This is a genomic window from Nocardia sp. NBC_01503, assembly GCF_036327755.1.
Classification (GTDB): Bacteria; Actinomycetota; Actinomycetes; order Mycobacteriales; family Mycobacteriaceae; genus Nocardia.
Genome location: NZ_CP109596.1, coordinates 7,033,492 through 7,090,640, shown reverse-complemented (window position 1 = coordinate 7,090,640; position 57,149 = coordinate 7,033,492). Strand labels below are relative to the sequence as shown.

57 protein-coding genes and 1 pseudogene (2 of these 58 only partly in view) are annotated in these 57,149 nt (G+C 66.8%); 42 read left to right on the top strand and 16 right to left on the bottom strand.

Annotated features, from left to right (window positions below; translation table 11 throughout):
- A protein-coding gene (locus OHB26_RS32510; RefSeq protein ID WP_330181074.1) for an AurF N-oxygenase family protein crosses the window boundary here: on the bottom strand, positions 1-762 show its 5' portion. 156 nt of this gene lie to the left of the window's left edge; 762 of the gene's 918 nt are visible here — the first part of the coding sequence; the start codon lies at positions 760-762; its stop codon lies beyond the left edge, outside the window.
- 97 nt (positions 763-859) lie between these two features.
- Here OHB26_RS32510 and OHB26_RS32505 point away from each other — a divergent pair, with 97 nt between their 5' ends.
- The 3 genes from OHB26_RS32505 to OHB26_RS32495 are packed head-to-tail and all read left to right on the top strand — an operon-like array spanning position 860 to position 3,822.
- Positions 860-1,570, top strand: a complete 711-nt coding sequence (locus tag OHB26_RS32505; RefSeq protein ID WP_330181073.1) for a TetR/AcrR family transcriptional regulator — start codon at positions 860-862, stop codon at positions 1,568-1,570.
- Positions 1,571-1,624: 54 nt separating this feature from the next.
- Complete coding sequence (locus tag OHB26_RS32500) at positions 1,625-2,236, top strand: TetR/AcrR family transcriptional regulator (RefSeq protein ID WP_330181072.1); 612 nt, start codon at positions 1,625-1,627, stop codon at positions 2,234-2,236.
- A 29-nt stretch (positions 2,237-2,265) separates the two neighbouring features.
- Positions 2,266-3,822 (top strand): FAD-dependent monooxygenase, encoded by a 1,557-nt coding sequence (locus OHB26_RS32495; RefSeq protein ID WP_330181071.1) that lies wholly within the window; start codon positions 2,266-2,268, stop codon positions 3,820-3,822.
- Between the two features lie 22 nt (positions 3,823-3,844).
- Here the strand turns inward: OHB26_RS32495 and OHB26_RS32490 are convergent, their stop codons facing one another.
- Entirely contained in the window at positions 3,845-5,068 is a 1,224-nt protein-coding gene (locus tag OHB26_RS32490) for a DUF418 domain-containing protein (RefSeq protein WP_442943053.1), read from the bottom strand.
- Positions 5,069-5,280: 212 nt separating this feature from the next.
- Between OHB26_RS32490 and dop the strand changes: the two genes are divergently transcribed.
- The 13 genes from dop (at position 5,281) to OHB26_RS32425 (ending at position 19,208) form a co-directional block, all read left to right on the top strand.
- A complete protein-coding gene (gene dop / locus OHB26_RS32485) occupies positions 5,281-6,780 on the top strand; it encodes a depupylase/deamidase Dop (protein WP_330181069.1) in 1,500 nt (499 codons plus the stop codon).
- A gap of 158 nt (positions 6,781-6,938) precedes the next feature.
- Positions 6,939-7,133, top strand: a complete 195-nt coding sequence (locus OHB26_RS32480) for a ubiquitin-like protein Pup (RefSeq protein WP_067536347.1) — start codon at positions 6,939-6,941, stop codon at positions 7,131-7,133.
- A 26-nt stretch (positions 7,134-7,159) separates the two neighbouring features.
- Positions 7,160-7,981, top strand: a complete 822-nt coding sequence (gene prcB / locus OHB26_RS32475) for a proteasome subunit beta (RefSeq protein ID WP_330181068.1) — start codon at positions 7,160-7,162, stop codon at positions 7,979-7,981.
- A complete protein-coding gene (gene prcA, locus OHB26_RS32470; RefSeq protein WP_330181067.1) occupies positions 7,978-8,754 on the top strand; it encodes a proteasome subunit alpha in 777 nt (258 codons plus the stop codon). The genes prcB and prcA overlap by 4 nt, the downstream gene beginning before the upstream one ends.
- Before the next feature lie 354 nt (positions 8,755-9,108).
- Positions 9,109-10,467 (top strand): Pup--protein ligase, encoded by a 1,359-nt coding sequence (pafA, locus tag OHB26_RS32465; protein WP_218021430.1) that lies wholly within the window; start codon positions 9,109-9,111, stop codon positions 10,465-10,467.
- 122 nt (positions 10,468-10,589) lie between these two features.
- A complete protein-coding gene (locus OHB26_RS32460; RefSeq protein WP_330181066.1) occupies positions 10,590-11,582 on the top strand; it encodes a helix-turn-helix transcriptional regulator in 993 nt (330 codons plus the stop codon).
- Positions 11,579-12,682: a helix-turn-helix transcriptional regulator gene (locus OHB26_RS32455; RefSeq protein ID WP_330181065.1), complete on the top strand. Its 1,104-nt coding sequence runs from the start codon at positions 11,579-11,581 to the stop codon at positions 12,680-12,682. The genes OHB26_RS32460 and OHB26_RS32455 overlap by 4 nt, the downstream gene beginning before the upstream one ends.
- A 29-nt stretch (positions 12,683-12,711) precedes the next feature.
- A complete protein-coding gene (locus OHB26_RS32450; RefSeq protein WP_330185848.1) occupies positions 12,712-13,722 on the top strand; it encodes a 2-dehydropantoate 2-reductase in 1,011 nt (336 codons plus the stop codon).
- A 66-nt stretch (positions 13,723-13,788) separates the two neighbouring features.
- Entirely contained in the window at positions 13,789-14,058 is a 270-nt protein-coding gene (tatA, locus tag OHB26_RS32445; protein ID WP_330181064.1) for a Sec-independent protein translocase subunit TatA, read from the top strand.
- A gap of 95 nt (positions 14,059-14,153) precedes the next feature.
- Positions 14,154-15,128, top strand: coding sequence for a twin-arginine translocase subunit TatC (gene tatC, locus OHB26_RS32440; protein ID WP_330181063.1), 975 nt, complete (start codon positions 14,154-14,156; stop codon positions 15,126-15,128).
- A gap of 2 nt (positions 15,129-15,130) precedes the next feature.
- Entirely contained in the window at positions 15,131-17,827 is a 2,697-nt protein-coding gene (locus OHB26_RS32435; protein WP_330181062.1) for a DEAD/DEAH box helicase, read from the top strand.
- Between the two features lie 114 nt (positions 17,828-17,941).
- Positions 17,942-18,658 carry a DUF4333 domain-containing protein gene (locus OHB26_RS32430; RefSeq protein ID WP_330181061.1) on the top strand — a complete coding sequence of 239 codons (717 nt, stop codon included), beginning with the start codon at positions 17,942-17,944 and terminating at the stop codon, positions 18,656-18,658.
- Between the two features lie 157 nt (positions 18,659-18,815).
- A complete protein-coding gene (locus tag OHB26_RS32425; RefSeq protein WP_330181060.1) occupies positions 18,816-19,208 on the top strand; it encodes a hypothetical protein in 393 nt (130 codons plus the stop codon).
- Here the strand turns inward: OHB26_RS32425 and OHB26_RS32420 are convergent, their stop codons facing one another.
- Positions 19,209-20,177 carry a 5'-3' exonuclease gene (locus OHB26_RS32420; RefSeq protein WP_330181059.1) on the bottom strand — a complete coding sequence of 323 codons (969 nt, stop codon included), beginning with the start codon at positions 20,175-20,177 and terminating at the stop codon, positions 19,209-19,211. It lies immediately after the preceding gene.
- 387 nt (positions 20,178-20,564) lie between these two features.
- Here OHB26_RS32420 and OHB26_RS32415 point away from each other — a divergent pair, with 387 nt between their 5' ends.
- Complete coding sequence (locus OHB26_RS32415; protein ID WP_330181058.1) at positions 20,565-21,692, top strand: M24 family metallopeptidase; 1,128 nt, start codon at positions 20,565-20,567, stop codon at positions 21,690-21,692.
- A gap of 72 nt (positions 21,693-21,764) precedes the next feature.
- Here OHB26_RS32415 and OHB26_RS32410 read toward each other — a convergent pair whose 3' ends face one another.
- Positions 21,765-22,190, bottom strand: a complete 426-nt coding sequence (locus tag OHB26_RS32410; RefSeq protein WP_330181057.1) for a PPOX class F420-dependent oxidoreductase — start codon at positions 22,188-22,190, stop codon at positions 21,765-21,767.
- Positions 22,191-22,323: 133 nt separating this feature from the next.
- On the opposite strand from OHB26_RS32410, the gene OHB26_RS32405 reads away from it, so the two are divergent.
- From OHB26_RS32405 to OHB26_RS32365, 9 genes and pseudogenes are all read left to right on the top strand, one after another.
- On the top strand, positions 22,324-23,085 hold the full coding sequence (locus OHB26_RS32405; protein ID WP_330181056.1) for an SDR family NAD(P)-dependent oxidoreductase: 762 nt from the start codon (positions 22,324-22,326) through the stop codon (positions 23,083-23,085).
- Positions 23,082-24,338, top strand: coding sequence for a precorrin-6y C5,15-methyltransferase (decarboxylating) subunit CbiE (gene cbiE / locus OHB26_RS32400; RefSeq protein ID WP_330181055.1), 1,257 nt, complete (start codon positions 23,082-23,084; stop codon positions 24,336-24,338). Before OHB26_RS32405 ends, cbiE begins: the two co-directional genes overlap by 4 nt.
- A 130-nt stretch (positions 24,339-24,468) precedes the next feature.
- Positions 24,469-25,292 (top strand): IS5 family transposase gene (locus OHB26_RS32395; protein ID WP_330181054.1). Its coding sequence is split into 2 segments (ribosomal slippage): positions 24,469-24,816 and positions 24,819-25,292, totalling 822 coding nucleotides; the frame shifts between segments, so codons are not numbered across the junction.
- A 372-nt stretch (positions 25,293-25,664) separates the two neighbouring features.
- A complete protein-coding gene (locus tag OHB26_RS32390; protein WP_330181053.1) occupies positions 25,665-26,174 on the top strand; it encodes a flavin reductase family protein in 510 nt (169 codons plus the stop codon).
- Positions 26,175-26,295: 121 nt separating this feature from the next.
- A complete protein-coding gene (locus OHB26_RS32385) occupies positions 26,296-26,706 on the top strand; it encodes a hypothetical protein (RefSeq protein ID WP_330181052.1) in 411 nt (136 codons plus the stop codon).
- Positions 26,707-26,771: 65 nt separating this feature from the next.
- The gene (locus OHB26_RS32380) at positions 26,772-27,371 is read left to right on the top strand and encodes a PucR family transcriptional regulator (protein ID WP_330181051.1); all 600 of its coding nucleotides are present in this window, start codon (positions 26,772-26,774) and stop codon (positions 27,369-27,371) included.
- A 32-nt stretch (positions 27,372-27,403) separates the two neighbouring features.
- Positions 27,404-27,625 (top strand): annotated as a pseudogene (locus OHB26_RS32375) (AarF/ABC1/UbiB kinase family protein); the annotation flags it as partial.
- A gap of 167 nt (positions 27,626-27,792) precedes the next feature.
- Positions 27,793-29,241 carry a carotenoid oxygenase family protein gene (locus OHB26_RS32370; protein WP_330181050.1) on the top strand — a complete coding sequence of 483 codons (1,449 nt, stop codon included), beginning with the start codon at positions 27,793-27,795 and terminating at the stop codon, positions 29,239-29,241.
- Positions 29,242-29,312: 71 nt separating this feature from the next.
- The gene (locus tag OHB26_RS32365) at positions 29,313-30,848 is read left to right on the top strand and encodes an aldehyde dehydrogenase family protein (RefSeq protein WP_330181049.1); all 1,536 of its coding nucleotides are present in this window, start codon (positions 29,313-29,315) and stop codon (positions 30,846-30,848) included.
- A 45-nt stretch (positions 30,849-30,893) separates the two neighbouring features.
- On the opposite strand, the gene OHB26_RS32360 is transcribed toward OHB26_RS32365, so the two are convergent.
- The 12 genes from OHB26_RS32360 to OHB26_RS32305 are packed head-to-tail and all read right to left on the bottom strand — an operon-like array spanning position 30,894 to position 43,491.
- Positions 30,894-32,324: a carotenoid oxygenase family protein gene (locus tag OHB26_RS32360; RefSeq protein ID WP_330181048.1), complete on the bottom strand. Its 1,431-nt coding sequence runs from the start codon at positions 32,322-32,324 to the stop codon at positions 30,894-30,896.
- Entirely contained in the window at positions 32,321-33,043 is a 723-nt protein-coding gene (locus OHB26_RS32355; protein WP_330181047.1) for a hypothetical protein, read from the bottom strand. The genes OHB26_RS32360 and OHB26_RS32355 overlap by 4 nt, the downstream gene beginning before the upstream one ends.
- A 21-nt stretch (positions 33,044-33,064) precedes the next feature.
- Positions 33,065-33,646 (bottom strand): hypothetical protein, encoded by a 582-nt coding sequence (locus tag OHB26_RS32350; RefSeq protein ID WP_330181046.1) that lies wholly within the window; start codon positions 33,644-33,646, stop codon positions 33,065-33,067.
- An 18-nt stretch (positions 33,647-33,664) separates the two neighbouring features.
- Positions 33,665-34,936: an MlaD family protein gene (locus OHB26_RS32345; RefSeq protein ID WP_330181045.1), complete on the bottom strand. Its 1,272-nt coding sequence runs from the start codon at positions 34,934-34,936 to the stop codon at positions 33,665-33,667.
- A complete protein-coding gene (locus tag OHB26_RS32340; protein ID WP_330181044.1) occupies positions 34,933-36,033 on the bottom strand; it encodes an MlaD family protein in 1,101 nt (366 codons plus the stop codon). Before OHB26_RS32340 ends, OHB26_RS32345 begins: the two co-directional genes overlap by 4 nt.
- The gene (locus OHB26_RS32335) at positions 36,030-37,148 is read right to left on the bottom strand and encodes an MCE family protein (protein ID WP_330181043.1); all 1,119 of its coding nucleotides are present in this window, start codon (positions 37,146-37,148) and stop codon (positions 36,030-36,032) included. Before OHB26_RS32335 ends, OHB26_RS32340 begins: the two co-directional genes overlap by 4 nt.
- The gene (locus OHB26_RS32330; protein WP_330181042.1) at positions 37,145-38,191 is read right to left on the bottom strand and encodes an MCE family protein; all 1,047 of its coding nucleotides are present in this window, start codon (positions 38,189-38,191) and stop codon (positions 37,145-37,147) included. The genes OHB26_RS32335 and OHB26_RS32330 overlap by 4 nt, the downstream gene beginning before the upstream one ends.
- 6 nt (positions 38,192-38,197) lie before the next feature.
- A complete protein-coding gene (locus OHB26_RS32325) occupies positions 38,198-39,241 on the bottom strand; it encodes an MlaD family protein (RefSeq protein WP_330181041.1) in 1,044 nt (347 codons plus the stop codon).
- Positions 39,238-40,506, bottom strand: a complete 1,269-nt coding sequence (locus OHB26_RS32320; RefSeq protein ID WP_330181040.1) for an MlaD family protein — start codon at positions 40,504-40,506, stop codon at positions 39,238-39,240. Before OHB26_RS32320 ends, OHB26_RS32325 begins: the two co-directional genes overlap by 4 nt.
- Positions 40,507-40,509: 3 nt before the next feature.
- Positions 40,510-41,364, bottom strand: coding sequence for an ABC transporter permease (locus tag OHB26_RS32315; RefSeq protein WP_442942771.1), 855 nt, complete (start codon positions 41,362-41,364; stop codon positions 40,510-40,512).
- A 1-nt stretch (position 41,365) separates the two neighbouring features.
- Positions 41,366-42,199 carry an MlaE family ABC transporter permease gene (locus OHB26_RS32310; protein WP_330185846.1) on the bottom strand — a complete coding sequence of 278 codons (834 nt, stop codon included), beginning with the start codon at positions 42,197-42,199 and terminating at the stop codon, positions 41,366-41,368.
- A 23-nt stretch (positions 42,200-42,222) separates the two neighbouring features.
- Positions 42,223-43,491 carry a cytochrome P450 gene (locus tag OHB26_RS32305; RefSeq protein WP_330181039.1) on the bottom strand — a complete coding sequence of 423 codons (1,269 nt, stop codon included), beginning with the start codon at positions 43,489-43,491 and terminating at the stop codon, positions 42,223-42,225.
- 145 nt (positions 43,492-43,636) lie between these two features.
- On the opposite strand from OHB26_RS32305, the gene OHB26_RS32300 reads away from it, so the two are divergent.
- The 16 genes from OHB26_RS32300 to OHB26_RS32225 all read left to right on the top strand — a co-directional run.
- Complete coding sequence (locus OHB26_RS32300) at positions 43,637-44,401, top strand: SDR family NAD(P)-dependent oxidoreductase (RefSeq protein WP_330181038.1); 765 nt, start codon at positions 43,637-43,639, stop codon at positions 44,399-44,401.
- A 43-nt stretch (positions 44,402-44,444) separates the two neighbouring features.
- Complete coding sequence (locus OHB26_RS32295; protein WP_330181037.1) at positions 44,445-45,842, top strand: aromatic ring-hydroxylating oxygenase subunit alpha; 1,398 nt, start codon at positions 44,445-44,447, stop codon at positions 45,840-45,842.
- 68 nt (positions 45,843-45,910) lie between these two features.
- A complete protein-coding gene (locus OHB26_RS32290; protein ID WP_330181036.1) occupies positions 45,911-46,573 on the top strand; it encodes a TetR/AcrR family transcriptional regulator in 663 nt (220 codons plus the stop codon).
- Between the two features lie 98 nt (positions 46,574-46,671).
- Positions 46,672-47,664 (top strand): thiamine pyrophosphate-dependent dehydrogenase E1 component subunit alpha, encoded by a 993-nt coding sequence (locus OHB26_RS32285; protein WP_330181035.1) that lies wholly within the window; start codon positions 46,672-46,674, stop codon positions 47,662-47,664.
- Positions 47,661-48,695 (top strand): alpha-ketoacid dehydrogenase subunit beta, encoded by a 1,035-nt coding sequence (locus OHB26_RS32280; protein WP_330181034.1) that lies wholly within the window; start codon positions 47,661-47,663, stop codon positions 48,693-48,695. The genes OHB26_RS32285 and OHB26_RS32280 overlap by 4 nt, the downstream gene beginning before the upstream one ends.
- Before the next feature lie 10 nt (positions 48,696-48,705).
- The gene (locus OHB26_RS32275; protein ID WP_330181033.1) at positions 48,706-50,253 is read left to right on the top strand and encodes an AMP-binding protein; all 1,548 of its coding nucleotides are present in this window, start codon (positions 48,706-48,708) and stop codon (positions 50,251-50,253) included.
- Positions 50,250-51,683, top strand: a complete 1,434-nt coding sequence (locus OHB26_RS32270) for an acyl-CoA dehydrogenase family protein (protein WP_330181032.1) — start codon at positions 50,250-50,252, stop codon at positions 51,681-51,683. Before OHB26_RS32275 ends, OHB26_RS32270 begins: the two co-directional genes overlap by 4 nt.
- On the top strand, positions 51,673-52,908 hold the full coding sequence (locus OHB26_RS32265) for an acyl-CoA dehydrogenase family protein (RefSeq protein WP_330181031.1): 1,236 nt from the start codon (positions 51,673-51,675) through the stop codon (positions 52,906-52,908). The genes OHB26_RS32270 and OHB26_RS32265 overlap by 11 nt, the downstream gene beginning before the upstream one ends.
- Entirely contained in the window at positions 52,901-53,287 is a 387-nt protein-coding gene (locus tag OHB26_RS32260) for a 2Fe-2S iron-sulfur cluster-binding protein (RefSeq protein WP_330181030.1), read from the top strand. The genes OHB26_RS32265 and OHB26_RS32260 overlap by 8 nt, the downstream gene beginning before the upstream one ends.
- Positions 53,284-53,715, top strand: coding sequence for a Zn-ribbon domain-containing OB-fold protein (locus tag OHB26_RS32255; protein ID WP_330181029.1), 432 nt, complete (start codon positions 53,284-53,286; stop codon positions 53,713-53,715). Before OHB26_RS32260 ends, OHB26_RS32255 begins: the two co-directional genes overlap by 4 nt.
- Entirely contained in the window at positions 53,712-54,857 is a 1,146-nt protein-coding gene (locus OHB26_RS32250; protein WP_330181028.1) for a thiolase family protein, read from the top strand. The genes OHB26_RS32255 and OHB26_RS32250 overlap by 4 nt, the downstream gene beginning before the upstream one ends.
- Before the next feature lie 21 nt (positions 54,858-54,878).
- Positions 54,879-55,064, top strand: coding sequence for a ferredoxin (locus OHB26_RS32245; RefSeq protein WP_442942770.1), 186 nt, complete (start codon positions 54,879-54,881; stop codon positions 55,062-55,064).
- A 41-nt stretch (positions 55,065-55,105) separates the two neighbouring features.
- Positions 55,106-55,333, top strand: a complete 228-nt coding sequence (locus tag OHB26_RS32240; RefSeq protein WP_330181026.1) for a biotin/lipoyl-containing protein — start codon at positions 55,106-55,108, stop codon at positions 55,331-55,333.
- A gap of 59 nt (positions 55,334-55,392) precedes the next feature.
- The gene (locus tag OHB26_RS32235; protein WP_330181025.1) at positions 55,393-56,157 is read left to right on the top strand and encodes an SDR family NAD(P)-dependent oxidoreductase; all 765 of its coding nucleotides are present in this window, start codon (positions 55,393-55,395) and stop codon (positions 56,155-56,157) included.
- Positions 56,154-56,918: a ThuA domain-containing protein gene (locus tag OHB26_RS32230; protein ID WP_330181024.1), complete on the top strand. Its 765-nt coding sequence runs from the start codon at positions 56,154-56,156 to the stop codon at positions 56,916-56,918. The genes OHB26_RS32235 and OHB26_RS32230 overlap by 4 nt, the downstream gene beginning before the upstream one ends.
- A gap of 160 nt (positions 56,919-57,078) precedes the next feature.
- Positions 57,079-57,149, top strand: the 5' end (the start) of a protein-coding gene (locus OHB26_RS32225) for a ferritin-like domain-containing protein (RefSeq protein WP_330181023.1). 892 nt of this gene lie beyond the right edge of the window; only the first 71 of its 963 coding nucleotides appear in the window; it begins with the start codon at positions 57,079-57,081; its stop codon lies off the right edge, out of view.

Here is a 57,149-nt window from a genome sequence, read left to right as displayed (position 1 = left end):
GACTCCGGCTCGGGCGTACATATGCCAGTTCGTCATCAGGTGTACGAACAGCGGCGCGGCGATCGCCACGCACAGTCTGGTGTACGCGCGCTCCGCGGCGGACATCTCGGGAACCCTGCGCGCCAAGGCATCTCGCGCGAATCCGATATGCCGCGCCTCCTCGGTCACGTGAATCCGCATGGCCCGCGCCACTACCGGCTGCAACTGCGGATCGTCCAGGGTCTGACGCTGGATGGCGTCGAAGATCTCCTCGCCCACCAGCGCGCCGACCCAGACCATCGAACCCCGCAGGAACAGTTGCAGGGCGCTGATGGTCAGTCGCTCATAGCGATTGGGCCAGTACGGTCGCGCCTCGACCTTGTCGATGAGCTTGCCGAACATCATCATGTGCCGGCATTCATCGCCCATCTCGGTGAGCGTGTAGTGCGAGTGCCGGGTGGTCGGATCGCCATTCATGAGCTCGCGCAACAGCAGCCGATTCAGCAGGTTCTCGAACCAGATGCCGACCGAGAGCACATTCGCCAGCTCCTGGCGGGAGAGTTCGCGGCGCTGTTCGTGATCCATGGCCTCCCACAACGGCGTGCCGTACAGGGAGACGACCTCGGCGGGCAGGAAGAGCTTGTGCGGGTCCAGGGGAGCGTCCCAGTCGATATCGACGACCGGGTCGTAGAACTTCTTCACATGCCCGGTGAGCAAACGCTGGGCGAAGGAATCGCGGGGGAGCAGTGTGTTCTCGGCGGCGGCGCTGGCGTCGTTGCTCATGGCAGCATCCTGACTCGAATTACTGGTACACGCTGTTACACTCAGATTAGTGGTACATGGTGTATCGGTCAATAAGCGGGTGGGTATCGTGAAGCGGGTGACCGGAACCAGCACGCACTCGACCTCGACGGCCACCGATGGCCGCAGTACCCGCTGGAACGGACATAAAGCCCGCCGACGCGCAGATATGCTCGACGCCGCACTGACCGTCATCGAGGCCAATGGCACCGAGATCTCCGTCCAGCAGATCGCCGATCGCCTGAAGGTGCCGCGGCCGGTGGTCTACCGGCACTTCGACGGCCGCGCCGATCTCGACGAGCAAATCCGCCGTCATATTCTGGATTCCCTGCTGGCCGAACTACTTCCGCGCTTGCGGCCGGACGGCACCGTGCGCGATGCGGTGCGCGGTGCGGTCGGCACCTACGTGGGATGGGTTGAGCGGCACCCGAATCTGCATCGCTTCCTGGCCGCCGGGGATCCGCACGGGGGCAGTGGGAGCGCGCTCGCGGGGGCTCGCGATCGCATCGGCGCGCAGTTGGCGGATCTGTTCGCCGATATTCTCGGCGGTTTCGGCCTGGATCCGAATCGCGCCCGCCCCACCGCATTCGGGATGGTGGGCTTCGTCGACGGTGTGGTCAACAGCTGGCGCGCGGATGGCGTGCTCACCTCCGAGCAGGTCGAGGGCATTCTCGCCGAATCGGTGCTGGCGCTGCTGGAGGGCAATGCGCGCAGCCTGGAGGTGCCGATGACCCGCGATACCGTCGTCGCTGATCTGGTGGCGCGCTCGGCCGCCGCGCATACCGGATAATTTTGCCGCCGAGGAAATATTGCCATCCCGGCAAGAATCTGTACGCTGAGTCGAGTGAGCGATGGACTGCGTGCGCGCAAGAAGCGGGAAACCCGGCTCGCGCTGAGCATGGCCGCCATCCAGCTGGCGGTGGAACGCGGCTGGGACAACGTGACGGTGGACGATATCGCCGCCGCCGCCAATGTCTCGGTACGCACCTTCCGCAACTATTTCTCCAGTAAGGCCGAGGCGGTCGCGTCCCGGCATCTGGAGCGCATGGAACAGGTCGCCGAAGAGTTCGCCGCCCGACCGGACGGTGAAACCCTGTGGGAGGCGATGACCGCCGCGGTTCTGGACCGGTTCGCGCTCGGTGAGACCGTCACCGCGGAGACCACTGCCGACCGGCACTGGGTCGACGGCATCCGCATCATGCTCGGCGCACCCGCGGTGCAGGTCGCGATTCTCGAAGCCAACGCGACCGCGCAGCAGACACTTACGGCCGCGGTGGCCGCTCGCACCGGCACCGACGCCAGCCGGGATCTGTATCCGAATCTGGTGGCCGCGGCGGTCTCGGCCGCCATCAGCGCCGCCATCGATCACAGTCAACGCGCCGATCCGGCACAGCCGCTCATGGGGCTGTTGCGCGAAGCGCTCGACCGGCTGGCCACGGGCCTGCCGGTGCCCTAGCCGAAAATCGCTGTCTCTCAGGAGAAGTCATGACCCACGACGTGATCATCGCCGGAGCGGGGCCCGTCGGCCTGATGCTGGCGAGCGAACTCGGCCTGGCGGGTGTCCGCCCGCTGGTGCTCGAACGGCTCGCCGAACCGAGCGATGAGGCCAAAGCCAACGGTCTGGTCGGCCAGGTGGTGCCGATGCTGGATCGGCGCGGCCTGTACCAGCGCCTGGGCGGGCCGCCGGGGCGGCCGCAACCCAACTCCAACTACTTCATGTTCGCCGCTCTCCCTTTGGATTTGAGCCTGCTCGAGCAGAGTCCCGTCTACAACCTCGCGATACCACAACCGGAGATTGTCGCCGCGCTGCGGGACCGGGCGCTCGAACTGGGAGCCGAAATACGCTGGGGCGCCGAGATTACCGGCATCGCACAGGACGATGACGGTGTCACCGTGGAGGTTTCGGCGGCGGAGCGGACCTTGACGCTGCGCACCCGATATCTGATCGGCGCCGACGGCGGGCACAGCCTGGTGCGGAAACAGGCCGGAATCGATTTTCCCGGAGTCAGTTACGACCGCACCACCACCCGCACCGCACACGCCACCATCCCCGCCGATCGGGTGGACCCGGCGACCGGGGTGCTACGGGTACCCGGCTACGGCGAGATCCGCCCCTTCCTGCCCATCCGCACCGACCGTGGTGGCTTGGCCTATGCGCCATTCCCCGGCCGAACGCCCCTGTTCAGCACCACGGAGTGGGATCGGCCGGCGCCGGACGGGCCGATGACCCTGCGGGAGATGCGGGCCAGTATCGAGTACGTGCTCGGCGGCGAGCTCGAGCTCGGTCCCGCGACCGGACCCGGACCGCATGCGCTGCGCCGTCAGCTCGGCGGAAACACCAGGGTCGCGGCGCGATTCCGGGACGGTCGGGTCTTCCTCGCCGGAGACGCCGCCCATGTGCTGGTCTTCGGTGGCGGCCCGGGTTTGAACCTCGGTCTGCAGGACGCGATGAACCTCGGCTGGAAGCTTGCCGCCGAGCTCGAAGGCCGAGCGCCCGAAGGGCTCCTGGACACCTATGACACCGAACGCCGACTTGCCGCCGATCGCGCGGTCATGCAATCGCAGACCCAAGCCGCGCTGCTCGCCCCGGGCGCGGATGTCACCGCCATGCGCGAGGTCTTCGCCGAACTGCTCACCGATCGATCGACGGTGCGGCGGCTCGCCGAGCTGATCTCGGGCGCGGATATTCGCTACGACATGGGAGAGCCCGATCCGCACCCGCTCGTCGGCCGGCCCGCGCCCGACCTCGATCTCCCGCTCGACTCCGGTCCGACCCGGCTGGCCGAATTGACCAGAGCCGCACGGCCTTTACTGCTCGACTTCACCGCGGAGGGAGCGCTCACCACGGCACTGGCGCCGTGGAGCGACCGGGTGGACATCGTCGCGGCGCGGCCGGATGAGCCGCCCGCGACCGCGCTTCTGCTGCGCCCCGACTCCTACGTCGTATGGGCTTGCGACTCGGCCCGACCGAACGCCGCCGAACTGCGGGCGCTGCGCGCGGCTCTGGGGCGCTGGTTCGGCCCGGTGCCGGTGCCGGTGTAGTGGCCGTCGTCCACCGGGCCTCTCAGCGGACCTGCGCGGGTTGACCTGTGCGACTACCGCGTTCGGCCAGCGCGCGGTAGGTCGCATTCCACAGCCACTCCACCGGACCGCGCTCGAAACGGCGCAGCCAGGCGTGCGCGAAGACCAGCATGACCGCCGCCACGATCAGGTAGACGGCGAGAGTGAACGGGACGCGGGAATCGGGGGAGACCAGCTGGGTCAGGCCCAGGCCCCAGCCGTAGCAGAGGAATCCGGCGATCAGGTTCTGCAGGATGTAGCAGCTCAATGCCATGCGGCCGACCTCGGCGAAGCGGCGGCCGACGAATCCCGGTGCGGTACGGCGGGTATAGACCTGCGCCACCAGGCCGAGGATGCCGAGGGCCACGAACGGCGCCAGGCCGTAGCGGGTGAGCAGGATCAGATCGCCGCCGAGCATGCCGATGGCCAGGTCCAGCGGTGCGGCGATCGCGAAGCCGATGATCATGAGCCGCTTGCGGATTCGCGCACCCTCGGGCTCGAAGACTCCGGCGCGGAACAGGCGTGCGCCCAGCAGGAACAGGGCGATCGACATCGGGAAGATGAAGATCGGCTCCAGGCGGAACGCCAGGGCGTGCTCGACGCGGAAGACCACCAGCTCCCAGAATGAGCCGTCCGTATAGGGATTCGGGTCCGGGGGCTGCGGGGTGCTCGAATCGCCCTGTGCGGCAGCGAGAGTGATGCCGACCACGATCACGGTGAGCATGGCCGTATGGATCGCGGCGGTGATGTACAGCCAGCGGCGCTGCGCACGCTCGCTCGTGGCGAGGACGAACGCCACCACCAGCCCGGTCACCGCGTACCCCATGAGCACATCGAATTCGGCGACGAACAGGAAGTTGAACAGACCGTCCAGGAACAGCAGTCCGGCTCGTATCGGATACCGGCCCGGCCATGCCCGCCCGCCGCGCGTCGCCGAACCCCGCTGAATCGCCAGCCCGATTCCGAACATGATGGTGAGCAGGCCCAGGAATTTGCCCTGCGCCAGTTGCTGCAGGAACCGCTCGGTCCAGACCCATATCCCGCTCGGCTCGTCCAGCCGCGCGACATAACCGACCAGTCCGGCCGAGTTGGTGAAGATCCAGATATTGGTGCCCAGCGTGCCCAGAATCGCGATGCCGCGCAGCACATCCAGCGCGGGCAATCGGGTCGAACCGGTGCGCGCCGCCACCGCTCGCGATTGTGCCGGAGTGGGATTTGGCTCTGCCATAACGGGATTCGACTCGAATCCGGTGATCGCCAGGGGTATCGACTGCGCGGGTGTGACCGGTTCGACCATACCTGTCATTCTGCGATCCGGGCAGGTCAGCGCGGATCGCCCGGGAGAACGACCCGGGGTACGACTCACGAATGACCCGACCCGGGAATCGGCCCGCACCCGGTCGCGCCCGATCCGCCGTCGCGTCGCCTAGGCTCGACCGTATGCAGCGCATCATCGGAATCGAGGTCGAGTACGGCATTTCGACGCCTTCGGAGCCGTCGGCCAACCCGATTCTCACGTCGACCCAGGCGGTCCTCGCCTATGCCGCAGCCGAAGGCGTGCCGCGCGCCAAACGCACCCGCTGGGATTACGAGGTGGAGTCACCGCTGCGCGATGCGCGCGGCTTCGACCTCGGTCGGCTCAACGGCCCGGCACCCGTCATCGACGCCGACGAGGTCGGCGCGGCGAATATGATCCTCACCAACGGCGCGCGGCTCTACGTCGACCACGCGCACCCGGAGTACTCCGCCCCGGAGGTCACCGACCCCCTCGATGCGGTCATCTGGGACAAAGCCGGTGAGCGCGTCATGGAAGCCGCCGCCCGCTTCGCCTCCAGCGTGCCCGGTGCGCCGCGTATGCAGCTGTACAAGAACAACACCGACGGCAAGGGCGCCTCCTACGGCACACATGAGAACTACCTCATGAGCCGCGATACGCCGTTCAACCAGATCATCGTGGGTTTGACGCCGTTCTTCGTCTCACGCCAGGTGATCTGCGGATCCGGTCGCGTGGGCATCGGCCAGAACGGCGATACGCCCGGTTTCCAGCTGTCCCAGCGCGCGGATTACATCGAGGTCGAGGTCGGCCTGGAGACCACACTCAAGCGCGGCATCATCAACACCCGTGACGAACCGCACGCCGATGCCGACAAGTATCGCCGCCTGCACGTCATCATCGGCGACGCCAACCTGTCCGAGTGGGCCACCTACCTCAAGGTCGGCACCAGCGCCCTGGTGCTCGACATGATCGAAGCGGGCGAGGACCTCTCGGATCTGCAACTGGCCCGCCCGGTCACCGCCGTGCACACCATCAGCCACGACCCGACCCTGCGCGCCACCGTCGCCCTCGCCGACGGCCGCGAACTGACCGGCCTTGCGCTGCAACGCATCTACCTCGATCGGGTGGAGAAGTTCGTCTACCGCCAGGGCATCGACGACGCCCGTATCCAGGATCTGCTCACCAAATGGGCGCACGTGCTCGATCTGCTCGAGCGCGACCCCATGGAGACCGCGGACCTGCTGGACTGGACCGCCAAACTCCGTCTGCTGGAAGGTATGCGCACCCGCGAGGGCCTCAACTGGGCCGCCCCGAAGCTGCACCTGGTCGACCTCCAATACTCGGACGTGCGCCTCGACAAGGGTCTCTACAACCGCCTGGTGGCGCGCGGTTCCATGCAGCGCCTGGTCACCGAACAGCAGATCCTCGACGCAATGACCAACCCGCCCACCGACACTCGCGCCTACTTCCGCGGTGAGTGCCTGCGCCGCTTCGGCGCCGATATCGCCGCCGCCAGCTGGGACTCGGTCATCTTCGACCTCGGCGGCGACTCCCTGGTCCGCATCCCCACCCTCGAACCCCGCCGCGGCACCAAAGCCCACGTGGGCAAGTTGCTGGACGGTGTCGCCACCGCCGCCGAACTGGTCCAGCAACTCACCCACTGAAGCGTTTTCGACGCGCCCGGCGCAGGCTTCCGGAAGATCGCGAAGCGACGTCAATGCGGTTAATCCGGCGCGTTGTCGCCGGGGCTGGGTAGTGTTGACCGTACGGGCATCGGATTTTCTCCGGTGCTCGCCGATGATCACAGAGGAGGTCGGCTGCTATGGCACAAGAGCAGACCAAGCGCGCCGGTGGTGGCGACGAGGACGAGGGGCCCGTCGGGGACGGTGCTGCAGGGCAGGAGCGCCGGGAGAAACTGGCTGAGGAGACCGACGACCTGCTCGACGAGATCGACGATGTTCTCGAGGAGAATGCCGAGGACTTCGTGCGTGCGTACGTTCAGAAGGGCGGCCAGTGACCCAAGGCGACCCACTGCGTCTCCAGATGGGGAACGCCCTCTCGTCCTTCTCCGAATACCTGCGATTGCACGCTCCGGAACTGTTGCCCGGCAACAACTTCCGCGGTGACGGTTATCCCCAAGGGGGCGCGCCGGCCGATATCGCACCGCACGGCACCACCATCGTCGCGGTCAGTTACCGCGGCGGTGTGCTGATCGCGGGTGACCGCCGGGCCACCCAGGGCAACCTGCTGGCCAGCCGTGACATCGAGAAGGTGTATATCACCGACACCTTCTCGGCGGCCGGTATCGCGGGTACCGCGGGTATGGCCATCGAGATGATCCGGCTGTTCGCGGTGGAGCTCGAGTACTACGAGAAGATCGAGGGCGTCCCCCTCACCTTCGACGGTAAAGCCAACAAACTCTCGAAGATGGTGCGCGACAACCTCCCCGCGGCCCTGCAGGGTCTCGCGGTGGTGCCGCTGCTGGTGGGTTTCGACCCGGACCAGCAGGACCCGGACAAGTCCGGTCGCATCATCTCCTATGACGTGGTCGGCGGCCGCAGCGAGGAGCGATTCGGTTACACCGCGGTCGGTTCCGGTTCGCTGTTCGCCAAATCGTCGCTGAAGAAGACATACAAGCGCGGCATCGATCAGGACAAGGCGCTCGGCATCGCCGTCGAGTCCCTGTTCGACGCCGCGGACGACGACACCGCCACCGGCGGCCCCGATACCCTGCGGGGCATCTATCCGACGGCGATCGTCATCGATTCCGAAGGCTCCGTTGAGGTGTCGGAGGGTCGACTGGCCGAGATCACTCGCGAGATCCTGGCCGAGCGCGTGGACGAAGAGGGGAGTGCCCGAGCATGACGCTGCCGTATTACGCGTCCGCCGAACAGATCATGCGCGATAAGACCGAACTCGCGCGCAAGGGCATCGCACGCGGGCGAAGCGTCATCGTGCTGGTGTACGACAAAGGTGTGGTGTTCGTGGCCGAGAACCCCTCGGCCACACTGCACAAGGTGAGCGAGTTGTACGACCGCGTCGGCTTCGCCGCGGTCGGCAAGTACAACGAGTTCGAAAGCCTGCGCCGCGGTGGCATTCTGCAGGCCGATCTGCGTGGTTACCAGTTCGACCGGCGCGATGTCACCGGTCGGTTCCTGGCCAACCTGTACGCGCAGAGCCTGGGCACCATCTTCACCGACCAGCTCAAACCGTTCGAGGTGGAGATCTGTGTGGCCGAGGTCGGCTACCCGGACGCCGAGCCGAGTTCGGTGCTGTACCGCATCAACTTCGACGGATCGATCGTCGACGAGCGCGAGTTCGTGGTCATGGGCGGCAATACCGAGCCCATCGTCACCGCACTCAAGGCCTCCTATCAGCCCGGTCTGGATCTGCACGGCGCGGTCACCGTCGCCATGCAGGCGTTCGCCAAGGCCGCGCCCGAGGGGGCGGACAAGGACAAGAAGACCGCGGGGTCGGCCTCGCTCGAGGTCGCCACCCTCGAACAGTCCCGGCCGCGACGGGCTTTCCGCCGCATCACCGGGTCCGCGCTACAGCAACTGATCACCGGCAAGGCGCAGAGCGCCGCGGCGGCGGCCGAGGCCGATAAGCCCTCGTCCGGAGATCCGTCCCAGGCATAAAAATTCACACAATTCCCGGCCGATTCATTCTGGACGGTCGGGGATTTGTGCTGTTTCCGGCAATTTCGAGTCGGGCCACGGACTTTCGAGTTCGTGGCCCGAAATCGTTTGTCGCGCATCCGCGTTCAACCGTAAATCCCCAGGTTCGCGGCCCGTCCCGCTTCTGGACTGACGTAGCGGGGGAGCGAAGCGGAGGAGTGGAGGAGGGAAGAAGCGGGACTTCCGGGGCCGCGAACAGCCGAGCGGAGCGAGGCAGTGCAACACAGCATCCCGTGCTAAATCGTTGTGAATACGTTTGCATCGGGTCTGCCACACCGCCCTTATCGGGCACTACATCGCTGTAATGTCGATAGGGTGCAGCGACGAATCATGGGGATCGAAACCGAATTCGGGGTGACGTGCACCTTTCACGGTCACCGTCGGTTGAGTCCTGACGAGGTGGCCCGGTATCTCTTCCGCCGGGTGGTTTCCTGGGGCCGTAGTTCCAACGTGTTCCTCCGTAATGGCGCCCGGCTCTACCTCGATGTCGGTTCCCATCCGGAGTACGCGACGGCCGAGTGCGACAGCCTGGTGCAGCTGGTCACTCATGACCGCGCCGGTGAACGGGTCCTGGAGGATCTGCTCATCGACGCCGAGCAGCGTCTCGCCGAAGAAGGTATCGGCGGCGACATCTACCTGTTCAAGAACAACACCGACTCCGCGGGCAACTCCTACGGCTGCCATGAGAACTTCCTCGTGGTGCGCGCCGGTGAGTTCTCCCGTATCTCGGATGTCCTGCTGCCGTTCCTGGTGACCCGCCAGTTGATCTGCGGCGCCGGCAAAGTGCTGCAGACCCCGAAGGCCGCCACCTTCTGTCTGTCGCAGCGCGCCGAGCACATCTGGGAGGGCGTCTCCTCGGCGACCACGCGGTCGCGGCCGATCATCAATACCCGTGATGAGCCGCACGCCGATGCCGAGAAGTACCGCCGCCTGCATGTGATCGTCGGCGACTCCAATATGGCCGAGCCGTCCACCATGCTCAAGGTGGGTACCGCCTCGCTGGTCCTGGAGATGATCGAGGCGGGCGTCGCCTTCCGAGACTTCGCCCTGGACAACCCGATTCGGGCCATCCGCGAGGTGTCGCACGATCTCACCGGTAAGCGTCCGGTGCGGTTGGCGGGCGGTCGTCAGGCCAGCGCCCTGGAGATCCAGCGCGAGTACTACGCCCGCGCCGTCGAACACCTGCGCAATCGCGATCGCGATCCGCAGGTCGACGCGGTGGTGGATCTGTGGGGTCGCACTCTCGACGCGGTCGAGGCGCAGGATTTCGCCAAGGTGGATACCGAGATCGACTGGGTCATCAAGCGAAAGCTGTTCCAGCGCTATCAGGATCGCTACAGCATGGAGCTGTCCGATCCCAAGATCGCCCAGCTGGATCTGGCCTATCACGACATCAAGCGCGGCCGCGGCGTCTTCGATCTGCTGCAGCGCAAGGGTTTGGCCAAGCGCATCACCGAGGACGAGGCGGTCGACGCCGCGGTCACCACGCCGCCGCAGACCACCCGTGCCAAGCTGCGCGGCGATTTCATCACCGCCGCGCAGGAGGCCGGTCGTGATTTCACGGTCGACTGGGTGCACCTGAAGTTGAACGATCAGGCCCAGCGCACGGTCCTCTGCAAAGATCCGTTCCGCTCGGTCGACGAGCGCGTGGATCGACTGATCGCCTCGATGTAGACCCGCGGTAAAGGGACGGGCCGTAGACCTTCGTGGTCCGCGGCCCGTTTCGCCGTGGTCCCCGGGACTCGCAAGGCCGGGTCGTTCCACACGGCGTGGGCGGGCACACTACTCTCTAACGGGTGGCGATATCCAAGGTCGAGCGGTTGATGAATCTGGTTATCGCGCTGCTGTCCACCCGCCAATTCCTGACCGCCGAGCGGATTCGGGACTCGGTGGCGGGTTACGAGGAGTCGGCGAGCGACGAGGCTTTCAGCCGAATGTTCGAACGCGACAAGAACGAGCTGCGCGATCTGGGCATTCCGCTCGAAATCGGGCCCATCAGCCGGTACTCCGGCGCCGAGGGCTACCGCATCAATCGGGATGCCTATGAGCTACCCGATATCGATCTGACCAGTGCGGAAAGCGCCGCTGTCGCGGTGGCCGTACAGCTGTGGGAGTCACCCGAACTGGCCGCCGCGGCCGAGGGTGGACTGCTCAAGCTCCGTGCGGCGGGCATTCATGTGGAGCCCGATGCCGGTGTGGCCTCGGTCCCTGCCGTTCCGGCCCGCACCCGTGGTTCGGAACCGGTGCTCGGAAAGCTGTTGGCCGCCATCGACGCGGGCCGCTCGGTGAAGTTCATGCATCGGCAATCGCACGGCGACCCGATCGAACGCGATGTGCAGCCGTGGGGTGTGGTCACCCATCACGGCCGCTGGTATCTCGTCGGCTACGACAATGTGCGCAATGCGCAACGCACCTTCCGCGTCTCGCGGATCGGTGAGGCGGTCACCGAATACGGTCCCGCCAATACGGTGCACAAGCCCGAAGACGTGGACCTGCGCGCCCTCGTCGCCGAGGTCACCGGCCAGGCCCCGATCGCGGGTTCGGCCACGGTGTGGGTGGCAGACGGCCGCGGTCAGGAGATCCGCCGCCTCGGCGCGACCATGGAGGAGCGTGAGCTCGGCGGTCGCAACGGCTCGATTGTGGAGGTGCCCATTCGTTCTCGTGACTGGCTGGCCCGGCTCATCACCGGTCTCGGCGCGGATGCCCTGGTGCTCGCCCCGGAGGAGCTGCGTGAGAACGTGATCGCCCGGCTCAAGTCGGTGCTGGAACGGACGGAGGTCTCCGCATGAGCGACGAATCGGGCAATGCCCGCAAAATTGCATCGACCGCCAATGACGGCGCCCGCGCCTCCGCCGGAGCCCGCGACCGCCGGGCCAATGCCGCTGCCAGCAGCCGACTTTCGGTGCGCCTGTCGCGTCTGCTGAACATGGTCCCGTACTTCCAGGCCAACCCGGGCATCAGCGCCGCCGAGGCCGCGGGGGAGCTCGGCGTCACCACCAAACAGCTGATGAGCGATTTGAATCAGCTGTGGATGTGCGGACTCCCGGGTTACGGTCCGGGTGATCTCATCGATCTGTCGTTCTCCGAGGAGAGCATCGAGGTCACCTTCTCCGCCGGTATCGACCGGCCGCTGCGCCTGACCTCGCTGGAGGCGACCGCACTGCTGGTGGCGCTGCGCTCGATCGCGGATCTGCCCGGCATGGTCGATCCCAGCGCCGCGCACTCGGCCATCGCGAAGATCGAATCCGCCATCTCCGGGCGGGAATTCGAGGCGCTGCCCGCGCCCGCCGAGGCCCCGTCGGTGGCCACGGTCCGCTCCGCGCTCGCCAACGCTCACGCCCTGCGCATGGTCTACTACTCGGCCAGCCGTGATGTGGTCTCTGAACGAACCGTCGACCCGCTTCGTATTGTCTTGGTGGACAACAACAGCTATCTGCAGGCCTGGTGCCGGGAGGCCGAGGGTGTCCGCCTGTTCCGCCTCGACCGCATCGAGGAGGCCACCGAACTCGACGAACCGGCCCGTCCGCCCGCCGATGCCACCCTCGACGAGACCTCGGCGCTGGACCTTTTCGTCGACGATCCCGCGGTTCCGCTGGCGCGCCTGCTTATTCACGCCGACTACTCCTGGGTCCTGGACCAGTACCCCATGCACCGGGTCGCCGTACATCCGGACGGCAATGTCGAGGCCACCATGCGCTTCGCCACGCTGGACTGGATGGCCCGCCTGCTGCTCGGCTTCGGTTCGGGCGTCACCGTGCTGGGCCCGCCCGAGCTGGTGACGGCGGTGCGCGAGCGCTCCGGCACCGCGCTGGTCGCGTATTCGGCCCTGACTCAGGACGATTCGACCGAACTCCACTTGACGGGGTTCGAGGAGGTCGGTCCCGCTTGACCGTCCCGAAAACCGCCTCCCCGCGTGTGATGGTGCTGGGCGCGGGCAGTATCGGCAGCTATGTCGGCGGCAAGCTCGCCGCCGCGGGCGCGGATGTCACCTTCGTCGGTCGCCCACGCCTGCTCGACGAGATCGCGGCCGATGGGATCCGGCTCACGGATCTGGACGGTGCCGACCAGCGCGTGGATTCGAAGCTGTTCCGCACCGCCACCGATCCGGCCGCGGCCGCGGACGCCGATCTGGTGCTCATCACGGTGAAGTCCGCCGCCACCGAGTCGGCTGCCCGCGAGCTCTCCGGCCTGGTCAAGCCCGGCACCGTGGTGATCAGCCTGCAGAACGGCATCGGCAATGACGCGGTCATCCGCGATGTGCTGCCCGGCTGCGTGGTGCTGGCGGGCATGGTCATGTTCAATGTCGTGCACCGCGAGAACGGCCGCTTCCATCGCGGTACCACGGGCGGGGTGGCCCTCGCCGATGATCCGGCGCTGAACCGTTTCGCGCCGGTGCTGCGGAAATCGGGCCTCGGGGTGAAGCGCCATGCCGACCTGCTGCCCGTGCAGTGGGCCAAACTCCTGCTGAATCTGAACAATCCCATCAACGCGCTGTCCGGACGTCCCCTGCGGGAGGAGCTGGGCACCCGGGATTACCGCCGCTGTCTGGCCCTGACCCAGCGCGAAGCCCTCGCGGCCATGACCCGCGCGCGGATTCGCCCGGCCCGGCTCACCCCGCTGCCGCCCGAGGCCATGGCGCGCCTGCTGACCGTCCCGGACGGGGTCTTCCGCCGGGTTGCCGGGCGCGTGCTCGCCATCGATCCCATGGCGCGCTCGTCCATGGCCGATGACCTGGCGGCGGGTCGCAAAACCGAAATCGCTTGGCTCTGTGGTGAAATCGTGAACCTCGGAGCCATGGTCGGATTGCCCACGCCGGTCAACGCGCGCCTTGTCGAGTTGATAACGGCCGCGGAGAACGGTGACCGTCGCACCTGGTCCGGGCCGGAGTTGCTGGCCGAACTGGCCGCGGTGGCGCACTCGGACTCTTGACGAAAAAGCCGGGCATATGCATGTCCGGTAGCATCTGAAACACCACAGTCTTTGGAGGTTGGAATTATGGGCAGCATCAGCCCGTGGCACTTGCTGATCGTCGCACTGGTCTTCCTGCTGTTCTTCGGTTCGAAGCGGATGCCCGACGCGGCCCGCAGCCTGGGCCGCTCCATGCGGATCTTCAAGAGCGAAGTCAGCCAGATGCAGAACGAGGCCAGCAAGCCGGCCGAGACCGCCCCCGAGGCGGTCGCACCGCAGCAGCTCCCCGCCGCACAGCCGGTTGTGCAGCAGCCTGCCGCCGCGCAGCCCGTGAACGTCGAGAAGCCCCAGGTCTGACCGCACCCGATTACCGGGGTTGAGTAGACGCTCACCCCCGGTCAAGCGTTGTCCAGGTCCGGGGCGTTCACTCGCAGCGAGGCAGTCACACACACATGCGCATTCCGTTCGATCCGCGCCGCAGTAAGCGCCGGACCAATCCCGAGGGCACCATGTCCCTCGTCGAGCATCTGGCCGAGCTCCGCTATCGGCTGCTCGTCGCGCTGGCGGCCATCTCGGTCACCACGCTGCTCGGGTTCTTCTGGTACTCGCATTCGTTCCTGGGTATCGAGAGCCTCGGCGATGTCCTGACCGGACCGTACTGTGAACTGCCCGCCTCCTCGCGCGCGAATCTGAGCCCGGACGGTGCGTGCCGATTGCTGGCGACCGCGCCGTTCGAACAGTTCATGCTGCGCCTGCAGGTGGGTGCCACCGCGGGTGTGGTGATGGCCAGCCCGATCTGGCTGTATCAGCTGTGGGCCTTCGTCACGCCGGGCTTGTACGCCAAGGAGCGCAAGTACGCGATCTCCTTCGTCACCGCGGGTGCGAGCCTGTTCGTCGCGGGCGCGGTGCTGGCGTACTGGATCGTCGCGCACGCGCTGAGCTTTCTGCTCACCATCGGTAACAACACCCAGATCACGGCGCTGAGCGGTTCGCTGTACTTCGGGTTCATCATCAAACTGCTGATCATCTTCGGCGTCAGCTTCGAAACACCGTTGCTGATCGTGGGATTGAACTTCCTGGGTGTGCTCACCTACGAGCGGCTCACCAAGTGGCGGCGCGGGCTGATCTTCGGCCTGTTCGTCTTCGCCGCCATCGTGACACCGCAGGACCCGTTCTCCATGCTGGCGCTGGCACTCGCGTTGACCGTGCTGTTCGAGATCGCGGTGCAGATCGCGCGCATCAACGACCGGCGCAAGGCGCGCAATGCCGAGAACTGGGACAACCTCGCCGATGACGAGGCCTCACCGCTCTCCGACAGCGGCGAAGGCATCGGCCATGCCACCCCCGTCGAGACCCCCGAACCGGTTGCCTCGGCCGCGCCGGAGAAAACAACGCGAAGCGTGTCGGATTACTCCGATACCCTCTGACGGTGACATCAAGGTCGCTTACTGGCGAACTGGCGGCATTCGCCGAAGAGCTGAAATTCGAGCTGGACCCCTTCCAGCGCACGTCGTGTGAGGCGTTGCAGGGCGGGCACAGTGTGCTCGTCTGCGCGCCCACCGGTGCGGGTAAGACGGTGGTCGGCGAGTTCGCGGTCCATCTGGCCCTGGCCTCGGGCGGCAAATGCTTCTACACGACACCCATCAAGGCGCTGTCGAATCAGAAGTTCGCCGACCTCACCGCGCGCTACGGCCGGGAATCGGTGGGTCTGCTCACCGGTGACCAGTCCATCAATCCGCACGCACCCGTCGTGGTCATGACCACCGAGGTGCTGCGCAATATGTTGTACGCGAGCTCCGATGCGCTGCAAGGACTCTCGTATGTGGTGATGGACGAGGTGCACTACCTGGCCGACCGGTTCCGCGGTGCGGTGTGGGAAGAGGTCATCCTGCACCTGTCGCCCGAGGTGCGGTTGGCGTGTCTGTCCGCCACGGTCAGCAACGCCGAGGAGTTCGGCGCGTGGATGGAGACCGTGCGCGGCGATACCGCCGTCATCGTGGACGAGACCCGGCCGGTGCCGCTGTGGCAGCACGTCATGGTCGGGCGGCGCATGTTCGACCTCTTCGACACCAAGTCCAGTGATCAGAAGGTGCTGGTCGACGAGGATCTGGTGCGCTTCATCAAACAGCGCGAAGCCGCCGACCGGATGGACAATTTCGGTATGCCCGGCGGGCGCGGGCGCGGTGGGCCGCGCCGATTCTTCCGGCCGGTGCCGCGGCCCGAGGTGATCGCCAAACTCGATGACGAGGGTTTGCTCCCGGCCATCACCTTCATCTTCAGCCGCGCGGGATGCGATGGGGCGCTTGCCCAGTGCGTGCGCTCGCGGCTCGATCTGGCGCGTGCGGAGGATCGCGCGGAGGTCGACGCGATCATCGAGAAGCACACCGGTGATCTGCCGCGTGGCGATCTCGAGGTGCTCGGTTACTGGGAGTGGCGCGAGGGGCTGCATCGTGGCTTCGCGGCGCATCACGCGGGTATGCTGCCCGCCTTCCGGCACACCGTCGAAGAGCTGTTCGTGCGCGGTCTGGTGCGGGCCGTATTCGCCACGGAGACACTGGCTCTGGGTATCAATATGCCCGCGCGCACCGTGGTGCTCGAACGGCTGGTGAAGTTCAATGGCGAGACGCACGCGGAGTTGACGCCGGGGGAGTACACCCAGCTCACCGGGCGTGCGGGGCGGCGCGGCATCGATGTCGAGGGCCATGCGGTGGTCATGTGGCATCCGGATGTGGACACCAGCGCGGTGGCCGGATTGGCCTCCACGCGTACCTATCCGCTCAAGAGTTCGTTCCGGCCCGGGTACAACATGTCCATCAATCTGGTGGATCGGATGGGCGCGGAGAATTCGCGGACCCTGCTGGAGCGGTCCTTCGCACAGTTCCAGGCGGACCGGTCGGTCGTGGGGTTGGTGCGCGGTATCGACAAGAGTGAATCGCAGATGCGCAAACTGCGCTCACAGCTCGGCGATGACGATTTCCTCGAGTACATCCAATTGCGCGAACGTATTCGGTCCCGCGAGCGCCAGATCGAGAGTCAGGGCCGCACCGATCGGCGCTCGGCCGCGGTGTCGGCGCTGGCCGCGCTGCGCCGCGGTGATGTGGTGGCGATTCCCGCCGGGCGTCGCCAGGGGCTGGCGGTGGTTCTGGAACCCGATGCCACACCGGGTGATCCGCGCCCGCTGGTGCTCACCGAGGACAAATGGGCCGGTCGGATCTCGGCGGCCGATTTCCCCACCCCCGCGCAATCATTGGGCCACCTGCGCCTGCCCCGGCATGTGGATCATCGCACCGCGCGGGTGCGCCGCGATCTGGCCTCGGCGCTGCGCGGCACCGGCATCGTGGTGCCCGGTCGGGGACGCACCGGTAAGAAGTCCCGGGCCGCGGACGATCACGAATTGCAGTCGCTGCGGCGCGCGCTGCGGAACCATCCGGCGCATGCCCGCCCGGATCGGGAACAGTTGGCGCGCATAGGCGAACGCTACAACCGCATCGCGCGCGAGGCCGAGTCCATGCGCCAGCAAGTGGCGGCCACCACGAATTCGCTCGCACGTACCTTCGACCGGATTCTGGCGCTGCTCGCCGAGCGCGGATACGTCCAGGACGGTGAGGTCACCGCCGATGGTCGTCGCCTGGCCCGCATCTACGCCGAGGCCGATCTGGTGGTCGCCGAATGCTTGCGGCAGGGTCTGTGGCGTGGCCTCGGACCGGCCGAATTGGCCGCGGTGGTGTCGATCCTGGTCTTCGAATCACGCCAGGAGGGTGGATATCTCGGTGCTTCGGGGCCGACCGCGCCGATTCGCCGGGCGGTGGACTCGACCATCGCGGTGTGGTCGCAGCTGCGCGCGGACGAGGCCAAACATCGGCTCTCGCCCACCCGTGAACCCGATCTGGGTTTCGTCACCGGTATGCACTCCTGGGCGCGCGGTGATGATCTCGCCGACGCCCTGCTCGCCAGTGGGGATCGCGGAAATCCGCTCTCGGCGGGCGATTTCGTGCGCTGGTGCCGTCAGGTCATCGACATGCTGGACCAGATCCACAACACCGCCGACGATGTGGAGGTCGCGGCCACGGCGGCCAAGGCGGTCAAGGCTATTCGGCGGGGTGTCGTCGCGGTGGACGCCGCGTAGCGAATCGGTCTGTGCTTTGATTCTTGGAGACGTACCGACCGCGGTGGGCTCACGAGCGTGTTCCCGCTCGGGGGGCTAGCGTGTGTACATCGGATTGCGAGTGGAGGCAAGCAAATGAGCGGCCCGTACGGACCGAACGACGCCCCAGGCACTGGGGAGGGACGCAACGATCCGACGCAGCAGTGGGGCGGCGGTCAGCCGCAGCCCGGTAGCGCCGGACCGAACTGGGGTGGCCAGCAGCCGGCGCAGCCGACCGCGAATTGGGGTGACCAGCAGCAGCCGTGGGCGCAGAGTCAGCCGCAGCAGCCGCAGCCCGGTCAGCAGTGGGGGCAGAGTCAGCCGCAGTGGCCGCAGCAGGGTCAGCCCGCCACCGGCGGGCAGGAGTGGGGTCAGCAGCCGCAGCCCGGTCAGCAGTGGGCGGGGAGTCAGCCGCAGTGGCCGCAGCAGGGTCAGCCGGGTCAGCCCGGCTGGGATCAGCAGCAGCCCGGCGGTCAGCAGTGGCCGCAGCCGCAGACGCCGAAAAAGAAGACCGGTCTGATCATCGGCATTGTCGCCGCCGTCGTGGTGGTGCTGGGCGCGATCGTCGCCGGTGTCGTGGTGCTGACCGCCAAGGACCAGCTGGACAACAAGGCCGTGGCCACCGGTGTGCAGAAGGTGCTCAAGGATTCCTACGGCATCGAGGATGTCCAGGATGTGAACTGCCCGTCCGGCCAGAAGGTCGAGGTGGACAAGACCTTCGACTGCACGCTGAAGGTGGGCGGTGAGGCCAAGAAGGTCACCATCAAGGTCACCAAGGATGACGGCACCTACGAGGTCGGTCGTCCCAGCTGAGCGGCTGAAAAGTTGATCTTCTGAAACATTGTGCGAGCCCGGGGCGATCAAGTACTCGTCCCGGGCTTCGTCATCTCCGGGGTGATGCCGTGAGTTTGCCGGAGTACAGTGGCCCGAAGATCTTGAAGCAGATAGGAGTTGGGGGGTGCCGATGAATATGACTGTGCGAAAAGCTGGTTGGAGCGTCACCGCCGCCGCCGCGGTGGCCGCGGCCTTCGCCCCCGCGGTCGTGGTGCACGCCGCGGGACCCGATCCGGTCGTCTACGACTGCACCCGAACCGCCGACCAGGCCGTGCAACGCCCGTCGAATATCCTGCTGGCCTGTGGCGACGGCGGTCTCTGGGTCAAGGACATCACCTGGACCAGTTGGGGTCCGAATACCGCCGAGGGCGACGGCACCCAATCACGCCGGGTCTGTTTACCCAATTGCGCCGCCGGTGGGGTGCGCACCGCGCCGACGCACATCACCCTCCGCGATATCGAGGGCAATCGATTCCGGCAGGCCCTGATCTCCGACCTGAATGGTCAGCCGGAGACCTGGCCGCTCTGATCAGCGCTTGGCCATGGCGGTGAGCAGTCGCTTGACCGGGCTCTCGGCGTTGTAGGCCACGGCCAGCTCCGCGAGCCGGTCCGAATCCTCGGGTTCGCGCGGCAGTGCGTCGGGCCGCGAGAATTCGACCGTGGCATCTTGCACGACCCGTACCACGGGACCGGCGACCTTCAAATAGTCTTCCGCGGCAATGAGTTTGGCGCGTACGCCCTTGGCCAGATCCGCGGCCGGATCGGTGGCGGCGGCCCGCAATGCGTCCAGGGATCCGAATTTGGTGATGAGCTGGGCCGCGGATTTGTCGCCGATGCCCGCCACCCCGGGCAGACCGTCGGAGGCGTCACCGCGCAGGGCCGCCATATCGGCATAGGCGGGGCCCGCGTTCTCCAGTGGCACACCGTATTTCGCGGATACCTCGGCCGGGCCCCAGAGTTCGGCCTTGGCCAGGCCACGGCCGACGTAGAACACCCGCACGGGCGGGGTGGGAGTGTCGCGTACCAATTGCAGCAGGTCGCGGTCGCCGCTGACCACGATCACCTCGCTGTCGAGTTCGCGAGTGGCGAGGGTGCCGATGACATCGTCGGCTTCGAGCCCTTCCGCGCCCGCCGTGGCGATACCCGCGGCCTCCAGGACCTCCATGATCATGTCCACCTGCGGGGTCAGCGTATCGGGAACCTCTTCCGCCACAGCGTTTATGGCATCGGCGGGCTGCTCCTCGGCAACCCGGTGCGCCTTGTACGACGGGATCAGATCCACCCGGAACTTGGGCCGCCAATCCAGGTCCAGGCACACCACCAGACGGCTCGGGGAGTGCTGCTTGGTGAGCGCCGCGACCATATCGGTGAACCCGCGCACCGCGTTGACCGGCCTGCCGTCCGGTGTGGTGATCTTCTCGGGAATCGCGTAGAAGGCGCGGAACCAGAGGCTGGCGCCGTCGAGCAGCAGCAGGGGGCCGGTGGCGGGTTCGCTCATGCGCCAGACGCTACCGCGCCCGGGTGACATGGTGCCGCGACATCCACGGCGTGCCTCGCCGGAGCGACTGTCCAACCGCGGTCGCGGCGTTCGGGCGCGCGAATCAATTCGGCTGTGGTTCACCACCCGCAGCCAACCGTCACGCGCGCTGGCGGCTATGACCGGGGGCACGGTGCCACCGCCCTGGAAAGCGAGCCGCGGGATCGGATGGACCGCAGGTGCCCGGCGCCGGCGCGATCGAGGTGGGCAGCGGGCGCGGTGCCTCGGATCACTGCGTGCCGAAATCCATGCCGCTCCTTGGTGATCCGGTGTTCCAGGGCAGGCCGTGCGAACACGTTGGGGTGATCGGTTCGGGGTGGCGGGGTGCGGCGGGTAACGTCGAGGGCTATGAGCTCTCATGACGAGTCACGGTTCACAGCGGACGTCTACGGGGCGCGATTGGAGCGGGCGGCCGAGTTGACCCGGGCCGCCCATCTGGACGCGCTGCTCATCACCCCCGGACCGGATCTGCAGTATTTGATCGGTTCCCGGGCGCAGTCGTTCGAGCGGCTGACCTGCCTGGTGGTCCCGGCGTCCGGTGCGACGCCGTCGGTGGTGATCCCGAAGATGGAACTCGCGTCGCTCGGCGCGTCCGCGGTCGCGGAGCTGGGTTTGCAGGTGGTGGATTGGGTCGACGGCGTCGATCCGTACACCCTGGTGAAGTCGATTCTCAATGCCGGCGCCCGCACCGCGGTCGATGACGCCATGCCCGCGCTGCATCTGCTGCCCATTGCCGAACGGTTCGGCACACTGCCGGTATCGGCCACACCGGTGCTGCGCGAATTGCGAATGTCCAAGGACCCCAGCGAGATCGACGCGCTGCGGCGCGCGGGTGCGGCCATCGACCGGGTGCACGCCCGCATGGGTGAGTTCCTGCGCGTCGGGCGCACCGAGGCCGAGGTATCCGCCGATATCACCGCCGCCATCATCGCCGAGGGCCATACGAGCGCCGCGTTCGTGATCGTGGGCAGTGGCCCGCACGGCGCGGACCCGCATCACCACGACTCGGACCGGGTGATCGAGGACGGCGATGTGGTGGTCATCGATATCGGTGGTCCGGTGGAACCCGGCTACTTCTCCGACTCGACCCGCACCTATGTGATGGGTGAGCCGTCCGAGGAGGTGGCCGAGCGGGTCGCGGTGCTCGAGCGCGCGCAGGCCGCATCGGTCGCCGCGGTGCGCCCGGGGGTCACCGCGCAGTCCGTCGACGCCGCCGCGCGCGAGGTGCTCGTCGCGGCCGGGCTGGGTGACTACTTCGTACACCGCACCGGGCACGGCATCGGTCTGTCGGTGCACGAGGAGCCCTACATCGTCGCGGGCAATGACCTGGTGCTCGGGGAGGGGATGGCGTTCAGCATCGAGCCCGGCATCTATTTCGTCGGCGAGTGGGGTGCGCGCATCGAGGACATCGTGGTGGTGACCGCGGACGGCTGCGAGTCGATGAACAAGCGGCCGCACGGGCTCACGCAGCTGTAAAGGGCTGTACGTCAAGATATTTCGACGGGCTCCGGGTTGATTCCCGGAGCCCGTCGAGTGTCGGGAGCCGGTTCAGCGCTCGGCGGGAGCGCCCGGCTTGAAGACGCTGCTGGACAGCACCCGCCGCACGGTGATGGCGATGACCGCGCGGGTCGGGTTCGCACGGGGCTGGCGGTAGCGGCCCGCGTACCGCTGCACGGCATCGGCGACCGACTCCGGATCGTCGAGCACGGTCGCGGGCCCCTCCAGGGTGAGCCAGCGCGGACCGTCGACCTGACTGACCGCCGCATAGCCGCCGCGGCGCACATTGCGGACCTTCACCGAGCCGTCATTGGTGATGATGCGCGCGATCCCGGCCTCGGGATCCCAGGTGAAGCCCACCGCGACCACGTGTGGGGTGCCGTCGGCGCGCAGGGTGGTGAGGGTGGCGAGATGCCGCTCGGTGACGAATTCGGTGGCGGCGGCGGAGAGCTCGGGGCGCGTCGAGGTGGTGGGCATGCCGACGACGCTAGCAATCGGGCGGGACATCGCATTCGCCGCGGGCCGTGCGGCGCGGCGGCGGGTATCGCGCGCAGCGGTTCGGACACCTGGGCGCGCCGGGCTGGGCAGGGCGAATGGCAGACTGTTTGCCATGGGATTGGGTTCGCGGGACGCCGATGCGGGCGTCGTATTGCTGCTGGGTGGACGGAGTGAGATCGGGCTCGAGGTGGCGCGGCGACTCGCGCCGGGGCGCGTGGTGGTGCTGGCGGCGCGCCGCGCCGATGATCTCGGCCCGCAGCGAGCCGAATTGAGTGCGGCGGGGGCGGCGCAGGTGCACTGTGTGGAGTTCGATGCCGATGATTTCGCGAGCCATCAGCCGCTGTTGGAGAAGGTGACCGGTGAGCACGGTCCGCTCGGGGTGACGATACTGGCCTTCGGTGTACTGGGTGATCAGGCGCGGGCGGAACGGGATCCGGCGCATGCGGTCGCGGTGGTGCAGACCGACTATGTGGCGCAGGTGAGTGTGCTCACCGGTCTGGCGAATCTGTTGCGCGCCCAGGGAAGTGGGCAGATCGTGGCGTTCAGCTCGATCGCGGGCGTTCGGGTGCGGAGGTCCAACTATGTCTACGGTTCGGCCAAGGCGGGCCTGGACGGTTTCGTCAATGGTTTGCAGGACGCGTTGCACGGCACCGGAATTCACCTGTTGCTGGTGCGTTCGGGCTTCGTCATCGGGCGCATGACCGCGGGGATGGATCCGGCTCCGCTGTCGAGCACTCCCGATCAGGTCGCCGATGCGGTGGTGTCGGCCCTGTACCGGCGCTCGCGCGTGGTGAATGTGCCGCGCACCATCAAGCTCATGTTCATTGCCATGCACTATGTGCCGCAATCGATCTGGCGGCGGATGCCGCGATGACGGGTACACCCGCGGTGGCGTGGCCGGTGACCGATCCGATCGTGGTCGCCGGTCTGGGCGCGGACGGTTGGGACGGACTGGGTGGTCCGGCCCGCCGCGCCATCGCCGCCGCCGAGGTGCTGCTGGGTTCACCCCGCCAGCTGGCTTTGATCCCGGCGACCGAGAGCGCCGCCACGCGGGTGCCGTGGCCCTCACCGCTGGTGCCCGCGCTGCCGGGTCTGCTGAATCAGTATGTCGGCCACAAGGTTTGCGTACTGGCAAGTGGCGATCCGATGTTCTTCGGTATCGGTGTGACCCTGACTCGCCTGGTCGGCGCGGCGGCCCTGCGCGTGCTGCCGCAACCCTCCTCCGCCTCCCTGGCCTGTGCCCGCCTCGGCTGGGGCCTGGCCGAGACCCCCGTCGTGAGCGCCGTCGGACGCCCGCTGGAGACGGTCCTGCCCGAATTGTCCGAAGGCCGCCGCATTCTCGTGCTGAGCTCGGATGAGCGCACCCCGGCGCAGCTCGCGGAACTGCTGTCGCGCAATGGATTCGGCGCATCCGCTCTGACCGTTCTGGAGCAACTCGGCGGCCCGGGCGAACACCTCGTCTCCGGCACCGCCGCGAATTGGCAGCGGCCGCCGGGTGATCCGTTGAACATTGTCGCCGTCGACTGCGTCGCGTCTCCGGAATTCCCCCGCCTGACCCGGGTACCCGGTCTCCCGGATGCCGTGTATACCGGCGACGGACAACTCACCAAATATGAAATTCGCACCCTGACGATCGCCGCTCTGGCCCCCGCTCCCGGCGAATTGCTCTGGGATGTCGGCGGCGGCTCCGGAACCATTGCCATCGAATGGTGCCGCACCCATTCGACCTGCCGCGCGGTCACCTTCGAAAAAGTCGAGACGCGCCGCAAACAAATCACCGAAAATGCCACGGCCCTGGGCGTTCCGGGCATCGAATTACACGGGCCCGCACCCGAATCCTTTGCCGGACTGCCGTTCCCGAGCGCGATCTTCATCGGCGGTGGCTTGACCCATCCCGGCCTCTTCGACGCCTGCTGGCAACATCTGCCCGCCGGCGGTCGCCTGGTCGCCAACGCGGTGACAGCCGAATCCGAAGCCCTGCTGACCACCTTGCGCGCCCGATACGGCGGCGACCTGCGTCGATTCCAGATCCACCGGGTCGAACCCCTCGGCGGCTTCACCGCGTGGCGACCGCAATTGCCGGTCACCCAGTGGGTCGTCACGAAGCCGCTCGACCCGGCTCCGTAGCCCCGATTGCCACCTTTCCGCCGAACCGCGCGCGAGCCGCCGCTGACCCACCGTCCTAAGACCGTGTCTCATGTCGTCGTGATTCGTTTTACCGCGTGTCGGATTCGATTGCGCGGCATGATGTCTGGCCGTGGTCGATGAGTTATCGCGCCGGTTGGTGCCGGACGAGTTGTGGGAGCTGGCCGAGCCGCTGCTGCCGAAGTTCGCCCCGCGCAAGCAGGGCGGCGGCTCCGCGCCGACCGACCAACGGGCAGTGTTCACCGCCGTGGTGTACGTGCTGACCAGCGGCTGTGCGTGGCGGATGCTGCCGCCGTCGTTCGGAGTCACCGTGCCGACCGCGCACCGGCGGTTCACGGTGTGGACCAAGGCCGGCCTGTGGCGCCGTCTACACCGGGCCGTGCTCGATGAGCTGGGCAGCCAAGGATTGGTCGACTGGTCGCGAGCGGTGATCGACGCGGCATCGGTACGAGCGAAAAAGGGGGCGATCTGACCGGACCGAATCCGGTCGATCGCGGCAAATCCGGCTCGAAGATCCATGTGCTCTCCGACCGTGCCGGAATCCCTCTGGCCGTTGGTGTTTCAGCGGCAAACACCAACGACGCCGAAGCTCTGCGGCCGTTGGTGAAGGCGATTCCGCCGGTGCGCTCGCACCGCGGTCCGAGGCGGCGCAAACCGTCGAAGTTGCACGCGGACAAGGCTTACGACATCGCCGAGTTGCGTCGGTGGGTCCGCGATCGAGGCATCGCTGTCCGCATTGCCCGCAAGGGCATCGAATCCAGTCAGCACCTGGGCCGGCACCGCTGGGTCATCGAACGAACCATGTCCTGGCTGACCGGATATCACCGCCTCAACCTGCGGTTCGAACGCAAGGCCAGCCACTTCTGCGCCTTCCTGACACTCGCTGCCGCGCTCAGCTGCTACAAGAAACTCGCGAAGGCGAAACCCGCGACATGAGACACGGTCTAAGGCGGCGGGAGTGGTGAGGTACGGGCGTCATACCGGTCTGGCCGAGCAGGTGCAGGGTGCCCGGTGCGGGCGCGGCGGGGGCGGTACCCGCGCACACCACGACGGTGGCGACGGAAACGGAGCCGACAGCGGCGATGACAAGCTTGCGACCGGTATTCACGCGGGAGTTCACCTCGGATACAGCAGACGGACAGATATCAGCACAAGCAGAATCTCGGCAATTGCGAATTGCCTAATCGTATGACCCCCGTATTCATGGGGTGATTCTTGGTTTACGGCGTGATCGATTCAAGGTGGCGAGCGCCGTTACAGTGGGGGTGGCCAGCGGATATCGATTCGTCCAACCGATAGGGAGGCAGGGTGAGCCGGGTAGCCGACGATGTGCTTCGGTCCTTCGACGCGATGGTGGCGGGTGCCGATGCGCCGGTGTGGATCGTGACGGCCCGGTCCGAACGACGGCGGGCGGGTTGTCTGGTCGGTTTCGCGGCGCAGGTCAGTATTGAGCCGCGCCGATTCCTGGTTGGACTCTCCACCGCGAACCACACTTTCGAGATCGCCGAGGGCACCCGACATCTCGCGGTTCATCTGCTCGATGCGAACAGCGTGGCACTGGCACAGCTGTTCGGTGCCGAAACCGGTGTGGAGCTGGACAAATTTGAGCATTGCGAATGGCATACGGGTCCACACGGCCTGCCCATACTCGGTGGCGCCGCCGCGTGGTTCACCGGTGCGGTCGTGCAGCGGGTCGAATTGGGTGATCATGTTGGATTCGTCCTGGCCCCGACGGCGGCCAGCGCACCCGCGCCATCGACGACAAGTCTTCGCTTCGCGGCCGTCGCCGATCTCGATCCCGGCCAGCCTGCGGGGTAGACGGCATTCCGGCTGTATCAAGAGGTGAGTGGCAGTGTCGACAAGTCGTCATTGCGAGTGTTCGAGATGCCCGGGTGTCTCCGGGAAACCGATGCCCGGGCCACTGCAGGATGCTCGGACGTTGGCCCAGCAACTGGTCGGTCACTTCGTAGACAAGGTGATTCCGTACGGCACCTTGCCGGGTGATGTCGTCTCCGGGGATGTCACCGCGGTGACGCGGGTCTGCCTGGAATTGGCCGTGGACATGCTCGACGGTCAGGACACCCCGGCCAAGGTCGAGCGATTGGCCGAGGCCGCGGCGGGATGGGCGCGCGAGGGTGCGCCGATCGGTACGATCCTGCACTCGATTCACGGGGGCTTCAAATTCGGCATGGACCTCATCTCGGAGAATTCGACGGCGCGGGACCACGGCAATCTGATGGTCGGTGCGAAGCGGGTGGTGGAGATGCTGGACGCCATCAGTGTCACCGTGGCCAATGCCTATGTGCGCGAACATAAAGCGGTGGTAAGCGAGCATCACAATGCGCCATAGATATCGCCGCCGAGTACTCCGCGCTGGCACTCGATATTCCGAGGCATCCGGACGAACTGCATCCGATGCTCGACGGTGAGGTGGTCGCGCGCCGCAAACTGCGCCGGGTGCAGGCCGAACTCGGTGCGACTTGCGGTGGAACGGTACTCGCGCTGTTGGGTGTGGACGGTGGCACGATTCTGATTCCCACCACGACGCTGGCGGACACCGACCTCGATGCGATGGTTGCCCGGCTCTCGGCCGCGGCGCATGTTCGGGTCACCGCGACGCTGGTGGTCACCGCACCGGATGAGGTGCCCTCGGCCGCCGACCGCGCGCACGAACTACTCGATATGGTGCAGCGACTGAGCTGCGTTCCCGGTCTCTACCGGTTCACCGATATGGCCCTGGAGCATCAGCTCACCCGCCCGGGGCCGGGGCGGGAAACCCTTGGGGTGCTGCTGGATCCGCTCGACGACCACCCCGAGCTGATGCAGACCCTGCAATGCCATATCAGCAACAATCTCAATCGGCAGCGCACCGCGCATCTGATGCATATTCACGCCAATACCGTCGACTACCGGATCAGACGCGTCCGCCAACTCACCGGCTTCGATCCGGCGGCGAACTCCGGACTGTGGCAGCTGCATTCGGCATTGATCGCCCGGACCTTCAACGACGGATAGTGCGCTTCATGAATCGCGCCGGACGATTTGGTGACCTCCGATCCCTCGAATTCCGCGGTATGCGTGAACAACTCCTCCCACCCGAACACGTCTTCTCCTGTCGCACGGACCTGTTCACCTTCGCCGCCCTCGGCCAATTGCGCACCACCGACAATTGGCACCGCATCGCCCGCGAGTGGCTCTACGACGAGCCCACGGCCACCGAAATCGGGCGTGCGATCCACAGCTGGCGACTCGGCCGGAACCGGCTGTGATGACGAAAACCCGGGGTTGATGTCGGCGCTGACCGGGCCGTCGAACGGCTCCGGCGCGCAGGCCGGTGCATTGACAGGGTCGGTGACGACTGCTACTAATTAATTAGTGGACCAGCTAAATTGGTTCGGGATATCGCGCCGCGGCGAGCGCAGTACGAGGAGATCGTATGGCCGGTACGGACTTTCGCCCCAGTCCCTTCCTGAGCGGGCATCACCGGCCCAATCGGATGGAGGTGGACGCTCCGGATCTGTTCGTCTCGGGCGAACTGCCCGAGGATCTGGCCGGGGTGTTCTATCGCAATGGGGCCGAGCCCCTGTATCCGCCGACCGCCGAGGACTATCACTGGTTCGACGGGGACGGCATGGTGTACGCGTTCTTCCTCGAGGACGGCCGGGTATCGATGCGCAATCGGTGGGTGCGCACGGATAAGTTCTTACTCGAAAGCAAGTATCGGAGAAGGCTTTTCGGGGTGCATGGCAATCCTGCGACCACCGACCCGCTGGCGGCGCGAACCCGGTACAACACCGCCAACACCAATATCATCATCCACGGCGGTAAGTTGCTGGCGCTGATGGAGGGCGCACCGCCGGTCGAACTGGATCCGCGCACCCTCGAGACGATCGGCGAAGAGCATTACGGCGGCGTGGTGACCACCACCTTCTCCGCGCATCCCAAGCTCGACCACGCCAACGGTGAGCTGATCAATATCGGATCCGTCGCCCGCCGGGGCGGCACCGCGCCCGAAATTCGTTACGACATCCTCGATTTCGAGGGCGTGCCGATCAAGACCGAGACCATTCCGGTACCGCATCAGAGCATGATGCACACCTTCTTCGTCACCGAGAACTATGTGGTCTTTCCGGTGACGCCATTGGATGTGAGTATTCGGCGGGCCATCGCGGGCGGTCCGATGGTCGCGTGGGATCCGGACCGGCCGACGAAATTGGGCGTAATGCCGCGCCGCGGAACGGCTGCGCAGGTGCGCTGGTTCGAGGCCGCGCCACGGCAGATGATGCACGAGGCGAATGTATGGGAGCAGGACGGCCGCCTGATCGCCGATGTGGCGGCGGCGGATGGCACCGCGCTGTTCCCGGATACTCACGGCCGCAAACGATCTCACTGTGAGACCAGGCAGAGCCTGCGCCGCTGGACCATCGATCCGGCCGCGACCACCGATGTGGTGCGCGAGCAGATCATCAATGATCGTGATATCCAGTTCCCGCGTCCGGACGATCGGCTCATGACCCGGCGCACCGACCACGCCTTCGCCAATAGCAATCTGCGTTCGGTGGACGGCCGCGCGGACGGTATGGACGCGGTACTGCGGGTCGACACGCGCACCGGCGCCGAGGATCTCTACCACTTCGGACCCGGAGCGGCGGCCGGTGAACTGATCTTCGCCCCGCGCGTCGGCGGTGCCGGTGAGCTCGACGGGTACGCCCTGACGCTCATGCATCGCGCCGGCGCGGCCGAAACCGAATTGGTGGTGTTCGACGCGGGCGATCTGGCCGCCGGACCGCTGGCGCGGGTGCTGATCCCATTCGCGATTCCGAGCGGATTCCATTGCAACTACTACAGCATCGACAGTCCGCTCTATCGCCAGGCGATGCGATAGCGGCGTCCCGGTGCGACGGCCCGCGCGTACGCGGGGCCCTTCCACAGCGCGAAACTCAGGAGCGTCACGCCATGAAGACGATGCAGGAAACGGCCGAGATCGAAATCCGTAATCCGGCTGACGGGCGGATGGTGGGGCGGGTGCGCGATCATGCGGTCGAAGAGGTCGCCGAAGCGGTGCGCGGTCTGCGCGCGGCCCAACCCGCCTGGGCGGCGCTCGGGGCGCGCGGGCGCGCGGAATGGCTGCTGCGACTCCAGGATTGGCTGGTCGACCATACCGCCCGGCTCACCGATGTGGTGCAGTCCGAGACCGGAAAGACGCGGTTCGATGCCGCGATCGAGGTGCCCTGCGCGATCGATCTGGCCAAATACTGGGCCGGTCACGCCGCGAGGTTTCTCGCCGATGAGCGTCCGGCTCCGCACAGTCCGATCGGCCGGACGAAGCGCCTGGTCACCACATTTCGACCGTATCCGGTGGTCGGAATCATCACCCCGTGGAATCTGCCGCTGATGAATCCGTGCTTCGACGCTTTCGCCGCGTTGATGGCGGGCGCGGCCGTGCTGCTGAAACCGTCGGAGGTCACCCCGCTGAGCGCGGTCGAGTTGGCACGCGGGTGGGCCGAGATCGGTGCGCCGCCGGTGTTCGCGGTGCTGACCGGGGCCGGTGCGACCGGTCGCGCGGTGGTGGATGCCGTTGACTACGTACAGTTCACGGGGTCGACCGGGACGGGGCGCGCCATCGCTACCGCGTGCGGGCAGTCCCTGACCCCGTACAGCCTCGAACTGGGCGGTAAGGACCCGGCCATTGTGCTGGCCGACGCGGATGTGGACCGGGCGGCCGCGGGCATCGTCTACGGCGGGCTGTTCAACGCGGGCCAGGTGTGTATCTCGGTGGAGCGGGTGTATGTCGAGGCGCCGGTGTACGACCGTTTCGTGGCCGCGCTGACCGCACAGGTCGAGGCGCTGCGTCTGGGCGGAGACGATCGCGGTTTCCGGTACGACATCGGCGCGATGGCGACCGCCGCGCAGCGCGATATCGTGCGGCGTCACGTCGAGGAGGCGGTGGCGGCGGGTGCCCGAATCCTGACCGGTGGCAAGGCGATCGGGTCCGGGTTGTTCTTCGAGCCCACCGTACTGGTGGATGTGGATCACTCCATGGCCTGTATGACCGAGGAGACGTTCGGGCCGATCCTTCCGGTGGTGCGGGTGGCCGATGAGGATGAGGCGGTCCGGCTGGCCAATGATTCGGTGTACGGATTGTCCGCGACCGTGTGGACTGGGGACCGCGCGCGTGGGGAGCGTATCGCGCGCCGACTCGAGGTGGGCGCGGTCAATATCAATGACGCGTTCGCGAATCTGGTGAATTTCGCGCTGCCGATGGGTGGTTGGAAGGATTCCGGTATCGGCGCGCGCTGGGGCGGCGCCGCCGGAATCCGGAAATACTGTCGCCAGCAGGCGATTACGGTGCCGCGTCAGGAACTGCGGCGTGAACCACTGTGGTATCCGGCATCGCGGTGGCGGTCGGCGCTGGTGACGGGTCTGATGCGGGCGGTCGACGCGCGCGGCGTACGCAAACTGCCGGAGCGCTTGCGCCGCAACCGATCCTGAGCCGATCGAGGGGCGATGCCGCGAACGGCATCGCCCCTCGGGCACTCAGGCGCGGGGCGTGAAATTGCCGTGGAAGGTCAGCGGCAGATGATGGCGTAGGGTCCCCACGTAGACCGGATCGGCCTCGATATTCGCGGCATCGAGAATTCGCAAATGCGCCAGTGAATTCGGCCGATCCTGGGTGGCGACCAGTAGCCAACCGTCATCCTCGGCGCTCGCGCCCGGACGCGGGGTGAAGATGGCCTCGTGCGCGAAGTGGTAGACGGGCAGCCGATGCAACCGCTGTGCCCCGGAGATGTTGTCCACCTTGGCGATCGCGTTGGGGTAATGGTGTCCGTCCGCACCCACCGCCAAATAGGTGTAGCGGTTCCGCCGACTGGTGTAGCCGAGATTGAAGGTGGGGAAATCGCCCTGTAGGTCCGACAGATGTTCGTGTATCACCCGGTCGGTCTTGGTGATTCGCAATCGCAGCAGTGTCCCGCCGTACGGCATGCCCGCCTCGGCGAGTCCGTCCTGTGCGCCCGAGAGTTGGCCGTTGAGCTGTTCCCAGGAGGCGTGATAGTTGACCAATTCGACGACGGTATCGGACCCGTCCTCGTAGGTATTCGCCAGATGCAGGTGCATGAGCGGATCGGTGTGCAGGATGCGGGGCCTGCCGCCGTAGCGGGGGAGTAGCGAGATCATGGTGCCGCGCGCGGCCTCGTAGTCGATGGCTTCGATGTAGTTGCGCATGCCCAGGCCCGCGGCCATCATCTTGCCGATCGGGAAGACCAGGGGCGCGGTCACGAAGACCATATGTTTGGGGGTGAGTCCGAAATCGTGATTGAACATGGGGCGCGGCAGCGGTACCCGCCCCACTTTGGTCAGTACTCCGGCGCGGTTCACGCGATAGCAGACCAGGCCGGGATTCGGGACCATGGCCAACCCGAAGTTGTACATGTCGCCGGTCACGGTGTCCCACTTGGGATGTGCGGAGAACGCGCCGAGCCATTTGAGCGCACCGTCGAAGCGGTGCACGCCGAGAGTTCCGAGGGTGTCCGGATCGATTTCGGTGGGCGGTCCGCCCTCCCACAGTGCCAGTAGCTTCCCGGCATGCATGACCACACCGGTATTGGCGACATTGGCCGGGAATTGCATTGCGTTGGTGAGAATTCCGCCGGGTCGCAGGGTGCCCAGCGCGCGATAGGGTGCGCCTCCGGTCGAGGTCAGTGATTTGTGGTAGTGCTTGGTGCGGACGAATCGGTTGCGGAAGTGGACCTTTCCGTCGGCGATCGCGAATTTCGAGATCATGCCGTCGCCGTCGAAGAGATGGCCGAGCTGCTGGCCCCCGGCATCGAGTTTTCCGGGACCGTTGCGATACAGCGTGCCCTGCAACTCCTCGGGCGGCGCGCCCTCGAATTCAGTTATGTCGTAGTCGTATTCGTCGTACAGCGGCAGATAGTCGCGGTAGTCGTCCGCGATGACAGGGCTATTCACGGCCCCTCCTGGGAATCGTTGGGTGAACCTGCCGGACGCACGCGCAGCGTGCAGGACAGTCCCGGCAGATGGGGTTCGAATTCGAGGGGTATGGGGGAGTTCGCGTCGAATACGCTCTCGCAGGCGGCCTTACAGCCCATGAGACACGAATTCCGCTGGGCGGTACCTGTTCCGGTGGCGGTGTGCATGGCGCATTCGGGGATCTCGTACACCAGCGTTCCATCGGCCTCGACTCCGGTGCGATGGACGGGACCGACCAGGAAGGTGGCGAATGAGACCCCGGCATCCATGACCTCCGGATAGAACCGCGTCGGCACGAAGCCGACGGTGCCGAAGGCGGGTAACACCATTCGCAGCCACCGGCGCAGCCGCGACGCGACCGCGCCGGAGACGAGTTCGGTCACATCCGCTTCGGGCAGATGACGGGCCAATTCGCTCGCGGTCCACTCCAGTTCGCTGATGAACTGCCCGTATCGGCGTTGCCAGGAGCGACGCGGTGATTCCAGAGCCGCGCCGCGGGCACGATGCACGGTCAGTGCCGACCAGCCCGCATCGACGCCGGATCGATCGTCGCTGACCATGCGCAGCACCGGCAGGAGCACTTCCTCGGGAATATCGCCGACCTTGCCGAGCATGGACCGCATGATCAGATCGTCACGCAGGGCTCCGAGCGCACCGGCGCGTGGGCGTGAATTCCGTTGCAGGGTAGTCATTGTCACCTTCTCTCCCCGTGACCGACGTCACGGGATCTCGACCTTCGCGGCCAGCCAGCGGCCGTCGATCTTCTGCATGGTCATGACGATGCGGCTGTGATCGATCCGGGCATCGGGCATCTCGGTATTGGAGACGGTCTGATCCACGAACAGCAGCACCACCACCTCATCGGCGGACGCGGATTTGACGGCGCTCCGGAGTACGACACCGTGACCGGTGGCCTTGTGGTCGATGAGCAGTTGGCGCAGACCGGCACTGGATTTGGTGTAGGTATCGCGGAATTCGCCGGTGGAACCGTCCAGCACCGCCTTGAAATTGGCATCCAGGTTGCCGGTGTCCACCGAGGTGAGGGTGACCGCGTAGTCCGTGGCGGCGCGGAGCGCGGCCTGACCCGCCGCATCGATATCGCGGGTGTGCTGGTATTTCCAGCCCAGCACGCCGGCGCACACCGCCAGCGCGACGATCAGAACCGCGCTCAGATAGGGCAGGACACGGCGTGCCCGGTTCAGTGCCGCTCGGGTTCGGGTGATGCGTGCGCCGAGTTCGGGTTCGGCGGGCTCATCGGTTGTGTCGGTCTCTTCGCGCTCCTGGACCTGCTGTTCTGTCATCGTCCCCTCCTGATGGGTCTAGTTGCCGTGCCGCCGCGGTTCGGAATCCGGTGGCATGGCCGGGCCGCCGTAAGGCAGTGGAATGGTGTGCGGTCCCGGGGGTGTCGGATCGGTGCGCTGGTTGGGATCCCAGCCCGGTGGGGGACCGGCGGTGTCGTCACCCGGAGGTCGCGGTGCGTTGCGCGCACCCCGGACCAGCAGTGCGGGATCATCACTGGTGCAGTAGGTATTGACGAACGGCTCGGGATAACTGGGATCGAACGGCACATCCCGGGGGTGCGGATAATCGCAGAAATGCCGGAAGTACAGGCTCGCCACCGCCCACACCCCACCGTCGTGCATGATCGACTGCACCGCTTCCAGCAGCGATCCGCGATCGTCGCGGAACAGCTGCGCCAGCGCCGGAACCCGGATATAGGACAGTTGGGCGACGGTGGTCAGATTCCCGAGCAGTTGCACCATGGTGGGGGAGTTGTCGGCGATGATCCTGTCCATATTCGCCAGCACCCCCGGGGTGGTCTCGATGAGCGTGCGCAGGCCCTGATCCTTGGCGCCGACCCCCGCGAGGGTGTCCGCGAGTGCACCGGTGGCGGTACGCAATCCGTCGGCCTTATCGGTCACGAGTTGGAAGACCGGCCGACTCGCCCGCAGTAGCGCAGTGGTCTGCGGTAGCACCCCGTCCAGGGTGGAGAACATGAGCTGCATGCCGGAGAGCAGCTCGCGCAGCTTCTCCGGCCCCTGCGCACTGACGCCGAGCTCATCGACGATACTTTTGAGCTGATCCGGATTCGCCTGCGCCAGTACACCATCGGCGTTGCCGAGTACCTGCCACAGCGGAATGGGGGTGGTGGTGCGGCTCTGGTCGATCACGCTGCCGTCGGTGAGCAACGCGCCGTCACTGCCGGTGGGCTGGAAGTCGAGATACTGTTCGCCCGCGGGTGACAGCGCGGAGACACGGACCAGGGTGTCCCGGGGGATGCGAGCGCGGGCGTCGATCAGGACGACGGCCTCCGCGCCGTGCTCGCGCAACCGCACCGACTGCACCCGTCCGATGGAGACTCCGCGCAGCGTCACATCCTGATTGGCCAGCAGCCCACCGGATTCGGCGAGCTCCACCCGAATTCGCAGCTGCGCCGCGAATGGGTCCGAGCGCAGCGCCCCGAAGATCAGGTAAGCCGCACCGACCGCCACCAGGATGACCTGGGCCAGCGTGGACACCAGCAATTTGTGTGAAATACCCAGGCGCGCAGCGCGAACCAGCACCCGCGCGGGCCATTCGAGCGGATTCATCTGCCCGGCCCCCGCACCCGCTCACCCAATTGGGTGAGGACGAAGGCCAGTGAACCCACGAAGTTCGCCCAATCCGCTTGATCGGGGAGCGCGAACGCCGGATCGGCGTAGTGGCCTGGATCGTCCACCGGCCCGAGTACCACCTGGCGCAACTCCACATCGGCGTGCGCGGCATTGGAGCTGAAGAACTTCAGGGTCGGCGGCAGGATGCGTTGCAGATTCGCCATGGTGACGTGCGGGTCGGTCGCGGACTCGTTGAACGCGGCGGCGAGGTCGTTGAGGTCCTTGATCAGGCTGCGGGTATCGGTGCCCTGTATCGACGGGAATTTGCCGAGCTGCGCGGTGAGCGCGGCGACCTGATCGGCGAGACCGGTGATCTGCGCGGTGTTGTCCGCGATCACTGCCAGCGCCGGCGCGGTGGCGGTCAGGATCTCGTTCATCGAGTTCCGGCGGGCATTCAAATCATCTGCCAGCGAAGCAGTTTCGGTGAGCACCCGGTGCAGCTCCCCGGATCGGTCGGAGAGCGTGCCCAGCAGCTCCCGGGATTGCCGGATCAGTCTGGTGAGCCGATTCCCGTCATCGCCCATGGCGGTGCCCATACCGTTCAACACCTGGGTGAGATTGTGGAAGACACCGCCGTTGACGAGCAGCGCGGTGGAGGCGAGCACCTCTTCGACCGTCGCGCCAGGCAGGGTGTCCGGCAACGCGATGGTGTCGCCGTCACGCAGGCGCGCGTCGGTCGCGCCGCCCCCGGCCGGGGGCCGAAGTGCGATGAAGACATCGCCCAGCGGTGTGGCGGACCGTAATTCGGCGGTGGTGCCCCTCGGCAGTGCGACGCTGTCGATTATCCGCATGGACACCACGGCGGTGTAGTCGCGCGCGGTCATGGACTCGACCTCGCCCACATCCGCACCGCCGACCCGCACCTTCGCGCGGTTGGGCAGGTTCAGCGCATTGGAGAAGACCGCGTTCAGGTGATAGCTGGGCCCGCTCACGCCCGGCGCGGGCAGCGGCAGGTCCTCCAACGTGGCCGAGCAGCCTGCCAGTGGCAGCGCTATCGCGCACAGCAGTACCGGAATCCGGCGCCGGCGGCTCATTTGCCCATCCTGGTCATGGCCTCGAGCACGGAGGTGAGGCCGAAGTCCGGGCCCATATCGCTGAGATTGCCGGTATTGCAGCCGAGTTGGCGCAGACCGAGAATATTGCAGACCTGTTTGGTCATCGAGCTGTCGAAGAACACATTGTCGAAATGCGCTCCGACGCGGAGGTTTCCATTCTTCTGATCAATGGCGTCGTACACATTGTCCACGGCCAGCGGTGCGAGATCGAATACCTCGGCCAGCTCCCTCCGGTAGTCGACCAGCGCCCGGGTGAAGGAGGTGCTGCTCGCGACGGTGGCGGCGAGATTGCCACCCTGGTCGGCCAGCAGGGTGTTCAACTGTTCGAGTACCGAATCGAGCCGCCCGCCGGTATCGCCCCGCCCCAGTTGTTCGGATTCCAGCAGTTGCGCCAGCTGCCCGATATCGGCGCCGAATCCGTTGATGGCCTGCTGATTTCGATTCGCGGCGTCGACCAGGGCGGAGAGGTTGGTGACGATTGTGCTGATGTCCTGCCGGGTGGCCTCGCCATTGCCGGAACCGGTGCGCATGGCATCGGAGAGTGCCGCGAGCGCCGACTTCAATTGCGGCCCACTGGTGTGCGCGACCTCGGAGGTGGCGTCGAGGATATCGGCCATCGGCCCGTCTCCGGTGCCGTTGCCGCGCAGCGAGCCACCGAGCTTGTCGACCATGGCGATAACGCGATCGAATTCGATCGGGGTGCGGGTGCGATCGAGTCCGAGCACCGCGCCGGAGTCGAGGGTCGGCCCACCGGTATAGGCGGGGGTGAGTTCGACGTGCCGGTCGGTGAGAATCGAGGTGCCCACGGTGACCGCCTGCACATTCGCCGGGATCCGCACCGTGGCGTCCACCGTGAGTACGGCCTCCACATAACCGCCGCGCGCGGTGATCTGCTCGACCTTGCCGACCGGCATGCCCAGTACCGCAACGGTATTGCCGCGGTAGAGGCCGATCGCATTATCGAACTGCGCGGTAATCCGCAGGGTCCGGTCGGTTCCGGAGAACAGCAGGTGCGTGCCGAGGGTCGCGGCGGTGATCAACACGGCCAGTACGAGGATGGCGCGCAGCGCGGTGCGCGGGCGGAGTTTCTTCACTGGCAATCCTTGAACGACTGGAGGGCCGCCGGGATGTCGTGGATACCGGCCTGCGCGGCGATGGCGCACATCCAGGAATCCATCATCAGGCCGCCGGGCAGCAGGAAATCCAGGAAGGGACCGGACCCGGTGGCATTGGCGATATTGCGCAGGGCCACCGGCATGACCTGGAACATATTGCGCAGCAACGCATCATGGTCGCCGAGTAGGGCGGTGAGCTGGCGGATATCGGTGAGCATGCCGTCGATATCGGTGTGATTCACCTTCAGCAGGCCGTCGGCGGTGTGCACCAGGTTGGTGGCGGCATCGAGCAGGCGCACGACCGCGGCCCGCCGCGAAACGATCTCGCGCACCAGACTGCCGCCCTGGGTGACGAGCACGCCCATATCGGATTGCTGGTTCCCGAGAATGGTGGCCAGCTGTGCGGTATTGCGCAGTAGTGATCCGATCTCACCCCGGCGGTCGGCGATGACCTTGGAAAGGTTCTGGACATTGGCGAGGGCGTCGGGCAGCACGGCCGGGGTATCGCGCAGCTGCGCCGCGAGCGCCTGCATGGATCGCGCGAACTGATCGGCATCGACCTGTTCGAAGGTGCCGGTGGAATCCTGTAGTAGCTTTTGCAGATCGTACGGAACAGTGGTGTGCGCCAGGGGTATTCGCCGATGCGGCGGTATGCCCGCGCCCGCCGGTCTCAGTACCAGTTCGCGCGCGCCGAGTACGGTGGTGAGCTTGATGGCTGCGGTGGAGTCCGCTCCGACCGGGACATCCTTATGGATCTTCATGGTGACGAGTACGCGGTCACCGGCCAGTTCGGTGCCGTCCACGGTGCCCACCGGTACCCCCGCCACGGTTACCTGATCACCCGTGCGGATACCCGCCGCCTGGCCGAATTCGGCCGAATAGGTGATTTCGCCCCAATGCAGCTGGGTAATGGCGGTGGTGGTGGCGACCACCACGGCGATGACGGCGATCGAGATCGCGCCGATCCACGCCCTACTGCGGGTCTCGAGTGCACGTCCGGGGCGGAAGAATCTGTGGCGCATAGTATTTCACCTGCACATCGGCGAGTATTCGCGGTGGCCGCCGGGCGTTGCCGCATCGACGATGGCCGGGATGACTGGGCTGAGGAAGTCGGCGAGGGTGATATTGAAATCGCAGGCCTGCGCGCTCATCGCCGTGCTGTCGCCGGTGACTCGCGCGAGTCCCTTGAATACCGCCGGAATATTCGCGCCGAGGGCGGCCATCCCGTCGGGATTGGACACGATGGCGGAGAGGAATCCGGGCTGGCGTCCCAGCAGGGCATGGAGATCCGGACCGACACCGGTCATGATCGCCGAGAGCCTGCCCACCACCGTGGAGATCGATCCCATCGACGAAATCAATTCGTCGCGGCGGTCATTGAGCCCGGTGATGACGGCGCGTACCTGGGTGAGGGTGGTTTCGAGTGCCGATCCCTGCCCGGCCAGGGTCTGGGTGACAGCGTCGAGGCTGGTGATCACCCGCCCCAGGATCTGATCGGGGCCGGCCAGAGTCTCTGCCAGCCGCGAGGTTTCGGTGATCAGCACGGCCAGCGCGGTGGTATCGCCCTGCAGGGACTTGATCAGCGCATTGGACATATTGCCGCGGTTACCGGGATCCAGCATGGTGAACAGCGGCTCGAAGCCATTGAGCAGCGCGGTCACATCGAACGAGGGCTCGGTGTGCTCGATCGGAATGACGGCCCCGGCGGGTAGCCGTTCGGGGTGCCCGTAGTCGGCCGGGGAAAGTCCGAGATACCGCTGTCCTACCAGGTTCTGGTACACCACGGCGGCTTTGGTATTGCCGTAGATCGGCTGGTCGCGTTGGATGCGGAAACGCACCCGCGCCCGCGTGCCGTCCAGATCGACCGAATCGACGCGGCCCACCCGCACCCCGGCCACCCGCACATCGGAACCGGCCTTCAGGCCCGAAGCATCGGTGAAGACGGCCGAATAGCCGTTGGTGGGACCGGGGACATCGCGGCGCAGCGTCACCAGAATCATCCAGGTGAGCGAGAGGCAGACGGTCAGGAACGCGGCGAGCCAGACCACCCGGCGGCGGTGGGCGGTAATCATCGACCACCGTCCGATGGCGCGAAACTGGGTGGCAGCGCGGGCATTCCGAGGGGGCCGAGCAGTATTCGATCCGCCGGATTCGCGGCGGGCGGCAGCGCGGGCAGCGCGACTGTGCCCGGTGGCGGTACATAGTTACGCATATCGGGGATGCCGGTGGTCTCCGGGATCGGGGTCGTCTCCGGCGCGGAATCGCAACTGGGACCGCGTAGTTCGCCGTACACCGGACAGTCGGCGCGCACATACAGCCGCAGCGGGGTCAGCGAGACGACCAGCCGGAAGGTGAAGGCGAGTTTGCTGCCGCTGCGCGTCCACAGCTCGTCGAAGAATTTGTCGACCGTGTCATTGAGCCGCACCATGACCGCCGGATACTTGGCGTGATTGTCGGCCAGCACGCCGATGACGGGGGTGATGTCGGTGGTGATGTCGACCAGCTGATCGATGTGATTGTCGATCGCGGTGTTCACGGTGCCGAGCGTGGTGTGCGCCCCGGCCAGCAACCGCACCAGCTGGGCCTGCTGTTCGGCGACCGTGCGCATCGGGGCGACCGCATCGTGTAGCGCGTCGACGAGTTCGGGTGCGCTGCCGCGCAGCGTGGCGATGGCGGTCTCCCAGGTCCGCAGCGTGCTCGGACCGGTATCGCCCGCACTGAGCGAATTCATCTCCGCCGTCACGCGATTGAGCCCGTCGACGGCGGCGGTCAGCTCGGGTCCCTGGCCCACGGTGGCGTCGGAGAGCGTCCGAATGAGCCCGAGGGTCTGTGCCGCGCCCGGCCGCGCCACCGCGGCGAGCAGCTCATGCACCTTGGCCAGGGTGCCCTGGAACAGCTGGGTGGGCAGGGTGCGATCCTCGGCGATCCGGGAACCGTCCCGCAGCGCGGGCGCGTCGCCATTGTCGACCAGCTGCACCGAGGAGACCGCGAAGGCGTTGGCGGGCACGATGCGAGCGGTCACCGTGTTCGGAATGTCCCGCGCGTATTCGGCTTTCAGGTCGATGTGCACGATATTCGGTGTGCCGTCCCGCGCCGGGGTGACCAGTCGCACCATGCCGACCAGTACCCCGCGGAACTTCACATCCGATTTCTTGGGCAGCCCGTCACCGACCGAGCTGAGCTCGGCCGTGACCCGGACCCGTTCGTCCAGGCTGCCATTGGATTTGGCGATCAGCAGCCAGGCGCAGAGCGCGCACACCAGGGTGAACGCGGTGCCGGTCAGCAGCAGCGCCGCGGTGGAGGGACCCCGGCCGTCGAGTTCGAAGGTATTGCCCACCGTTCAGCCCCCGAGCCTGCCACCGGCGTCGATACCCCAGAACGCCATGGTCAGCAGCATGTTGAGAATCGTCATGAGGGTGATGCTGGCGCGCATGGCCCGTCCGGCGGCAATGCCGACACCGCGCGGGCCACCGGTGGCATAGAAGCCGTAGTAGCACTGGACGGTGGCCATGATGGCCACGAAGATGGCCACCTTGATCACCGCGAAGATCATGTCCCGCCCACTCAACATGAGCGTGAAATAGTGCAGGTAGCTACCGGACGGCTGACCGCTGGAGAAACCGACAACCGCTTGGCAGACCAGGAAATTCAGTGCCAGGCAGGCGATGAACAGCGGGACCACCGCCAGCGCGGAGGCCAATACCCGCGTGGTCACCAGGTACGGGATCGGCCTGATGGCAACCGATTCCAGGGCGTCGATCTCCTCGCCGATGCGCATCGCGCCCAGTTGTGCGGTGAACCGGCACCCGGCCTGGATGCCGAAGGCCAGTGCCGCCATCAACGGCGCGAGTTCGCGCACCGCGGCGAGCGCGGTAATGAGTCCGGTCGCGGGCCCGAGGCCGAGCAGGCTGAGCGCGTTATAACCCTCCAGCCCGACCACGGCCCCGCCCGCCGCGCCGACGATGAGCACCACGCCCGCGGTGCCGCCGCCGACGACGACCGAACCATTGCCCCAGGTGACATCGGAGAACAATTGCAGGAATTCGCGCCGGTAGCGGGTCAGCGCCAAGGGAGCCCCGGCCAGGGCGCGGAAGAAGAAGGCCACCATATGCCCCACCCGCGAGAGCTGATAGGACACCGGGCGCGCGATCGCGGTGATCGGGCGCAATGCGACGGGGGAGTAGGTGGCCGCCATCTCAGAAGCTCGCCTTGGGAAAGAGGATCAAATACATCTGGGTGAACAGCACATTGACCACCATGAGCAGCAGAATCGACTGCACCACAGCGGCATTCACCGAATTCGCCACTCCGGCCGCGCCGTGCCGGGTGTCGAGACCCTTGTAACAGGCGACGATGGCCACGATCACCCCGAACACCACCGCTTTGATCAGCGTGAGCACCAGATCAGCGACGGTGGCGAAAGAGGAGAAGGTGGCCGTGTAACTGCCCGGCGTGCCGCCCTGCAGCACCACCGTGAAGGCGTATCCGGCGAGAAATCCGATGAAGCAGGTGAATCCGGTCAAGGCGACCGCCACCACGATGGAGGCCGCCAGCCGGGGGACCACCAGTCGCCGGATCACCGAGACGCCCATGACCTCCATGGCATCGGTCTCCTCGCGAATGGTGCGCGAGCCGAGATCGGCGCTGATGGCCGAACCCACGGCCGCCGCCATCAGAATCGCCGCGACCAGGGGCGCGCCCTGCCGGATGGTGGCCAGCCCATTGGCCGCGCCCGCCATCGAGGTGGCACCCAATTGACCCGCGAGCAAACCGAATTGAATGGAGAGCGTGACACTGATGGGCACCGTGACGAACAGGGTCGGCACCACGGCGGTCCGTGCCATGAAGGTGGCCTGCTCGACGAACTCGCCGAACGGGAAGCGCCGCCGCACGATATCGGCGCCCAGGTATCGGAAGGCGCGCAGCCCGAGCACCACCTGTCCGCCCACGGTGCGCAGGGCCGCGAGTGGATGCCGATCGGCATAGCCGCGCGACCACCGAATGACCTCTGCCGCGGCGGTACTCGGCATCGGGGAGGGGGTGTAGGCGGGCGTCACCGCCGATCGCCTTCCGTGCACACCACGGATAGACGCTGGAATCCGCGCAGCATGAAGCTGGGTTCGTAGGCGAAGTCATTGTCCCGGCCCAGGCGCAGGGTTTCGAAGCGGGCCGCGAGCTCCTCCAGCGCGATGCGGGACTCCAGCCTGGCCAGTGGCGCACCCAGGCAGGCGTGAATACCGGATCCGAAAGCCAAGTGCGCCTTGGCATTCGAGCGGTCCGGATCGAATTCATCCGGGTGGTCGAAGGATTCCTCGTCCCGATTGGCGGAACCGAAGACCAGGACGACCAACTGCCCTGCGGGGATGGTGTAGTCGCCGAGTTTCGCCTCCGAGGTGGTGATACGGAACATCGACTGCACCGGACTCAGGAACCGCAGTCCCTCTTCGATGATGTCCGCGGCCCGTTCGGCGGGGCGCTCGCGCAGTTCGCTCCAGAGCTCGGGCGTGCGGCCCAGCTCGTGCAGTACGCCGCCGAGCAGTTTGGTGGAGGTCTCATTCCCGGCGATGAGCAGCTGCACAATGATATTGAGAATCGCGCCGGTACCGAGTGGTTCGTCCGCGTCGCCCATGCTGTGCGCGGTGACCAGGCCGCTGAGCAGATCATCGCGCGGATCGGCGCGGCGCTCGTCGAGCTGCGCGGCGAAGTAACGCTGGAACTCCACCATATTGCGCGCCTGTTCCAACAGGCCGGCGTCGTCGAGCTGTCCGCCGACCGTCGCGGTGAACTGATCCGACCAGCGTTTGAAATCGTCGATGCGATCATCGGGCACATTGAGCACCTTGGCGATCACTCGCAGCGGCATCGGTGCGGCGAACGCGCCGACCGCCTCGACCGGCTCGCCATTGGGCAGCGCGGCCACCAATTCCTTTGCGATCGAACGGATCTCGGGTTCGAGCTGGGCGATGAAGCGGGGCGTGAACGCCTTGGCCAGCATGCGCCGGTAGTAGTGATGCTCGGGTGGATCGGCGGTGAGCAGGGTCGGCACCGGCGGCCAGCCCTGCGCCTGAATGGCCTCGACCTCGGCTTTGATGTGATCGGGGATCGGCAGCTGCGGTAGGCCGAAAGCGGAGGAGAAGGTGGTGTGATCCGCGAGGGCCTTGGCGACCAATTCCCGCGAGGTGACGAACCACATGCCCCGCCCGGCGACGAAATGCACGGGGGCGTATGTGCGTAGCGCTCTATGCCAGGGATGGGGGCATTGCAGGGTCTGAGGGTCCAGCGGGTCGAAGGCGTCGACGGAGTGGGCCGGGGTCGCGGTCAAGGCGGCCTCCAAAAAGGTTGTCGTCCACGAGATTTCGTGGCGGCCGAGCCGATCGGCTCGTACTTGACTAATTAGTCGACTAATATAATAGTGATCCGGGTCATAAGCAAGCGGGTGAAAGTGCCCGGGGGATCGGAGGATTCGCGTGAAAGCTCTGGTGACAGGCGCCGGCAATGGCATCGGCCGCGCGATCGCGCACCGGCTCGCGGCGGACGGCGCCGAGGTCGTCGCCGTCGACCTCGATGGGGAGGCGGCCGCGGCGACCGCGAAATCCGTCGGCGGGCGCGCGGTGTGCTGCGATATCTCCGATGAGGCCGCGGTGGCGAGCATGGCCGAAAGTGTCGGCGCCCTGGATATTCTGGTGAACAATGCCGGGATCTGGCGCTCGCACACCCTGGCCGAATCCACCCTGGCCGAGATGGAACAGGTGCTGCGCACCAATGTGCTCGGTAGTTGGCTGGTCACTCGAGCGCTGGTGCCGAAATTCGGCCGCGCGGGCGGCGCGATCGTGAATCTGGCCTCGGTGGTCGCCATTACCGGGGCCGAGGGGCGCGGGGCCTACTCCGCCTCAAAAGCCGGAATCATCGCCCTGACCAGGCAAATGGCCTCGGAGTACGCGCCGCTGGGCATTCGTGTCAATGCCGTCGGCCCGGGTTTGATCGTCACCGAGGGCACCTCGGCCGAATTCGGTCATCCGGGCGTACAGCAGGCGATCGGGGACGCCCTGCCGCTGGGCCGACTCGGCCGGCCCGACGATATCGCCGCCGTGGTGAGCTTCTTCGCCGCACCGGCGGCCGGTTACGTCACCGGGCAGACGCTCTTCGTCGACGGCGGCTGGACCGTCAATGGTTCGGCCTTCATCGCCACTGCCGTCCAGGGCTTTCTGGCCCAGCTTGCCGCGAATTCGTAATCGCCTCCGGCGCAGCACTATTCACAGATCTCGGAGAACCCTCATGACCGATATCGAAACCCCCCGTGACGCCGCCCCCGGGCAGGCGCGCTCGGGCGGACCCTCCGTCCAGAGCCTGCTCGCCACCGATACCCGCGCCGTGCCCGCACCGCTGCTGGAGGAGTCCTACGAATTCCTCGGGTCGCAGGACATCGGCAAGGACCGCTACCTGAGCCCGGAATTCCACCGCCGCGAGGTGGACAAGCTCTGGAAGAAGGTATGGCAGATGGCCTGCCGGGAGGAGGACATCCCCGAACCCGGCGACTACATCGTCTACGACATCGCCGATCTGTCACTGATCGTGCTGCGCACCGAGGCCGGGGAGATTCGGGCCTATCACAATGCCTGCCTGCACCGTGGTACGCGATTGTGCGACGACACCGGGCATGCCGCCCAATTGCGTTGCCCCTTCCACGGTTTCACCTGGAACCTGAACGGTGCGCTCACCGATGTGCCGAGCCGCTGGGACTTCCCCCATATCGAGGATGCGAAGTTCGCGCTGCCCGAGGCCGCGACCGGGGTGTGGGCGGGATACGTCTTCGTCAACCCCGATCCGGCGGCCCGGCCACTGCTCGAGTTTCTCGGCAATCTCGACAAACATCTCTCGCCCTACAACCTCGGTGAGCGGTTCAAGGGCGTGCATGTGGCCAAGGTGATCGACTGCAATTGGAAGGTCGCGCTGGAGGCGTTCATCGAGTCCTATCACGTCATCGCCACTCATCCGCAACTGCTGGACTATCTCGGCGATGCGAACACCCAGTACGACATCTATCCGGGAACCGAGGGCGGCCCCGGCTTCAACCGCATGATCACCCCGCAGGCCACCAGTAGTCCCCTGCTCGGCGAGCAACTCGAACCGCAGGATGTCCTGGAAGCGATGTTCCGTGACTTCTACCCCGAGGGCGTCGGCAATTTCGAAGTGCCCGAGGGCGGTTCGGCGCGGACCGTGGTCGCCGGGGCGCTACGGGATCGGCTCGGCAAGCTCACCGGTGCGGATCTGAGCGGCACCAGCGATTCCGAGATCGTGGATGCCATCGAATACTTCATGTTCCCCAATTTCGCCCCGTGGGCGGGGGTGGGCGCGCCGCTGACCTATCGCTTCCGGCCGTACGGGAACGATCCCGATCGCTGTGTCTTCGACATCATGATGCTGTATCCGCTACCCCCCGGCGCCCCCAAGCCCAAGGGTGCGCCGATCCACTGGCTGGGCGCGGACCAGGATTACACCGCCGCACCGGAATTGGGTGCGCTGGTGGCGGTCTACAACCAGGACCTGTCGAATCTGCCCAGGGTGCAGCGCGGTCTCAAGGCCATGACCAAACCGGGGGTGACCCTGGCCAACTATCAGGAGATTCGGATCCGGCAATTCCACCGCGATCTCGACGCGCAACTCGACTCCTGACCCGGGCGGGGGCGATGCCGTGGAGTGCCGGTGCGATCGAAAACGGCGGACCGCGCGATAATTCCGGCATGACGGAGCGCAAACCAGGTAAGTCCGGTCCCGGTCGCCCGGCCGGGAGCGATAGCGTCGATACGCGCCAGCGCGTACTCGAGGCGGCCATCAAGTGTTTCGCGCAATACGGCTACGGCCCCGCCACCAATAGTGTGATCGCCGAGATCGCCGGTGTCACAGCGGGTTCGGTCTTCTACCACTTCGGCACCAAGAGCAGGTTGTTCGAGGCTGTATGTGCGGAGGTGTACGGACGGATCGTGGAGCGTTCCGCGGTGGCCATCGCGGGCGCACTCTCGGTGCGGGAGTTGCTGCGGGCGCTGCTGAGCGTATCCATGCGGCTCAATCACGAACATCCCGAGCTGGCCGGTTTCGTCGTCACCGCGCCGATCGACGCGCGCCGGCACAAGGAGCTGTCCGAGGCGTTCGCGACGGTGAATACCACCATGATCACGGGGCTGGCCGAGGCGGTGGAGCGAGGGCAGCAGGCGGAACAGATCCCCGCCGAATTGGATCCGGTGCAGATCGCCCGGTTGATCCTGGCCGTGGTCGACGGATTCGCGCACGCGGCGGCGGCCAGTGATCCGATCGCCATGGACACCCTGGACGCACTCTTCGAAAAGCTGCTGCTCGATGCAGCCGACAGTGGCGGGGCGCGCACCGCGAAACGTCGCACCGGATAGCCTGCGGTGCCGCCACTTTCACGTCCTCGCATGCGTTGACGGCAATGGTGACGCATGTTACTAATTAATTGATGGACTAACTAATAGTGAGGATTGCCGTGGACGACACCACCGTTCCGGCCGATATCGGCCCGGAAACCCTCCTCGAGGTATTCACCGTCGCCACTCGAATCAAGCTGTGCGATGAGAAGTTTCGCGCCTTGGTCCTGGCCGGACAGGTCAGCGCGCAGTACTACTCGCCCCGGGGGCAGGAGATCGTCTCGGCATCGGTCGGCGTGCTGCTGCGCCCCGACGACTATGTGGTGACCACCTATCGCGGGCTGCATGATCAACTCGCCAAAGGTGTTCCGCTGCGCGAACTCTGGGCCGAGTTCTTCGGTAAGGCCACCGGAGTGTGCAAGGGCAAGGGCGGGCCGATGCACATCACCCACCCCGACTCCGGGCTGATGGTCACCACCGGCATTGTCGGCGGCGGCCTGCCGATCGCGGCGGGGCTCGCCCTGGCCGCACAGCTGCGCGGCACCGATCAGGTGACCGTGGTGAACTTCGGCGATGGCGCAAGCAATATCGGCGCGTTCCACGAGGCGTGCAATCTCGCCGGGCTGTGGAAATTGCCGGTGGTGTTCTGCTGCCACAACAATCGCTACGCCGAGCACACCTCCTACGCGGACGGCACCAGCGTCGGCCGCATCGCCGATCGCGCCGCGGCCTACGACTTCCCCGGTGTGCGGGTGAACGGCAATGACCCGATCGAAATGCATCGCGCCGCGAAGGCGGCCATCGAGCGCGCGCGGGCCGGGGCGGGGCCGACCCTGATCGAGGCCATGACCTTCCGGTTCTACGGGCATCAGATGTCGGATCAGAACGAGTACATGAAGCCCGGTGAGCTGGCCGCCGCCCGGGCCGATGATCCGGTGCCACGGCTGCGGGAATGGCTGACCGCCAAGGGGATTGCCACCACCGCGCAGCTCGACCGGATCGAAGCCGAGGTCAAGGCCGCCGTCGAGGACGCGTACCGCTTCGCGCTGGAGAGTCCGGCGGCCGACCTCTCCGAGCTGCTCACCGATGTCTACCAGGAGGCGATGGCATGAGCGGCGTAACCGAACAAGAGCTGCTGACCCAGCCCATGCTGGGATTTCAGGCCCTGGGCAGCGCGCTCGATGACGCGCTCGGCCGCGATCCGTCGGTATTCCTGCTGGGCGAGGATATCGCCGATCCCGGCGGCGGGGTGTTCAAGGTGACCGCGGGATTGTCGACCAAGTATGGCGCGCATCGGGTTCGAGCCACACCCATCAGTGAGCAGGCGATCATGGGAGCGGCCATCGGCGCCGCGGTGGCGGGTATGCGACCGGTCGCCGAGATCATGCTGATGGACTTCCTCGCTGTGTGCCTCGACCAACTCGCCAATCACGCCGCCAAACTGCGGTACATGTCCGGCGGGCAGACCGGCGTGCCACTCACCGTGCGCTGTGCGGCCGGAGCCGGAATGCAGTTCGGCGCACAGCATTCGGAGATGCTGGAAGCCTGGCTCACCCACGTTCCCGGGCTCAAGGTGGTGGTGCCGAGCAATCCGGCCGATGCCAAGGGGCTGCTCACCGCCTGCATACTCGATCCCGATCCGTGCGTGATCGTGGAGCAGAGTCTGCTGTATTTCCTGCCGCCACAACCGGTTCCGGTCGGGCGCCATATCGTGCCGCTGGGCGTGGCCGCGACCGCGCGCCCCGGGCGCGATATCACGCTCATCTCCTACGGGCGGCAGGTGCACGATGCGTTGGCTGCCGCTCAGCTGCTGGCGGAAGAGGACATCGAGGCCGAGGTCATCGATCTGCGGTCGCTGGTGCCCCTCGATGAGCGGGCGGTGCTGGAATCCGTCGCCCGCACCCGGCACGCGGTGATCATTCATGAAGCCGTGCGCCGCAACGGTTTCGGCGCCGAATTGGCCGCCATGATCAGCGAGCACCTCTTCGACGAACTGGGCGCGCCGGTGGCCCGGGTGGCGGGGGCCGATACGCCGATCCCGTACGCCAAACATCTCGAGGACGCCTTTCTGCCCAGCCTCGACGCGGTACTGACCGCGGTGCGCGCCACGCTGGCACGTTCGCGTGCGCGCGTGGCCGGTTGAGGAGTCGGCCGTGGCATACGGTCTGGCGGCGGTGGCGCGACAGCGCCCGTCCGAAATCGCGGTTACCGACGGTGACACCGAATGGACCTGGCCGCAACTGAATTCGATGGTCGATCGGCTGGCCGGGCTGCTGCTGGCCGAGGGCATCGGCGACGGGCGGCGGGTGGCGGTAATGGCGGAGAACAGTGCGTACACCGCGCTGGCACATCTGGCCGCCACCTTCGCGGGCGCCTCCGTCGTCCCGGTGAACTTCGCGCTCACGGCCGAGGAAGTACGGCACATTCTCGTGGACGGCGCGGTGCGTACGGTGCTGTGCAGTGCGCGTACCGCGCCGATCGCGCGCGCGGCGTCCGATTCGGTGCGGGTGATCGGCTGGGGCGCAGCCGAACTCGACGGGATCGAGGCACTGGATAAGATCCTGGAGTCCCAGCCCGAGAGCGAAGTATCCGAGCTGATCGCGCCCGCGGCACCGCTGTACTACACCTCCGGCACCACCGGGGTGCCCAAGGGAGTACGGCTGCCGGAACAGATGTTCCCGGGCGGGGATTCGATGGTCGAACATGTCCGGCGCATCGCGGAATCGCCGGTTCGGTCGGCCGGGCGGCATCTGATCGTCGGGCCGATGCATCACACCGGCCCGATCGGCGGGGTGCGCGGGCTGTGCGTGGGCACCCCGCTGGTGATCCTGCGCAAATTCGACGCCGAGGAGGTACTGCGGCTCATCGACCGGCATCGGATCGAGAGCACCATGATGGTGCCGACCCATTTCGCACGTCTGCTCGCGCTGCCCGCCGCCACCCGGGCCCGCTATGACATCGGCAGTGTGACCTCGATCGTGCATACCGGGGCCGCGTGCCCGGTGCATATCAAGCGGGCCATGATCGGCTGGTTCGGACCGGTACTGCGAGAAGCGTACGGCTCCACCGAGGTCGGGACCGTGACCTTCATCGACTCGCGGGAGTGGCTGGCGCATCCGGGATCGGTCGGCCGGGCGCTACCGGGCTATGAGGTGACCGTCCGCGCCGCGGATGGCACGGTGCTACCGGCGGGGGAGCGGGGCCTGGTGTGCGTGCGCTCCACCATCGGCGCACGGCCCAGCTATCACAATGATCCGGACAAGACCCGGCACAGCTATATCGCCGAGGGCGTCTTCATGATCGGCGAGATCGGCTACCTCGACCCCGGCGGGTATCTGTTTCTGACGGACCGGGCCTCGGACATGGTGGTCAGCGGGGGTGTCAACATCTATCCGGCCGAATCCGAAGCGGTGCTGCGCACCCACCCGGGCGTGGCCGACGTCGCGGTCATCGGAATACCGCACGCGGACCTCGGCGAGCAATTGCTCGCTCTCGTCGTGTCGAGCGAAAAGGCCGCCGAGGCAACCGAACTCGTCGACTACTGCCGGAATCGACTGGCGCACTACAAATGTCCGGCCCGCGTGGAGTTCGTCGAGACCGACCTGCGCACCGGTATGGGCAAGATCGACAAGCGCCGGTTGCGCGCCGGCTATCTGACCACGCACCAGGAGGGCGCCTCCCTGCGGGAAGGAACACCGTGAGCAGCATCGAGACCGGCGCGCCAGCACTCTTCGAGTTCACCGCCGAACACGGCGAACTCCGCGCTATGCTGCGCCGCCTATTCGACCGGGTGGTCGCCGAGGCGGACGAGCGCTATTGCGGGAGCGGGTCCGGCGGTCCGACCGGGAGCGCCCCGGGCTCCCGTGCGGCGAGTATTCGATCATCCGGCTGGCGGCGCGTGGTCCACGATGCGGGCATCGGCGAACTACTCTTCGGCACGGACCAATCACTCGGCCCCGCACGCGAATCATCCGGCACCGCAATAGATATCGCCATTCTCGCGGAGGAATCCGGTGCGGCCCTGTACGGCGGCCCGCTGCTCTCCGCCGCCATGATCGCGGCGTTGCTCGAGGCGGGGCACGAGGGGTGCCCCGCCGCACCCGAGCGATCCGCCCGGACGCGGACCTCGGCGTACCCGAGCCCCGATTCCGTCGCGCGGGAGCGTGCCGTCACCCCGCCCGTCCCAGTCGCGAGGCTGTACGAACTGGCTTCGCGGCTGCGGGACGGCACCGTGAGGCCGTCCGTCGCGGCGGGCGTGCTGACGGAGCCCGCGGTGACGGACGGCCAGGCGGCGTCGAAGTTGAAATCGGGGGCGGATGCGGCCTGGCGAGGTGAGTATCCGGGGCCCGCGCGCGCGGTGTTGACGCCCACCCCGACGGCCCAGTTGGCCATGCATGCGGGGGACGCACTGATATACGGTGCGGACCAACGTCTTTCGGGTCGGGTGGAACCGATCTGGGACGCGTGCGAGGCGGCGGTGCTGGTGTGCCCCGCGCACGACCCGGCGTCAGGCGAGCGGGTCGTGGCGGTATTGTCCACCGGCGCACCTGGAATCACGGCGTCGGTGCTGGACGGACTCGATCTGTCCCGAGCGGTGGGTAGGGCCGACTGCGCCGCGGTGGCGGCCGAACTGCTGCTCACCGGTGAATTCGCGCAGCACGCACTGACCGCCATGCGGACACGGGGTGAACTGGTGCTGGCTGCCGAGTCGCTCGGGCTGGCGCAGCGGGCGCTGGACCGCACCGTCGGATATGCCCGGGGTCGTGTGCAATTCGGGCGGACGATCGGCTCTTTCCAGGCGGTCAAACATCGGCTGGCGGACCTCGTTTCGCAGGTGGAGCTGACCCGGTCGGCGGTGTACGGGGCCGCCTGGGCGCTCACCACCGCACCCGAGGAGCCCGCTACCGCGATCGATCTCGCCGTGGCCGCCGCGCTGGCGGCCGAGACCTCCGTCACCGCCGCCGAGGCGGCGGTGCAACTGCACGGCGGAATCGCCATCACCTGGGAGCACTGGGCGCATCGCGCACTGCGTCGCGCGCACACGGTGGCGGCCCTGACCGGCGGGGCGGGTCGATACCGGCGTCAGTTGGCCGAGCTACTGGATTCGCGGGAGGGCGGCCATGATCGATAGCGACTTCGCGGGCTTCCACGATCGAGCCGAACGGTGGGTGCGAGCCCAGCTGCCACCGAAGTGGTTGGCGGCCATCGAATCCGGGGATGACGGCTACCAACCCGAGCCGGACGATCCGGCCGTTCGAGAGTGGTTCGGCGCGCTCGCCGCACGCGGCTGGACGGTGCCGTACTGGCCGCGCGAGTACGGCGGCGCGGGTCTGGATCACGACCACACCGCGGTGGTGCGGGCGGTGCTCACGCGCTATCGGGCGGAGCTGCCCGGACAGTATTTCGTGCCGGTCACCCTCGTGGGTCCGGGCATCATGAACTGGGGCAGCGACGAACAGCGGGCACGGTATCTGCCGGGTATCGCGTCCGGCGCGGATATGTGGTGTCAGCTGTTCAGCGAGCCGGGTGCGGGCTCGGATCTGGCGGGACTGTCCACCCGCGCCGAACCAACCGGTGACGGGCAGTGGATTGTCCACGGCCAGAAGGTCTGGAGTTCGTTCGCGGACCGCTCACGCTATGGCCTGCTGCTGGCCCGCACCGATCCGGACCGGCCGAAGAATGCCGGTATCACCTGCTTCCTGGTGGATATGCGGTCGCCGGGAGTCACCACGCGCCCACTGCGCCAGCTCACCGGCGGCTCGCACTTCTGCGAGGTGTTCCTCGACGGCGTCGTCATTCCCGATGACGCGCGCCTCGGACCGGTGCACGAGGGGTGGCGGGTAGCCCTGTCGACGCTCAATGCCGAACGATCCGGTCTCTCCGGGGGTTCGGAGGTCAGCGGGGTCGCGCTCGCACCGGTGCTGGAACTCGCGCGCTCTTCGCAACGCTGGCGCGAGGAATCGATCCGCGACCGGCTCGCGGGCCTGTACACCACCGAGCGCGCACTCGAACTGACCAATCTCCGATTGCGGGCGCAGGCCAGGCAATCGGGCCCCGATGCCAAGGGATCCATCACCAAACTGGTGCAATCCGAACTCGCGCAGCGCATCGCCGAAATCGGTTTCGAGCTGGCGGGACCGGGCGCGGCCTACTGGGGCCAAGACGCGGTCGCACCGGCCGAGGACGCCGCGCCCATGAGCCCGCACGCGCACGCCCTGCTGGACAGTCGGCGGCTCACCATTGCCGGGGGCACCTCGGAGATCCAACGCAACATTATCGGCGAACGCGTCCTCGGCCTCGACCGCGAACCGGATCCCGATCGCGGCCGCCCGTGGCGGGAGCTGCGCCATGGCTGAACGATGCCCGATGGTGACGGTCCGGCCCTCGGGTGCCCGTTTCCCCGCGTTGCCGGGACAACCGATGATGGCGGCGGGTATGGCGGCGGGATTGCGCTGGCCCACCGTCTGCGGCGGCAAGGGCGACTGCCGGGTGTGCTTCGTCGAGGTCCTCGAACATCACGAACGCCTCTCGGTACCCGAACCCGCTGAGGCACAGGCCATTCGGGAACTCGCCGGGACCCTCGGGCGGCGGCTCGGCCCGGTCCGGTTGGCCTGCCAGGCCGCGGTGCACGGCGATGTGGTGGTGCACAAGCGCGGCGTCCGCCCCATCCACCGTCCCACTGCCGCGGAAGATCACGCTCCGCGCGCGCACACCGAAGGAGGTGACCGGATATGACCGGCAGGCCGATCGACCCGGCACTGATGGAAATCGACGCCGACGGACTCCGGTTGCTCGGATCCCGCTGCGGCGCCTGCGCCGAAATCGACTTCCCGGCCCAGCGGTCCTGCCGCCGTTGCGGCGCAACGGATACGACTATCGCGCGCCTCGGCGATCGCGGGGTGCTGTGGAGTTGGACCGTCCAGCGATTCCCGCCGCCCAGTCCGCCGTATGTGCCGCGCGGCCGCGAATTCGAACCATTCGGCGTCGGCTATGTGGAGTTGCCGGGCGAGGTGATCATCGAAACCCTGCTCACCGAATCCGGCGCCGGGCGGTTGTGGATCGGAATGCCGATGCGGCTCATCGCCTTCGATGTGCCCGCGCACTGCGGCGAGCAGGCGACGACCTTCGCTTTCACGCCCGTGGACGACGGAGCGGGGCGATGAGCGGGGCGGCGATCATCGGTATCGGGTGCACGCCGTTCGGCCGGTACCAGGACACCTCCGTGCGCCGGGAGGCGGTGCGCTCGATCCACCTCGCACTCGCCGATGCCGGGGTGAACTGGAGCGATATCGGCTATGCGGTGGGCGGCAGTATGTCCTCCGGATCGGCCGACACCCTGGTCTCGGACCTCGGCCTTACCGGGGTGCCGTTCCTGAATGTCTTCAACGGCTGTGCCACCGGCAGCAGTTCGCTCGCGACCGCGGTGCACGCGATCACCTCTGGCACAACGGATCTGGCGCTGGTGGTAGGGTTCGACTCGCATCCGCGCGGGGCCTTCGCAATCCGGCCGGAACAGCTGGGATTGGGACAGTGGTACGGCAGTACTGGTATGGCGCTGACCTCGCAGTTCTTCGCCCTCAAGATCCAGCGCTACCTGTACGAGCATGCCCTGCCCACCCGCCTGCTGACCGCCGTGGCCGCGAAGGCATTTCGCAATGGGGCGCGCAATCCCAACGCCTGGCGGCGAAAAGCGCTGACCGAAGCCGAAATCGACGCCTCCATGCTACTGAGCGATCCGCTGCGGCAGTACATGCTGTGCTCGCCCGGCGACGGGGCCTGTGCGCTGGTGCTGTGCGATGCGGACCGGGCGCGGCACTACCGTTCCGATCCGGTGTATATCGCCGGCACCACGGTGCGCACCCGTAGACCCGGATCGTTCGAGGTGCTGAGCCCCTCCCTGTCCATCCATCGCGGCCAGAGCCCGACGGTCGACGCGGCGCGCGCGGTCTTCGCACTCGCGGGCATCGCTCCCGGCGACGTGGATCTGGCCCAACTACAGGACACCGACGCCGGCGCCGAACTCATCCACATGGCCGAGACCGGGCTCTGCGCGCACGGTGCGCAGAGGGAGCTGATCGACAGCGGCGCAACCGAAATCGTGGGGGCGCTGCCGATCAACACCGACGGCGGCTGCCTCGCCAACGGGGAACCGATCGGCGCGTCGGGACTGCGTCAGATCCACGAGAACGTCCTGCAATTGCGGGGCGCGGCCGGTGACCGTCAGGTCCCGGGGCCGCCGCGAGTGGCGTTCTCCCACGTCTACGGCGCGCCCGGGCTGAGTGGCTGCACCGTGCTGACCCGATGATTCGAGAGGCCCGTCGTGAAAGTGACTGTTGATCGCGAACTCTGCGTGGGTAACGGACTGTGCGAGTCGATAGCGCCGACCCTGTTCGAGGTCGGCCACGACGGCACCGTGCGAATCCCGAACTCCGACGTACCGGCGGAGGTCGCCGACGCGGCGCGGACCGCCGTGGACTCCTGCCCGAGCCGGGCGCTGCGCCTCGCACCCTGAGCCGTTCGACGGCGAAACCCAGTGTGAACAAGGAGTATTCATTGGAAATCCGAATGCCCAAGCTCGATGTCTCCATGACCGTGGGGACCTTCCTGGGGTGGCTCGTCCCCGATGGGACCACGGTGACCGAGGGGGAGGGCCTCTATGCCGTGGCCACCGACAAGGTCGAAACCGAGATCCCCGCACCGATCGGCGGGGTGCTGCGCCATGGGGCGGCCGAGACGGACATCGACTATCCGGTCGGCGCGGTACTGGGTGAGCTCGAATAGCCGTCGGCGCCGCAACACGCTGTCCTGCAACAACGTCCGCAAGAATCCAGGAGAAACCAATGAATCTCGATCTCGAGGGCAAGCGCGCCCTCGTCACCGGTGGCAGTCGCGGTATCGGTCTCGCCATCGCCCGCACACTGCTGGCGGAGGGCGCCGCCGTGGGTATCTGCGCCCGTGGCGAAGAAGGGTTGTCGAAGGCGGCCGCGGAGCTGAGTTCGCAGGGCGGCACGGTATTTCACCGCGTCGTGGACGTGGCGGACCCGGCCGCGCTTACCGAATTCGTCGGGGCGACCGCGACGGCGCTGGGCGGACTGGACATTGTCATCGCCAATGCCTCGGCCTCGGTCAGCGAGGGGCCCGACCCGTGGCTCGACAACTTTCGCGCCGATCTGATGAGCCTGGTCACCCTGCTCGAGGCGGCCGCACCGCACCTCGAGCGCAGTGCGGCCGCGGCGGTCCTGGCCATTGCCAGCACCTCGGCGCTGGAGGCGGGCGTTCTCCCGACAGCGAACAGCTTCGGTGCGCTCAAAGCCGCGATGCTGCAGCATGTTTCGGCGCAGGCCCGCGCGCTGGGGCCGAAGGGCGTGCGGGTCAACGCGATCTCGCCCGGTCCGGTGTTCTTCGAGGGTGGGGTGTGGGACCACATCCGCGCGGGGGTCCCCGCACTCTTCGAAGGTGCGGTGGCCGCCTCCGCGCTGGGCAAATTGGCCGGCGCCGACGATATCGCCAATGCGGCGACCTTCCTGGTTTCCCCTGTCGCGGGCCACATTACCGGCGTCAACCTGGTGGTGGACGGCGGCTTCACCAACCGCTTCGACTTTTGACCGGCCGGATCGAGGCCGTCCTGGTCTGCGGTGGCAGCTGGCACGATTTCGATTACGCCAGACTGTGCCTGCTCACCGAACTCGGCGCTCACGATCGGGTCCGCACCCGCGTCTACCAGGACTACGACTGCCTCGCGGACCTGGCCGAAGCCGATCTGCTCATCACGTACACCTGCAACCGCGTGCCCTCGGCCGAACAACGCGCGGCCCTGACCGCATTCGTCGCCGGGGGTGGGCGCTGGCTCGCGCTGCACGGCACCAACTCGGCCATCGAACCCCTGGGCCCGCAACGATTCGCCACCCCACGCTCCCTCGGGGAACTGGCCGCTGTGCTGGGCAGTCAGTTCCTCGGCCATCCGCCGGTCGGACCCTACCGGGTCGAACTCACCGAGCCCGGCCATCCGCTGGTACGTGGCCTGACCCCCTTCGAAGTCACCGACGAGCTCTATATCAGTGAGCTGCATCCACCGCTGCGCGTCCTCGCGCACACCCGGTACGTCGGGGACGCACCGGGTTTCGAGGAGGGCCATACCAGCACCGACGAACCGCGCCCGGTGCTCTATCTCAAGGAGCTCGGAGCCGGAACGGTCTGCTACCTCACACTGGGACACTGCCGTGGCCGCTTCGATCTCCAGGACCTCGGCGTGGCCGATCTCGGCGTCACCGACCGGGGCAGCTGGGAGGTGACCGAGTACCGCGCCATCCTGCGCCGTTGCCTGAATTGGGCCGTGACCGGAGAGTTCTCCGACGCGGCCGAGTGAGACCATGCGCACGATATCCGGGTATCCGGATGCGGCCGGACAATCTCCGCGTCCGGTCGACTTCGATTGCGTCCCAATGTTTCGGATGCCTCTGCTGGGTAGTCGGGGTTAGAGGTGCACTCGCGCCGACCTGATCTCGACACAGAGGAGAGAGATTCACATGAGCACCCGCGATACCGCCACTCTGCTGGCGCAGTTACGCGCAGTCCGTGATCTGACCACCACCGAAAT

Coding starts and splice junctions, on each gene's coding strand:
- OHB26_RS32495 (WP_330181071.1), top strand. CDS start 2,266: ATGACCCACGACGTGATCATCGCCGGAGCGGGGCCCGTCGGCCTGATG.
- OHB26_RS32490 (WP_442943053.1), bottom strand. CDS start 5,068: ATGGCAGAGCCAAATCCCACTCCGGCACAATCGCGAGCGGTGGCGGCG.
- dop (WP_330181069.1), top strand. CDS start 5,281: ATGCAGCGCATCATCGGAATCGAGGTCGAGTACGGCATTTCGACGCCT.
- OHB26_RS32480 (WP_067536347.1), top strand. CDS start 6,939: ATGGCACAAGAGCAGACCAAGCGCGCCGGTGGTGGCGACGAGGACGAG.
- prcB (WP_330181068.1), top strand. CDS start 7,160: ATGGGGAACGCCCTCTCGTCCTTCTCCGAATACCTGCGATTGCACGCT.
- prcA (WP_330181067.1), top strand. CDS start 7,978: ATGACGCTGCCGTATTACGCGTCCGCCGAACAGATCATGCGCGATAAG.
- OHB26_RS32455 (WP_330181065.1), top strand. CDS start 11,579: ATGAGCGACGAATCGGGCAATGCCCGCAAAATTGCATCGACCGCCAAT.
- OHB26_RS32450 (WP_330185848.1), top strand. CDS start 12,712: ATGGTGCTGGGCGCGGGCAGTATCGGCAGCTATGTCGGCGGCAAGCTC.
- tatA (WP_330181064.1), top strand. CDS start 13,789: ATGGGCAGCATCAGCCCGTGGCACTTGCTGATCGTCGCACTGGTCTTC.
- tatC (WP_330181063.1), top strand. CDS start 14,154: ATGCGCATTCCGTTCGATCCGCGCCGCAGTAAGCGCCGGACCAATCCC.
- OHB26_RS32430 (WP_330181061.1), top strand. CDS start 17,942: ATGAGCGGCCCGTACGGACCGAACGACGCCCCAGGCACTGGGGAGGGA.
- OHB26_RS32425 (WP_330181060.1), top strand. CDS start 18,816: ATGACTGTGCGAAAAGCTGGTTGGAGCGTCACCGCCGCCGCCGCGGTG.
- OHB26_RS32420 (WP_330181059.1), bottom strand. CDS start 20,177: ATGAGCGAACCCGCCACCGGCCCCCTGCTGCTGCTCGACGGCGCCAGC.
- OHB26_RS32415 (WP_330181058.1), top strand. CDS start 20,565: ATGAGCTCTCATGACGAGTCACGGTTCACAGCGGACGTCTACGGGGCG.
- OHB26_RS32410 (WP_330181057.1), bottom strand. CDS start 22,190: ATGCCCACCACCTCGACGCGCCCCGAGCTCTCCGCCGCCGCCACCGAA.
- OHB26_RS32405 (WP_330181056.1), top strand. CDS start 22,324: ATGGGATTGGGTTCGCGGGACGCCGATGCGGGCGTCGTATTGCTGCTG.
- cbiE (WP_330181055.1), top strand. CDS start 23,082: ATGACGGGTACACCCGCGGTGGCGTGGCCGGTGACCGATCCGATCGTG.
- OHB26_RS32380 (WP_330181051.1), top strand. CDS start 26,772: ATGCTCGACGGTGAGGTGGTCGCGCGCCGCAAACTGCGCCGGGTGCAG.
- OHB26_RS32370 (WP_330181050.1), top strand. CDS start 27,793: ATGGCCGGTACGGACTTTCGCCCCAGTCCCTTCCTGAGCGGGCATCAC.
- OHB26_RS32365 (WP_330181049.1), top strand. CDS start 29,313: ATGAAGACGATGCAGGAAACGGCCGAGATCGAAATCCGTAATCCGGCT.
- OHB26_RS32350 (WP_330181046.1), bottom strand. CDS start 33,646: ATGACAGAACAGCAGGTCCAGGAGCGCGAAGAGACCGACACAACCGAT.
- OHB26_RS32345 (WP_330181045.1), bottom strand. CDS start 34,936: ATGAATCCGCTCGAATGGCCCGCGCGGGTGCTGGTTCGCGCTGCGCGC.
- OHB26_RS32340 (WP_330181044.1), bottom strand. CDS start 36,033: ATGAGCCGCCGGCGCCGGATTCCGGTACTGCTGTGCGCGATAGCGCTG.
- OHB26_RS32330 (WP_330181042.1), bottom strand. CDS start 38,191: ATGCGCCACAGATTCTTCCGCCCCGGACGTGCACTCGAGACCCGCAGT.
- OHB26_RS32325 (WP_330181041.1), bottom strand. CDS start 39,241: ATGATTACCGCCCACCGCCGCCGGGTGGTCTGGCTCGCCGCGTTCCTG.
- OHB26_RS32315 (WP_442942771.1), bottom strand. CDS start 41,364: ATGGCGGCCACCTACTCCCCCGTCGCATTGCGCCCGATCACCGCGATC.
- OHB26_RS32310 (WP_330185846.1), bottom strand. CDS start 42,199: ATGCCGAGTACCGCCGCGGCAGAGGTCATTCGGTGGTCGCGCGGCTAT.
- OHB26_RS32295 (WP_330181037.1), top strand. CDS start 44,445: ATGACCGATATCGAAACCCCCCGTGACGCCGCCCCCGGGCAGGCGCGC.
- OHB26_RS32290 (WP_330181036.1), top strand. CDS start 45,911: ATGACGGAGCGCAAACCAGGTAAGTCCGGTCCCGGTCGCCCGGCCGGG.
- OHB26_RS32280 (WP_330181034.1), top strand. CDS start 47,661: ATGAGCGGCGTAACCGAACAAGAGCTGCTGACCCAGCCCATGCTGGGA.
- OHB26_RS32265 (WP_330181031.1), top strand. CDS start 51,673: ATGATCGATAGCGACTTCGCGGGCTTCCACGATCGAGCCGAACGGTGG.
- OHB26_RS32260 (WP_330181030.1), top strand. CDS start 52,901: ATGGCTGAACGATGCCCGATGGTGACGGTCCGGCCCTCGGGTGCCCGT.
- OHB26_RS32255 (WP_330181029.1), top strand. CDS start 53,284: ATGACCGGCAGGCCGATCGACCCGGCACTGATGGAAATCGACGCCGAC.
- OHB26_RS32250 (WP_330181028.1), top strand. CDS start 53,712: ATGAGCGGGGCGGCGATCATCGGTATCGGGTGCACGCCGTTCGGCCGG.
- OHB26_RS32235 (WP_330181025.1), top strand. CDS start 55,393: ATGAATCTCGATCTCGAGGGCAAGCGCGCCCTCGTCACCGGTGGCAGT.